General features: G+C 73.3%; 54 protein-coding genes (1 of these 54 cut by a window edge). 34 read left to right on the top strand and 20 right to left on the bottom strand.

Annotated elements, in window-relative coordinates:
* On the top strand, nt 1-321 hold the end of the coding sequence (locus O2W16_RS04105; RefSeq protein ID WP_269157533.1) for a molybdopterin-dependent oxidoreductase. Its footprint begins 1,254 nt before the window's first position; only the last 321 of its 1,575 coding nucleotides appear in the window; its start codon lies beyond the left edge, outside the window; its stop codon occupies nt 319-321.
* Nucleotides 322-420: 99 nt separating this feature from the next.
* Here O2W16_RS04105 and O2W16_RS04100 read toward each other — a convergent pair whose 3' ends face one another.
* The 3 genes from O2W16_RS04100 to O2W16_RS04090 all read right to left on the bottom strand — a co-directional run bounded on the left by O2W16_RS04100 (nt 421) and on the right by O2W16_RS04090 (nt 2,926).
* Nucleotides 421-1,431: an alpha/beta fold hydrolase gene (locus tag O2W16_RS04100; protein WP_269157532.1), complete on the bottom strand. Its 1,011-nt coding sequence runs from the start codon at nt 1,429-1,431 to the stop codon at nt 421-423.
* A 160-nt stretch (nt 1,432-1,591) separates the two neighbouring features.
* The gene (locus O2W16_RS04095) at nt 1,592-2,203 is read right to left on the bottom strand and encodes a hypothetical protein (protein WP_269157531.1); all 612 of its coding nucleotides are present in this window, start codon (nt 2,201-2,203) and stop codon (nt 1,592-1,594) included.
* A 108-nt stretch (nt 2,204-2,311) separates the two neighbouring features.
* Nucleotides 2,312-2,926, bottom strand: coding sequence for a copper chaperone PCu(A)C (locus tag O2W16_RS04090; protein WP_269157530.1), 615 nt, complete (start codon nt 2,924-2,926; stop codon nt 2,312-2,314).
* A 134-nt stretch (nt 2,927-3,060) separates the two neighbouring features.
* Here O2W16_RS04090 and O2W16_RS04085 point away from each other — a divergent pair, with 134 nt between their 5' ends.
* The 3 genes from O2W16_RS04085 to O2W16_RS04075 are packed head-to-tail and all read left to right on the top strand — an operon-like array spanning nt 3,061 to nt 5,913.
* The gene (locus O2W16_RS04085; RefSeq protein WP_269157529.1) at nt 3,061-4,560 is read left to right on the top strand and encodes a phosphatase PAP2 family protein; all 1,500 of its coding nucleotides are present in this window, start codon (nt 3,061-3,063) and stop codon (nt 4,558-4,560) included.
* Entirely contained in the window at nt 4,557-5,429 is an 873-nt protein-coding gene (locus O2W16_RS04080; RefSeq protein WP_269157528.1) for a metallophosphoesterase, read from the top strand. Before O2W16_RS04085 ends, O2W16_RS04080 begins: the two co-directional genes overlap by 4 nt.
* Nucleotides 5,430-5,442: 13 nt before the next feature.
* Entirely contained in the window at nt 5,443-5,913 is a 471-nt protein-coding gene (locus O2W16_RS04075; protein ID WP_269157527.1) for a dihydrofolate reductase family protein, read from the top strand.
* Between the two features lie 9 nt (nt 5,914-5,922).
* On the opposite strand, the gene O2W16_RS04070 is transcribed toward O2W16_RS04075, so the two are convergent.
* Nucleotides 5,923-6,339 carry a MarR family winged helix-turn-helix transcriptional regulator gene (locus tag O2W16_RS04070; protein ID WP_269157526.1) on the bottom strand — a complete coding sequence of 139 codons (417 nt, stop codon included), beginning with the start codon at nt 6,337-6,339 and terminating at the stop codon, nt 5,923-5,925.
* A 166-nt stretch (nt 6,340-6,505) separates the two neighbouring features.
* On the opposite strand from O2W16_RS04070, the gene O2W16_RS04065 reads away from it, so the two are divergent.
* The 4 genes from O2W16_RS04065 (at nt 6,506) to O2W16_RS04050 (ending at nt 12,620) form a co-directional block, all read left to right on the top strand.
* Nucleotides 6,506-8,254 carry an ABC transporter ATP-binding protein gene (locus tag O2W16_RS04065; protein ID WP_269157525.1) on the top strand — a complete coding sequence of 583 codons (1,749 nt, stop codon included), beginning with the start codon at nt 6,506-6,508 and terminating at the stop codon, nt 8,252-8,254.
* 29 nt (nt 8,255-8,283) lie between these two features.
* Nucleotides 8,284-9,690 (top strand): metallophosphoesterase, encoded by a 1,407-nt coding sequence (locus O2W16_RS04060; protein WP_269157524.1) that lies wholly within the window; start codon nt 8,284-8,286, stop codon nt 9,688-9,690.
* 130 nt (nt 9,691-9,820) lie between these two features.
* On the top strand, nt 9,821-11,131 hold the full coding sequence (locus O2W16_RS04055) for a methyl-accepting chemotaxis protein (protein ID WP_269157523.1): 1,311 nt from the start codon (nt 9,821-9,823) through the stop codon (nt 11,129-11,131).
* Nucleotides 11,132-11,282: 151 nt separating this feature from the next.
* A complete protein-coding gene (locus O2W16_RS04050; RefSeq protein WP_269157522.1) occupies nt 11,283-12,620 on the top strand; it encodes a pectate lyase family protein in 1,338 nt (445 codons plus the stop codon).
* A 42-nt stretch (nt 12,621-12,662) separates the two neighbouring features.
* Here the strand turns inward: O2W16_RS04050 and O2W16_RS04045 are convergent, their stop codons facing one another.
* The 4 genes from O2W16_RS04045 to O2W16_RS04030 are packed head-to-tail and all read right to left on the bottom strand — an operon-like array spanning nt 12,663 to nt 16,968.
* Nucleotides 12,663-13,754 (bottom strand): M24 family metallopeptidase, encoded by a 1,092-nt coding sequence (locus O2W16_RS04045; protein WP_269157521.1) that lies wholly within the window; start codon nt 13,752-13,754, stop codon nt 12,663-12,665.
* An 18-nt stretch (nt 13,755-13,772) separates the two neighbouring features.
* Nucleotides 13,773-14,870: a LacI family DNA-binding transcriptional regulator gene (locus tag O2W16_RS04040; RefSeq protein WP_269157520.1), complete on the bottom strand. Its 1,098-nt coding sequence runs from the start codon at nt 14,868-14,870 to the stop codon at nt 13,773-13,775.
* Nucleotides 14,867-15,784 carry a PmoA family protein gene (locus O2W16_RS04035; protein ID WP_269157519.1) on the bottom strand — a complete coding sequence of 306 codons (918 nt, stop codon included), beginning with the start codon at nt 15,782-15,784 and terminating at the stop codon, nt 14,867-14,869. The genes O2W16_RS04040 and O2W16_RS04035 overlap by 4 nt, the downstream gene beginning before the upstream one ends.
* Before the next feature lie 2 nt (nt 15,785-15,786).
* Nucleotides 15,787-16,968, bottom strand: a complete 1,182-nt coding sequence (locus tag O2W16_RS04030) for a Gfo/Idh/MocA family protein (RefSeq protein ID WP_269157518.1) — start codon at nt 16,966-16,968, stop codon at nt 15,787-15,789.
* Between the two features lie 415 nt (nt 16,969-17,383).
* On the opposite strand from O2W16_RS04030, the gene O2W16_RS04025 reads away from it, so the two are divergent.
* The 15 genes from O2W16_RS04025 to O2W16_RS03955 all read left to right on the top strand — a co-directional run bounded on the left by O2W16_RS04025 (nt 17,384) and on the right by O2W16_RS03955 (nt 33,517).
* Nucleotides 17,384-18,349, top strand: a complete 966-nt coding sequence (locus O2W16_RS04025; protein WP_269157517.1) for a carbohydrate ABC transporter permease — start codon at nt 17,384-17,386, stop codon at nt 18,347-18,349.
* A gap of 19 nt (nt 18,350-18,368) precedes the next feature.
* Nucleotides 18,369-19,229 carry a carbohydrate ABC transporter permease gene (locus tag O2W16_RS04020; protein ID WP_269157516.1) on the top strand — a complete coding sequence of 287 codons (861 nt, stop codon included), beginning with the start codon at nt 18,369-18,371 and terminating at the stop codon, nt 19,227-19,229.
* Nucleotides 19,230-19,285: 56 nt separating this feature from the next.
* Entirely contained in the window at nt 19,286-20,641 is a 1,356-nt protein-coding gene (locus tag O2W16_RS04015; protein WP_269157515.1) for an ABC transporter substrate-binding protein, read from the top strand.
* 82 nt (nt 20,642-20,723) lie between these two features.
* On the top strand, nt 20,724-22,142 hold the full coding sequence (locus O2W16_RS04010) for a Gfo/Idh/MocA family oxidoreductase (protein ID WP_269157514.1): 1,419 nt from the start codon (nt 20,724-20,726) through the stop codon (nt 22,140-22,142).
* Between the two features lie 29 nt (nt 22,143-22,171).
* The gene (locus O2W16_RS04005) at nt 22,172-23,320 is read left to right on the top strand and encodes a Gfo/Idh/MocA family protein (protein ID WP_269157513.1); all 1,149 of its coding nucleotides are present in this window, start codon (nt 22,172-22,174) and stop codon (nt 23,318-23,320) included.
* Entirely contained in the window at nt 23,317-24,477 is a 1,161-nt protein-coding gene (locus tag O2W16_RS04000; protein WP_269157512.1) for a dihydrodipicolinate synthase family protein, read from the top strand. The genes O2W16_RS04005 and O2W16_RS04000 overlap by 4 nt, the downstream gene beginning before the upstream one ends.
* Nucleotides 24,474-25,325, top strand: a complete 852-nt coding sequence (locus O2W16_RS03995; protein WP_269157511.1) for a sugar phosphate isomerase/epimerase family protein — start codon at nt 24,474-24,476, stop codon at nt 25,323-25,325. Before O2W16_RS04000 ends, O2W16_RS03995 begins: the two co-directional genes overlap by 4 nt.
* Entirely contained in the window at nt 25,322-26,206 is an 885-nt protein-coding gene (locus O2W16_RS03990; RefSeq protein WP_269157510.1) for an NAD-dependent epimerase/dehydratase family protein, read from the top strand. Before O2W16_RS03995 ends, O2W16_RS03990 begins: the two co-directional genes overlap by 4 nt.
* Nucleotides 26,203-27,300, top strand: a complete 1,098-nt coding sequence (locus O2W16_RS03985) for a mandelate racemase/muconate lactonizing enzyme family protein (protein ID WP_269157509.1) — start codon at nt 26,203-26,205, stop codon at nt 27,298-27,300. The genes O2W16_RS03990 and O2W16_RS03985 overlap by 4 nt, the downstream gene beginning before the upstream one ends.
* A 100-nt stretch (nt 27,301-27,400) precedes the next feature.
* Nucleotides 27,401-28,510, top strand: coding sequence for an ABC transporter ATP-binding protein (locus O2W16_RS03980; protein WP_269157508.1), 1,110 nt, complete (start codon nt 27,401-27,403; stop codon nt 28,508-28,510).
* A gap of 136 nt (nt 28,511-28,646) precedes the next feature.
* On the top strand, nt 28,647-29,837 hold the full coding sequence (locus O2W16_RS03975; protein ID WP_269157507.1) for an MFS transporter: 1,191 nt from the start codon (nt 28,647-28,649) through the stop codon (nt 29,835-29,837).
* Between the two features lie 104 nt (nt 29,838-29,941).
* Nucleotides 29,942-31,024 (top strand): alkene reductase, encoded by a 1,083-nt coding sequence (locus O2W16_RS03970; RefSeq protein WP_269157506.1) that lies wholly within the window; start codon nt 29,942-29,944, stop codon nt 31,022-31,024.
* Nucleotides 31,025-31,132: 108 nt separating this feature from the next.
* Nucleotides 31,133-31,756 (top strand): maleylpyruvate isomerase family mycothiol-dependent enzyme, encoded by a 624-nt coding sequence (locus O2W16_RS03965; RefSeq protein ID WP_269157505.1) that lies wholly within the window; start codon nt 31,133-31,135, stop codon nt 31,754-31,756.
* A gap of 190 nt (nt 31,757-31,946) precedes the next feature.
* Nucleotides 31,947-32,576, top strand: coding sequence for a hypothetical protein (locus O2W16_RS03960; RefSeq protein WP_269157504.1), 630 nt, complete (start codon nt 31,947-31,949; stop codon nt 32,574-32,576).
* A 260-nt stretch (nt 32,577-32,836) separates the two neighbouring features.
* Nucleotides 32,837-33,517, top strand: a complete 681-nt coding sequence (locus O2W16_RS03955; protein ID WP_269157503.1) for a hypothetical protein — start codon at nt 32,837-32,839, stop codon at nt 33,515-33,517.
* An 81-nt stretch (nt 33,518-33,598) separates the two neighbouring features.
* On the opposite strand, the gene O2W16_RS03950 is transcribed toward O2W16_RS03955, so the two are convergent.
* Complete coding sequence (locus O2W16_RS03950; protein WP_269157502.1) at nt 33,599-33,964, bottom strand: hypothetical protein; 366 nt, start codon at nt 33,962-33,964, stop codon at nt 33,599-33,601.
* Between the two features lie 120 nt (nt 33,965-34,084).
* Here O2W16_RS03950 and O2W16_RS03945 point away from each other — a divergent pair, with 120 nt between their 5' ends.
* Nucleotides 34,085-34,546, top strand: a complete 462-nt coding sequence (locus O2W16_RS03945) for a hypothetical protein (protein ID WP_269157501.1) — start codon at nt 34,085-34,087, stop codon at nt 34,544-34,546.
* Between the two features lie 37 nt (nt 34,547-34,583).
* Here the strand turns inward: O2W16_RS03945 and O2W16_RS03940 are convergent, their stop codons facing one another.
* Both O2W16_RS03940 and O2W16_RS03935 read right to left on the bottom strand, forming a co-directional pair.
* Nucleotides 34,584-35,198, bottom strand: coding sequence for a hypothetical protein (locus O2W16_RS03940; RefSeq protein WP_269157500.1), 615 nt, complete (start codon nt 35,196-35,198; stop codon nt 34,584-34,586).
* 122 nt (nt 35,199-35,320) lie between these two features.
* Nucleotides 35,321-36,214, bottom strand: a complete 894-nt coding sequence (locus O2W16_RS03935) for a DMT family transporter (RefSeq protein WP_269157499.1) — start codon at nt 36,212-36,214, stop codon at nt 35,321-35,323.
* Between the two features lie 66 nt (nt 36,215-36,280).
* Here O2W16_RS03935 and pdxR point away from each other — a divergent pair, with 66 nt between their 5' ends.
* Together pdxR and O2W16_RS03925 are read left to right on the top strand one after the other, a co-directional pair.
* Nucleotides 36,281-37,696: a MocR-like pyridoxine biosynthesis transcription factor PdxR gene (gene pdxR, locus O2W16_RS03930; RefSeq protein ID WP_269157498.1), complete on the top strand. Its 1,416-nt coding sequence runs from the start codon at nt 36,281-36,283 to the stop codon at nt 37,694-37,696.
* A 26-nt stretch (nt 37,697-37,722) separates the two neighbouring features.
* Nucleotides 37,723-38,235 carry a hypothetical protein gene (locus O2W16_RS03925; protein WP_269157497.1) on the top strand — a complete coding sequence of 171 codons (513 nt, stop codon included), beginning with the start codon at nt 37,723-37,725 and terminating at the stop codon, nt 38,233-38,235.
* 8 nt (nt 38,236-38,243) lie between these two features.
* On the opposite strand, the gene O2W16_RS03920 is transcribed toward O2W16_RS03925, so the two are convergent.
* The 4 genes from O2W16_RS03920 to O2W16_RS03905 are packed head-to-tail and all read right to left on the bottom strand — an operon-like array spanning nt 38,244 to nt 42,743.
* Nucleotides 38,244-38,897, bottom strand: a complete 654-nt coding sequence (locus O2W16_RS03920) for an SRPBCC family protein (protein WP_269157496.1) — start codon at nt 38,895-38,897, stop codon at nt 38,244-38,246.
* Entirely contained in the window at nt 38,894-41,311 is a 2,418-nt protein-coding gene (gene cutA / locus O2W16_RS03915) for an aerobic carbon-monoxide dehydrogenase large subunit (RefSeq protein WP_269157495.1), read from the bottom strand. Before cutA ends, O2W16_RS03920 begins: the two co-directional genes overlap by 4 nt.
* Nucleotides 41,308-41,871: a (2Fe-2S)-binding protein gene (locus O2W16_RS03910; RefSeq protein ID WP_269157494.1), complete on the bottom strand. Its 564-nt coding sequence runs from the start codon at nt 41,869-41,871 to the stop codon at nt 41,308-41,310. The genes cutA and O2W16_RS03910 overlap by 4 nt, the downstream gene beginning before the upstream one ends.
* The gene (locus O2W16_RS03905) at nt 41,868-42,743 is read right to left on the bottom strand and encodes an FAD binding domain-containing protein (protein WP_269157493.1); all 876 of its coding nucleotides are present in this window, start codon (nt 42,741-42,743) and stop codon (nt 41,868-41,870) included. Before O2W16_RS03905 ends, O2W16_RS03910 begins: the two co-directional genes overlap by 4 nt.
* Nucleotides 42,744-42,898: 155 nt before the next feature.
* Here O2W16_RS03905 and O2W16_RS03900 point away from each other — a divergent pair, with 155 nt between their 5' ends.
* The 5 genes from O2W16_RS03900 (at nt 42,899) to O2W16_RS03880 (ending at nt 47,996) form a co-directional block, all read left to right on the top strand.
* Nucleotides 42,899-44,368 carry an FdrA family protein gene (locus O2W16_RS03900; protein ID WP_269157492.1) on the top strand — a complete coding sequence of 490 codons (1,470 nt, stop codon included), beginning with the start codon at nt 42,899-42,901 and terminating at the stop codon, nt 44,366-44,368.
* Nucleotides 44,361-45,776, top strand: coding sequence for a DUF1116 domain-containing protein (locus tag O2W16_RS03895; RefSeq protein ID WP_269157491.1), 1,416 nt, complete (start codon nt 44,361-44,363; stop codon nt 45,774-45,776). Before O2W16_RS03900 ends, O2W16_RS03895 begins: the two co-directional genes overlap by 8 nt.
* 33 nt (nt 45,777-45,809) lie before the next feature.
* Complete coding sequence (locus tag O2W16_RS03890; protein WP_269158114.1) at nt 45,810-46,868, top strand: toll/interleukin-1 receptor domain-containing protein; 1,059 nt, start codon at nt 45,810-45,812, stop codon at nt 46,866-46,868.
* 172 nt (nt 46,869-47,040) lie between these two features.
* Nucleotides 47,041-47,304, top strand: a complete 264-nt coding sequence (locus O2W16_RS03885; RefSeq protein WP_269157490.1) for a hypothetical protein — start codon at nt 47,041-47,043, stop codon at nt 47,302-47,304.
* Nucleotides 47,301-47,996 carry a lysophospholipid acyltransferase family protein gene (locus O2W16_RS03880; RefSeq protein ID WP_269157489.1) on the top strand — a complete coding sequence of 232 codons (696 nt, stop codon included), beginning with the start codon at nt 47,301-47,303 and terminating at the stop codon, nt 47,994-47,996. The genes O2W16_RS03885 and O2W16_RS03880 overlap by 4 nt, the downstream gene beginning before the upstream one ends.
* 19 nt (nt 47,997-48,015) lie before the next feature.
* Here the strand turns inward: O2W16_RS03880 and O2W16_RS03875 are convergent, their stop codons facing one another.
* Complete coding sequence (locus O2W16_RS03875) at nt 48,016-49,101, bottom strand: PP2C family protein-serine/threonine phosphatase (protein ID WP_269157488.1); 1,086 nt, start codon at nt 49,099-49,101, stop codon at nt 48,016-48,018.
* Between the two features lie 182 nt (nt 49,102-49,283).
* Here O2W16_RS03875 and O2W16_RS03870 point away from each other — a divergent pair, with 182 nt between their 5' ends.
* Nucleotides 49,284-49,706, top strand: a complete 423-nt coding sequence (locus tag O2W16_RS03870; protein WP_269157487.1) for an organic hydroperoxide resistance protein — start codon at nt 49,284-49,286, stop codon at nt 49,704-49,706.
* Nucleotides 49,707-49,766: 60 nt separating this feature from the next.
* Here O2W16_RS03870 and O2W16_RS03865 read toward each other — a convergent pair whose 3' ends face one another.
* The 4 genes from O2W16_RS03865 to O2W16_RS03850 form a co-directional block, all read right to left on the bottom strand.
* Entirely contained in the window at nt 49,767-50,870 is a 1,104-nt protein-coding gene (locus O2W16_RS03865) for a ring-opening amidohydrolase (protein ID WP_269157486.1), read from the bottom strand.
* Between the two features lie 11 nt (nt 50,871-50,881).
* On the bottom strand, nt 50,882-51,850 hold the full coding sequence (locus tag O2W16_RS03860; protein ID WP_269157485.1) for a carbamate kinase: 969 nt from the start codon (nt 51,848-51,850) through the stop codon (nt 50,882-50,884).
* 50 nt (nt 51,851-51,900) lie between these two features.
* Complete coding sequence (locus O2W16_RS03855; RefSeq protein ID WP_269157484.1) at nt 51,901-52,149, bottom strand: hypothetical protein; 249 nt, start codon at nt 52,147-52,149, stop codon at nt 51,901-51,903.
* Nucleotides 52,150-52,222: 73 nt separating this feature from the next.
* Nucleotides 52,223-53,050 carry a PHP domain-containing protein gene (locus O2W16_RS03850; protein ID WP_269157483.1) on the bottom strand — a complete coding sequence of 276 codons (828 nt, stop codon included), beginning with the start codon at nt 53,048-53,050 and terminating at the stop codon, nt 52,223-52,225.
* Between the two features lie 80 nt (nt 53,051-53,130).
* Here O2W16_RS03850 and O2W16_RS03845 point away from each other — a divergent pair, with 80 nt between their 5' ends.
* Together O2W16_RS03845 and O2W16_RS03840 are read left to right on the top strand one after the other, a co-directional pair.
* Complete coding sequence (locus O2W16_RS03845; RefSeq protein WP_269157482.1) at nt 53,131-55,371, top strand: RecQ family ATP-dependent DNA helicase; 2,241 nt, start codon at nt 53,131-53,133, stop codon at nt 55,369-55,371.
* A 100-nt stretch (nt 55,372-55,471) separates the two neighbouring features.
* The gene (locus O2W16_RS03840; RefSeq protein ID WP_269157481.1) at nt 55,472-56,101 is read left to right on the top strand and encodes an alpha-ketoglutarate-dependent dioxygenase AlkB; all 630 of its coding nucleotides are present in this window, start codon (nt 55,472-55,474) and stop codon (nt 56,099-56,101) included.
* Nucleotides 56,102-56,413 lie beyond the last annotated feature (312 nt).

Raw genomic sequence — 56,413 nt, 5'->3', positions numbered from 1 at the left:
ATCGACGTGCCCGGCCCCGGGCGGACCATCACCGCCGGGGAGCGCCCGATCGCCGGGGTCGCCTGGGCACCCACCCGCGGGATCGAGGCCGTGGAGGTGCGCGTCGACGACGGCCCCTGGCAGCGCGCGACGCTGGCCGAGCGCCTCGACGTCGACTGCTGGCGGCAGTGGTACCTGCCCTGGCAGGCGACCCCGGGCGTCCACGTGATCGCCGCCCGGGCCACCGACGGGCTCGGCGAGGTGCAGACCGACGAGCGCACCCCGGTGGCCCCGGACGGCGCCTCCGGGTACCCGGTGATCGAGGTCGTCGTCGAGGCCTGACCGGTTCGGTTCGGCCCCGCGGGCTCAGGGCGGCCCAGCAGGATCCGGGCGGCCCAGCAGGATCCGGGCGACCCAGCGGGATCAGGCGGCGCGGCGGGATCAGGCCGTGGTGGGCGCCTGCACCCGGTCGAGCAGGGCGCTGAGTGCCGCGTTCACGGTGTCCGCGTGGGTGGTGTTCACCATGTGACCGGCGCCGTCCACCAGGACCAGCTGGGCCTGATCGCCGATGTGCTCGGCCATCCGCGGCGCGGAGTGGGTGGGGATCGTGCGGTCCTCCGTGCCGGCCAGGACCAGGACCGGCACGGAGCGCAGCACGGCGATCGCCGCCCTCTCGTCGTACGTCGCCAGGCTCCGCAGGTAGGCCGACAGCACCCCCATCGGGGTCTCCTGCCACATCCGGGAGGACTGACGCACCGCCCACTCGGGGGGATCGCCGGCGAAGAGCTGCCTGCGGAGGGCGCGTCGGCCGAGGCGGGACCGGAACGGACGGACCGAACCCACCAGCGGAGCTGTCAGCCACGCCAGCCAGGCACCGCCGGTGGACAGCCCGGTGCGCGCTCGCGCGGTCACCGGGGTGCTGGACCGCTCCGCGCCGGTGAGCGGGGCGGCGCGGGTGCTCAGCAGGGCCGCACCGGTGATCCGGGTACCGAACAGCTCGGGCCGCTGATCGGCCAGCGCGAGCACGGCCATGCCGCCCATCGAGTGGCCGACGACCACGACCGGCCCGCCGCCGCCCAGCTGGTCGACGACCTGCCCCAGATCGTGACCCAGCTCCTCGACGGTCGCCCCGCGCCCGCCCGCCCAGCCGCTGGAACCGTGCCCGCGCTGGTCGTAGCGGACGACGCGGGCGCGGCTGCGCAGCGCGGTCCACTGGGGGTCGAACATCTCCGCGGAGACGCCGATGCCGTGGACTAGCACCACCGTCGGTGCGTCGACCTCGTCGGCGATCTCCACGTGCAGTCGCACCCCGTCGTCGGTGCGGACGGACGGGGACGACCCGGACGTCCGGCGGGCCAGCCGGCGGGCGTCCGCCTGGCGTGCGGCGACTCCGGCGACAAGGCCGGCCGTGGCCAGCGCGGCGGCGGCCACCCCGTGGTCTCGTGCGCTCATCCGGCGACCTGCGCTGGGTCCAGGGCGTTCACGGCGGTCTGCACGAGGGTCCTCCTCCATGGGTGCGGTGCGCCGGTCGCCGGGGGCGGCCAGCAGACGACGGCGTCCCCGGCCCGCGTGTGCAGCGGGCCGGGGACGCCGTCGTGGGTCCAGCGTGGGATCACTCCCCGGGGGTGATCTCCGAGGCCTGGACGTAGTAGTCGCCGGTCTCCAGGTCCTCCGCGGGCGTGTAGAGCTGCAGGCTGGAGAGGAACTCCTCGTCGATCTCCTCGAGGGTCCCGCTGAAGCTCACGGTGTCACCCTCCTGCACCTCGAACGGGGACTCCTCGTCGCCGGTGCCACCGAAGGGCTCCAGCCGGACCATGATCGTCTGGCCGGCCTCCGGGCCGACGAAGAACGCCTCGTCGGCGACGACCGCCTGGACCTCGACGCTGTTGGCCTCGACGGGCTCCCCGACGCTGGCGCTCAGGTCGACGTCCGGGGCCAGCGCGTCGAGGTCGCCGATGAGCACGGCGCCGAGCCCGATGTCGGGCGTCGCCGCCGGCGTCTCGGTCTCGGTCCCGGTCACCTCCGTCTCGGTCACGGTGGTCGTCTCCTCGACGACGGCGCCCGTGTCGGCGCCGACGTCCAGGTCGTCGTCGTCACCGGTGAACTCGGCGATGAGCCACCAGAGGGCGAGGGCGGCGATCAGGGCGGCCAGCAGGAGCCACGGCCAGATCGGCCGCTTCTTCGCTGCGGCCACGGTGGCGCCGCTGGTGCGTGGGTCGGTCATCGGTACGTGTCCTCCAGGTCGGTGACGGATGTGCTCTCACTGGGTTGCCCGGAGCCGGCAGCGCGGCGCATCAGCCGGTGGAACGTGACCGGATCGCAACCCGGCCGGTCACTCGTTGCTCGGGTCCTCGGCGGGGTCGGGGAAGCTGAACCCCTCGAACGGGTCGCTGTCGTCCGCGGACACCGGCACCTCGACGGTGACCTCGCCGGCCTCCTCGAACACGAAGGTGACCGGGATCGACTGGGACGAGCGCAGTTCGGTCTCCAGGCCGACCAGGACGATCGAGGGGGAGCCCTCGGCGCCGATGTAGGTGTTGTCGTTGGGCGGGACCACGATCTCGATGGCGTCCAGGAGCTCGCCGCTCCCGCCGAGGCTGACGGCCTCCTCGAACTCCGGGCCGGTGACGTCCACCAGGGTGACCGGCTCGGTGCCGGTGTTCGTCACCGCGGCGTAGAGCGGCGCCTCTTCGCCGACCTCGTAGAGGCCGTCGACCGGGTAGGCGATCTCGACGCCGACGAGCTCGACGTCCTCGTTGACGGGGACCACGGGGGAGTCCGGTCCGCCGACGATGTCGGCACCGTCGTTGTCGATGACCTCGCCCTCGTCGTCCTGCAGGCTCGGGGAGTCCTCCGTGTCGCCACAGCCGGTGACGAGGAGCAGCGGTGCGGCGACGGCGAGCGCGACGCCCGGCCACCGCCGGTGGCGGGGGAGGTGGGAGGTCATGAGCGAGTCCGTTCTCTCGGCGGGCAGGGATCGAACGGCCCGTACCCGACGGTCCGCGCGGTAGGCATGCGCCGCAGGTCACGGTGTCGCAACGATGACCGGTGTTCTGGGCGAAGCTGGGTAGCGGCACTCTCATGAGCCGGCCCGTCACCACCCCGACCCAGTCACCGCCCGACCAGGAACCGCCCCAGGCAGTCGGTCGGTTCAGCGGCCGCGCGGTCCTGGGTCTGGTGGCCCTCCTGGTCGGCGCCGTGCCCTTCCTGGCGCTGTGGCTGCTGGTCCAGGAGAGCTGGTCACCGCTGGCCTCCCTCGACGGTGAGGTGGCCGCCGACCTGAACGAGGCGGTCAGCGGCTCGTCGGTGACGGTGAGCGTCCTGCGCGGCGTGACCGACCTCGGGGGCACCGGTGCCTCGGTGCTGGTGACGGTGCTGGCGACGCTGTTCCTGCTCATCCGCCGGCACCGGCGGCTGGCCGCGTTCGTCGCGGTCACCGGGATGGGCCTGCCCGTCCTCATCCTGCTCACCAAGTACGTGGCCGACCGGGCCCGCCCCGTGGTGCTGGACCCCGTGGTCGACACCCCGAGCAACGCGAGCTTCCCCAGCGGCCACGCGATGACGGCCGTGGTGACCTGGGGGGTCCTGCTGCTGGTGCTGCTGCCGGTGGTGAACCGCCGGGTCCGGCCCTGGCTCATCGCCGGGTTCGCGCTGCTGGTGTTCGCGATCGGGTTCACCCGGCTGGCCCTCGGCGTGCACTTCGTCTCCGACGTGCTGGCCGGCTGGGCGTTGGGGGCGGCCTGGCTGGCGATCATGACGGCGGTCTTCCGCGGCTGGCAGCACGACCGGCACGAGTACAGCGACGAGTCGCTGGACCCGCTGGAGGTCGACCCCGCGGAGGCGCCCCGTCCGGCCCCCACCCACCAGCCGGTGCTCCCCGCCGGGAAGACGACGGTCCTGCAGCTGGCCGGCGCGGCCGCGGCCCTGTTCGCCGTGCTCACCGGCCTGGGCCTGCTGGTCACCCGGGTGCTGGCCGACACCGCCCTGGGCCGGTTCGACCGCAGCGCCGCCGAGTGGTTCGTCGAGCAGCGCACCGAGACCCTCACCACGGTGGCCGAGGCGGTGGGCAGGCTGTCGGGCACCCCGATGGTCATCGCCGTGGGGCTCAGCCTGGCCATCCTGTCCCTGGCCTGGGTCGGCAGTTGGCGCCCCGTGGTCTTCGTCCTCGTCACGATCATCGGAGAGGTGGCGCTCTACTACGTCATCGGTCTGGTGGTCGGCCGGGTGCGGCCCGACGTCGTCGACCTGACCCAGGGGCTGCCGGCCGGCGCCGCCTGGCCCTCCGGTCACGCGGCGGCGGCAGTCGCGATCTACGGCGCCCTGGCCGCGCTGGTGATCGGCTACGGGGTCAGCCGCTGGCGGTGGGCGGTGCTGGCCGTGCCGGTCCTCCTCGCGCCGGCCATCGGCATCTCCCGGGTGTACGTGGCGGCGCACTTCCCGACCGACGTGGTCGCCGGGCTGCTGCTGGGTTCGCTGTGGGTCCTGGCCTGCGCCTGGGCCTTCCAGCTCGGGTCCGGTCGGGGTCTCCGGCACCCCGCCACGCGCGCGGGCGTGGCGACCACCACGGCGGCCCGGGCATGAGGCGCTGGTTCGTCCGGGTCGGCCTGGCCCTGCTGGCGGCTCTCGTCCTGCTCATCGGCTACGGCGTGCTGATCGAGCCGCGGTTGGTCCTCGACGACGAGCGGCACGCGGTGGAGCTCCCCCGGCTGCCCACGGGGTCGGACGGGCTGGAGGTCGCCGTCCTGGCCGACATGCAGATCGGCATGTGGTGGGCCAACACCGGGATGGTCGAGCGGGCGGTCGAGCGGGCGGTGGAGGCCGAACCCGACCTGGTCCTGCTCGGCGGGGACTTCGTCTACCACGCCGGCCCGGACGTCGAGCCCGAGGTGGAGGCGGCGATGGACCTGCTGAGCCCGCTGCTGGACTCCGGGATCCCCACCTACGCCGTGCTGGGCAACCACGACTACGCCAGCAACGCCGCGGAGGAGCTGACCGTCGCGCTGGAGGCCGCCGGGGTCCCGGTGCTGCTCAACGAGTCGGTGCCGGTGCCCGGCACCGGCACCGACCCGCTGCACGTCGTCGGGATCGGCCCGGTGCGCCCCGGCCTGGTCGACGTCGACCAGGCGCTGAGCGGGCTGCCGGAGGACGCGCCGCGGGTGGTCCTGATGCACAACCCGACGGCCTTCCCCGAGATGCCGCCCGGCAGCGCGCCGCTGACCGTGGCCGGGCACACCCACTGCGGGCAGATCGCGTTGCCCGGCCTGCCGCGCTGGAGCTGGCTCGGGTTGACCGAGGAGGAGAAGGTGGTCGCCGACGGGTGGTCACCGGCGGAGTACGGCGCCGAGGGCAACGCGCTGTACGTCACCTGCGGGCTGGGGTTCAGCGCGCTGCCGATGCGGGTCAACGCCCCGCCGCAGGTCGTCTTCTTCGAGCTGACCCCGCCGGACTGAGCACCTCCGGCCGATGACTTCCGGTCAGGACTTCCTGCTGGGCCGACGCACCTACGAGATCTTCGCCGCGCACTGGCCGAAGATGCCGACCGAGGGCGACCGGATCGCCTGGTCGCTGAACGCGCTGCCCAAGCACGTCGCCTCGCGCACGCTGGAGTCGGTCGACTGGGACGGCGCCCGGCTGATCGAGGGGGACGTCGCCGGCGCCGTCCGCGCGCTGAAGGCCGAGGACGGCGGCGAGCTGCAGGTGCACGGCAGTCTCGAGCTGGTGCAGACGCTGCTGGCCGAGGACCTGGTCGACGAGCTGCGGCTGATCGTCTTCCCGGTCGTCCTCGGCGCCGGGCGCAGGCTGTTCGCCGAGGGTGCCGTGCCCCGCACGTGGCGGTTGACCGCATCGACGGCGTCCAGCACCGGGGCGCTGCTCGCCAGCTACACGGGTGCGGGGGAGGTCGAGACCGGGTCCTTCGCCCTCGACCACGTCTGAGCTCGCCGGTCAGTCGGTGAGCTGGTGGAGGATCCGTTCGAGTTCGGCGCGGTCGGCGGCCGACAGCCGGGCGAACAGCTCCTGTGCGTCTGCGGCCCGGGCGTCGTCCACCTCGCGCTGCACCCGGCGGCCGGCCTCGGTCGGCGTCAGCCGTACCGCCCGCCGGTCCGCGGGGTCGGCGGCGCGCTCCACCAGGCCGCGATCCTGCAGCCCGTCGGCCACCTCGGTCGCCGAGCGCGGGGCGATCCGCAGCGCCTCGGCCAGCTCGGAGAGCCGGACGCCGTCGCGCGAGCAGACCACCCGGAGCGCCCGGGCCTGGTGCGGGGAGAGGTCCCACGGGGCGAGCGTGGCGATGAACCGGCGGCGCAACGTGCGGGCGACCCGCATGAGCAGGTCGCCGAGCGTCGCCGTGCCGCCGTTCCCCATGGCGGGAACAGTAGCGGCAACCCTGAGGTTGCCACACGGTGAGGTAGCCTCAGGAAGTCAGAGAGGGGTGCTCGCCATCGACGACACCATGAACCCCGGCCGGGGCGGCGGACGCTCCGGTGGGCGGCCCGACCCGGCCGACCGCGCACAGCTGGAGCGCGCCCCCGTGAGCTGGAGCCGCGTCGCCGGGCTCTTCCGGCCGTACCGCGGGCAGCTCGCGGTCGTGGTCGCGCTCATCGTGGCCAGTTCCGCCATCGCGCTGGCCACACCGTTCCTGATCCGGTTGGTCATCGACGAGGCGATCCCGGAGCAGGACGTGCCGCTGCTGGGCTGGGCGGTCGCCGGCATGGTCGCCGTCGCCGCGGTGACCGCCGTCCTCGGCGTGCTGCAGACCTGGCTGTCCACCACCGTCGGCCAGCACGTCATGCACGGGCTCCGGACGGCGGTCTTCACCCACCTGCAGCGGCAGTCGCTCGGCTTCTTCACCCGCACCAAGGGCGGCGAGGTGCAGTCCCGGCTCACCAACGACATCGGGGGGATGCAGTCGGTGGTCACCACCACCGCCACCTCCTTCGCCGCCAACGCCACCACCGTGATCGGCACCGTGGTGGCCATGGCGGTGCTGAGCTGGCGGCTGTCGCTGCTCTCCCTCGTCGTGCTGCCGCCGGCCGTCTGGCTGACCCGGCGGGTGGCCCGGATGCGCCGGGAGATCACCGCCCAGCGCCAGCGTTCCCTGGCCGACCTGCACTCCCAGGTGGAGGAGGGTCTCAGCGTCAGCGGCGTGCTCCTGGGCAAGACCCTCGGCGCCGGCCCGGCCCAGTCCCAGCGGTTCGCCGGCACCTCCGACGTCCTGGTCGGGCTCGAGGTGCGCTCCCAGCTCGCCGGCCGCTGGCGGATGGCCACGATGAGCATCGTGTTCGCCGGCATCCCGGCGCTGATCTACCTGATCGCCGGGCTGCCGGCGACGTCGGGCGGGATGACCATCGGCACGCTCGTCGCCTTCACCGCGCTGCAGGGCGCGCTGTTCCGCCCGCTGATGGGCCTGCTGGACATCGGCGTCTCGCTGACCGCCTCGATGGCGCTGTTCAGCCGGGTCTTCGAGTACCTGGACCTGCCGGTCGACATCGACGACCCGGCCCACCCGGTCCCGCTCGACCCGCGCACGGTCCGCGGCGAGGTGCGGTTCTCCTCCGTCGGGTTCCGCTACCCCGACGGCGCCCGCGACGCGCTGCACGACGTCGACCTGACCGTGCCCGCCGGGGCGACCCTGGCGCTGGTGGGGGAGACCGGGTCGGGCAAGAGCACGCTCGCCTCGCTGGTCGCCCGGCTCAACGACCCCACCACCGGGCGGGTCACGATCGACGGCGTCGACGTCCGGGACGTGACCCTGGCCGACCTGGCCCACGTGGTCGGCGTCGTGGCGCAGGAGACCTACCTGCTGCACGGCACGATCGCCGACAACCTGCGGCACGCCAACCCCGACGCCACCGAGGCCGAGATGGTTGACGCCGCCCGCCGGGCACAGGTGCACGAGGTCATCGCCGCACTTCCGGCCGGCTACGAGACCGTCGTCGGCGCCCGCGGCCACCGGTTCTCCGGCGGGGAGAAGCAGCGGCTGGCGATCGCCCGCACACTGCTGCGCGACCCCCGGGTGCTGGTGCTCGACGAGGCGACCAGCGCGCTGGACAACACCACCGAGCGCGCCGTCCAGGTGGCCCTGGACGAGGCCAGCCGGGGCCGGACGACGATCACCATCGCGCACCGGCTCTCCACCGTCCGTGACGCCGACCTCATCGCGGTGCTCGCGCACGGCCGCGTGGTCGAACAGGGCACCCACGAGGAGCTGCTGGCGCTGGGCGGCCGCTACGCCGAGCTCGCCGGCGCCGCCGAGCGGGAGGCGGTCCTGGTCGCCTGAACCCGCAGGCCATCGGGTAGGGGGCGGCGATGACCGAGACGCACTTCGAGCCCTACGTCCACCTCGTCGACGTCGGCCCCGACCGGGCCCTGATCGCCTGGGGTGGCTTCTGGTTCCGGCGCCCCGACACCGGCTCGCGCTGGCAGCTGGTCGACGACGAGCAGCTGGACGCGGTGGACGAGGGCCGGACCGGCAGCATCGGGGCCGGCTCCCGGTCCTACGGCGAGGCGGTCGTGGAGGTGCTCGGCGAGGACGGCGGGACCGTGGGCCGGGCGGTCACCGGGGAGCGGAACCACGCGTGGGTCGGTGGGCTGCGCCCTGACACCCGCTACCGCTACCGGATCACCGTCGACGGCCGGCCCTGGGCCGACGGTGAGCGGTGGGACTGGGGGCCGGTGGCCCGCGGCGGGCTGGACCTGCGGCCGGCCGGGCGGGCCTACGACCTGACCCTCCGCACGCACCCGGCACCGGACGTCCGAGCCCCGCTGTCCTTCGCCGTCCTGGGTGACTACGGCGTCGGGGTCGTGGTGGACTCCGAGGAGGGCCGCCGGCAACGGCGGGTCGCCGCGGTGCTCGACCGGCTGGCCGACGACCCCGGTGTCCGGCTGGTGCTCTCGACCGGCGACAACGTCTACCAGGGCGAGAGCACCCGGGTGACCACCGGCACCGGTGCGGCAGACGCCGACTGGTTCTCCAGCTTCTACCAGCCCTACCGGTACCTGCTGGCCCGGGTGCCGGTGTACCCGACGGTCGGCAACCACGACACCAGCGACAGCGAGTCCAGCGACGACCGCCAGCAGGTCCGCGACAACTTCCACACCGACCTGCGGTTCACCCCCGAGTCGGCCGGTGAGCGGGCGTCGATCGACCCGGGCATGTTCTACCGGTTCCGGTACGGCGCCGACGTGGAGTTCGTGTGCATCGACACCTCGCTGGCCGAGCCGCTGCCCACCGAGCACTTCTTCCAGAACCCGCGACACCAGGCCTGGCTGGACCGGGCGCTGCCCGCCGACGACCCCGGCGGGCCGACCTGGCGGCTCCCGTTCTCCCACCACCCCGCCTACTGCGCGGGGCCGCACCACCCGAACACGGAGTCGATGGTGCGCGAGCTGGTCCCCCGGTTCCGCCGGGCCGGTGTCCGGGCCGCCTTCGCCGGGCACGAGCACAACTTCCAGCTGTCCCGCGTCGACGGCATCGACTACTTCCTCTCCGGTGCCGGCGGGCAGCTGCGCGACGACCCGCCCACGGCCTTCGCCGAGGCCGGCACCGTGGCCTGGGCAGCGCAGTCCCACGTCCTGCTCGCCGAGATCGACGGCGACCGGCTGGTCGTGACGCCGTTCAGCGGCATCGCCGAGGACGGACGGCTGCAACCGATGACGGCGCTGTCGCCGGGCGACGAGGTCGTGGAGGTGCCGTTCGTGGTGTCGGCCGGCTGACGCTCACCGGCCGGCTCGCGGGGCGCCTCGGTCATCGCCAGGACGCTCCCCCGCGACGCCCGGCCCGCTGCGCCCCGACGAACTCGTGGCGGCCGACTTGATCGTGCCCCATCCGTGCCGATACCGGGGCATGACGACGACGTCGACCGGCGCCCCCGCGCGTGTCCCGCTCCTGCCGCGCGGTGTCCGGCTGGACGAGGCCAGCTTCGCGGCCCGCCACCGGGTGATCTCGCTGGTGCTCACCGCGCACGTCCCCGTGCTGGCCGGACTCGGGCTGGTCCGGGACGTCGGCGGGTGGCTGCTGTGGGGGCAGCTGGCCGTGCTGACCGTGCTGCTGCTGCTGGGACAGGTGCTGGGCGGCCAGATCGCCCGGTCCAGCGTGGTCTCCGTCGGCCTGATGGTCGGCGCCGACGTCCTCGTGCACGTCGGCGGCGGCCTCACCGACCTGCACATCTGGTTCTACGTCGTCCTCGCCCTGGTCGCCCTGTACCAGGCATGGGTGCCGTTCCTGCTCGCCGTCGTCTTCGTCGCCGTGCACCACGCGGTGATGAGCCTGGCCATGCCCATGTCGGTCTTCTCCACCGCGGAGGCCCAGGCGGACCCGGTGCTGTTCGCCCTGCTGCACGCGGTGTTCCTGCTGGCCGAGGCGACGTTCCTGGCCTACGGCTGGAAGTTCGCCGAACAGGCCGAGCGGGCCCGGCAGGCCCAGCAGCAGCTGGCCGAGGAGCAGCTGGCCGCCCAGGTGGCGACCCAGGAGGAGCTGGCCGGGGAGCGGGCCCGGGTGGCGGAGGAGGCGGCGGACCGGCTCCGGGAGCGCGCCGACCGCGCGGCCGCCCAGCAGGAGCAGCTGGCGGGGCTGCTCGGCGCCGGGCAACGGCTCGACGCCAACGTCGGGGTGGCCACCGAGGTCATGGTCGGGCTGCGGGAGGCGATCGGCGAGATCGCCGCGGCGGCGTGCCAGGCGACGTCGACGGCCAACCAGGCCAGTCTCCAGTCCCGGGACAGCGCCGCCACGGTCGAACGGCTGGCCGGCACCATGGCCGAGATCGACCAGATCGCCGGCAGCATCTCCAGCATCGCCGACCAGACGAACCTGCTGGCCCTCAACGCCACGATCGAGTCGGCGCGTGCCGGGGAGTCGGGCAAGGGCTTCGCGGTCGTGGCCGGGGAGGTCAAGGACCTCGCCACGGAGACCGCCCAGGCCACCGAGCGGATCCGGCGGGTGGTCGACGCCGTCCGCGGCGACGTCGCCGCGGCCGGTGCTGCGCTGAACGGGGTGCAGGAGGTCATCCGGGGCGTCGTCGACGCCCAGACGACGATCGCGGCGGCGGTCGAGGAGCAGAACGCCTCGTCGGCGCAGGCGCAGGAGGCGATCAGCGGGGCCTCCCGGGAGGCCGCCCGGATGGCCGCGGACCTGCGAGACCTCGTCTCGGGGATGTGACCCCCGGCCCCGGCCTCCCAGGCGGTCGGCGCCACGTGCCGGTCGGCGAGTCGTCTCGGACGTCTTGACACTCCTTCGGCGCGCTGGCTAGCGTGACGCGCACCACATGGGAAACCGCTTTCCCATCCTCTCCCGAGATCTCAGGAGCGACATGCGCGCACTGCGTCGCACGCTGATCGTCACCGCGGCCGGAGCCCTGGCCGTCACGCTCGCCCCCACCGCTGCCTCCGCACACGGCAAGGACGTCGGCCGGGAGGTGCTCGGCCCGCAGGACGGCTGGGCCGCCGCCGAGGGCGGCACCACCGGCGGGTCCACCGCCGCCCCGGAGAACGTGTTCCACGTCCGCACCTGGGAGGAGTTCCGCGCCGCCCTCGGTGGCGACGCGGCGCGGGGGGACACCACGCCACGGATCGTGTACGTCCACGGCGTCCTGGACGCCCAGCTGCGCACCGCCGACGGCGCCGTGGACTGCGCGGCCTACGAGGTCGAGGGCTTCGACATGGCCGACTACATCGCGGCCTACGCCCCGGAGGTCTGGGGCACCGAGGCCGAGCCGACCGGCCCGCTGGAGGACGCCCGGGCGGCGTCCGCGGACGTCCAGGAGGCCCGGGTGCGCCAGTACGTGGGCTCCAACGTCACGATCGTCGGGGTCGGTCGGGACGCCGGGATCGTCGGCGCCGCGCTCACCGTGCGCGGCTCGGACGACGTGGTCATCCGCAACCTCCGGCTGTCCGACGCCTACGACTGCTTCACCGCCTGGGACCCGACCGACGGCGACGCCGGTGCCTGGAACGCCGCCTACGACAACCTGTGGCTCGCCGAGTCCACCCACGTCTGGGTCGACCACAACACGTTCGACGACGGCCAGAACCCGCCGGATGCGCTGCCCACCGTGTACGGCCAGAAGTTCGAGGTGCACGACGGCCTGCTGGACATCACCAACTCCACCGACCTGGTCACCGTCTCCTGGAACGAGTTCCGGGACCACGACAAGACCAACCTCGTCGGCTCCTCCAACAGCCGGGTCGCCGACCGCGGCCGGCTGCGGGTCACCTTCCACCACAACCTGTGGGAGGACATCGGCCAGCGGGCGCCCCGGGTGCGCTACGGCGACGTGCACGTCTACAACAACTGGTACGTCGTCTCGGACCCGGCGTCCTACAGCTACAGCTGGGGCGTCGGCCGGGAGGCGGAGATCATCGCCGACAACAACGTCGTCCAGCTGGCCCCCGGGGTCGATCCGGCGTCCTTCGTCGAGGACTGGCGCGGTGACGTGCTGACCGACACCGGCCTGGACGAGTCGGGGACGCTGGTCAGCAGCCGCTCCTGGCCGCGCCCGACCAGCCTGGTCGAGGCCTACAACGCCGCCAACGACCCGGACATCCCCACTACGGTGAGCTGGACGCCCACCTTCGTGGAGCGGATCGACCCGACCCCTGCGGTGCCCGCGCTGGTGCGGGTCAAGGCCGGCTCCGGCCGCCTCCGCTGACGCGAGGCGCCCTCCCCACCGGAACGGCGGGGAGGGCGTCCCTCAGCAGCGGACCAGGACGTCGGGACGCAGCAGCCCCAGCTCGTCGCGGGTGCCCGGCCACACGCCGTCGGTGGTGAGCACCTCCAGGCCGCCCTCGCCCAGCAGCAGGGTGTCCTCGATCTTCACCCCGGCGGCGGACGGGTTCCAGGCGACGGCCTGCCCGGCCACCAGCTCGACCTCGCTGTCCGGGGTGGCGACCGGGTCGCGCCCCCAGTAGCCGGTCGGGCCGCCCTGGTGGTGCCGGGTCCACTCGTCGGCCGGGAAACCCTGGTCGGCATAGGCGCTGGCGCCGGCGGCGAAGACCTCGCCGAGCGGGCGCCCGGGGGTGGAGGCGGCCAGGAACGCCGTCTCCACCGCGCGGATCCGTGCGTCGGCATCGGTCTCCGCAGCGGTCGGCGGCGCGAGGGCGACCCAGCGCGTCGCGTTCGCGATCAGGCCGTGCCGCCGCGCGCACACGACGAGCATCACCCGCCGGCCGAGCACCCCGTCGGTGGGCAGGGCGTGCCGGAAGGGCAGCCGGTCCTCCCCGGCGACCAGGACGACGAACGGCTCGGCCCCGCGGGCGATCAGCTCACCGCCCAGCCGGGCCGCCGTCTCGCGCTCGGTCGTCCGGGGCTCCAGCGACAGGGCCGTCGCGGTCAGCGCCTCGGCGGCGTCCCGGCCGAGTCGGCGGTACCGCTCGGTCTCGACCGGGAGCAGGCTCGCCCGGGCGGCCCGCAGCCCCTCCACGGCGACCGGGTCGGCCTCGGTCAGCACTCCCGGGGTGCCCGGGGCCAGCTCGGGCCCCAGCAGCGGTGCCCACCAGTTGGTCACCTGCACCCGGACGTCGCTGGGCAGCTCCTCGGCGGCGAGCCGGTCGGCCTCGTTGTTCGGCACGAACACGGTGTCCCCGGCGGCGTCGACCACGACGGCGATCACCCCGTCCTCGGCGGACAGCTTGACGGCCGGCCGGGCGCCGTCCAGGTACCAGGACAGCGAGCCCACCGAGGTGAGCACCAGCCGCTCCTGCCCGGTGCGGCGCAGCAGGTCGAGCACGCGTTCGCGCTTGACCGTCCGATCGGCGAGCGACGGTCGGTCCAGGTGGTGGTGCACGGTGTCCTCCGGTGGTGGTCAGGCGAGCCGGCGGGTGCTGTCACGCAGCACCACCTCGGCGTGGACCTTGACGGCCTGGCTCGTGGTCTGGGGTTCGGTGTCCAGCGCCAGCTGGGCCGCGCGGGCGCCCATCTCCTCCAGCGGCAGGTGGACCGAGGTGAGCGAGGGGACGACGTCGCGCAACGGGGCGATGTCGTCGAAGCCGGCCAGCGAGACGTCCTCGGGCACCCGCACGCCGGCGGACCGGAAGGCGGCCAGCGCGCCGAGCGCCATCACGTCGTTGATCGCGAAGACACAGGTCGGCAGCGGTCCCGCGGCGATCAGCTCGGCGGCCAGGCTCTCCCCGCCCTCCCGGGTGAACTCCCCGTGCAGCACCTGGAGGTCGGCGACGTCGACGCCCTCGGCGGTCAGCCCCTCCCGGAAGCCCATCAGGCGGTCGCGGGAGGTCAGCAGCCCGCGGGGGCCGGCGAGCACCGCGAAGCGGCGGTGGCCCAGCCGGCACAGCTCCCGGGCCAGGGCCCGCGCACCGGAGCGGTTCTGCGGCACCACGGCGTGCGTGCCCAGCCGGTCCTGGCTGATCACCGCGGCCTGGCCGCCGGCCGCCGCGTACCCCTCCAGCTCGTGGGCCAGGCGCTCGTTGTGCACCCGGTCGGTGGTGCGACTGCCGCAGATGATCAGCGCCCGCACCCGGTGTGAGCGCATCGTCTGGACGAACTCCAGCTCGCGGTCGACGTCGCTGTGCGTGCTGGCCAGGAAGACCACGAGCTCGCGCTCCTCCACCTGCCGCATCACCCCGCCGGCGATGCTGGAGAAGTACGGGTCCAGCACGTCGTGGATGATCAGCCCGACCACGTTGCTGGCCCCGCGGGCGACCGCCTGGGCCTGCGCGTTGGGCGTGTACCGCAGCTCCTGGGCGGCGGCCAGCACCCGGCCGCGGTGCGGTTCACCGACCGAGCGGCTGCCGCTCAGCACCCGGGAGGCGGTGGCCAGCGAGACGCCGGCGTGTGCGGCGACCTCGGCGAGCAGCACGGGACCGCTCCGGCGGACGGCGGTGGGGCCGGCGGCCCGGTCCTGCTCGGCGCCGCGGCCGGTCGGGTCCTCCCGAGCAGTGGTCATCGCGGCCCACCCTGGCCCGGCGTCGTCGTGAGCGCATCCCCGATGGCCGCGGTGTCCGGCGTCCCGTCGGCGACCAGGGCCCGGAAGCTGCGGGTCGTCGCGGCCCCGGGGGGCAGCAGCACCGGGTGCTCGGCGGCCAGCTGGGAGCCCAGGCCGGGGTAGTCGTCGACGCGGGCGAACCAGGGATCGGACCGGGTGGCTGCGTCGGCGCCGGCCAGCGCCACGGTGAACGGCGCCGGGCCGGTGGCGGCGAAGGCCACCCAGGCCGCGCACGAGCCGTGCACGGCGTCCTCGCCCTCGGCGTCCGGGCTCCACACCCGGGCGCCGGTGACCGGTGGGAACCGCCAGAACAGCCCGCCGTAGCCGGCGCCGCTGCGCCCGTTGGTCGCGGGGCTGCCCAGTTCCAGCGGGGCGTCGGTGGCGTTGCGCAGGGTGGTGGTGAGCTCGAGGGTCCAGGCGCCGGGGAGCGGGGCCCGGGCCGCCCGCACGGTGCGTTCCTCGGTGAGCAGCGTGCGCCCGTCCGGCCCCTGCCAGTCGAGCGTCTCCCGGAAGCCATCGGGTGCCTGCGCCGCCCAGCCGGTGTGCACCTGGCGCCCGTGGTCGGCCCGCCAGGTGTAGCCCTGGTCCCGCAGGTACGTGCGGCCGCCCCAGACGTTCGCCCCGCCGACGTCCTGCAGGGTGACCGAGACGCCGAGGTGCCAGCGGTGGTCGTCGGGCTGGGCGTCGGTGACCGGGACGCCGCTCAGGGTGGTGACCGGGTGCAGGAACGGCCGGGGGGCGAGCACGCCGGGCAGCCCGGCGCCGTCCCAGCAGGTGGCGACGACGGCGCCGGCCACGGTGAGCGTGGCCAGCACGGTGCCGGCCGGCGACGGCTCGTCCGGGACGTGGCCCTGGTGCAGGGTCTTGAGGGCCATGGTCAGCTCCCCACGGCGGCCGGCTGCCGCACCGTCGGTGAACGGGCCCAGGGGGCGCCGAGCTCGGAGAACAGCCGCAGCTCCTCGGCGGCCCGGTCGACCAGCGCGTCGACGCCGGGGACGACCTGGTGGGCGGTGGTGCCCTCGCCCTCGGCCCGCCGGTGCTCGGCCGGGATCTCCGCCGGGTCCGGGGCGCAGCGGACCGCCTCCACGACCTCCATGAAGGAGCGCGTCGCCGCGGGGGGGACGAGCAGCGGCCGGGTGCGGTCGCGCAGGTGGGCCAGCAGGTCCTCGAGCAGATCGGTGCCGGTGTGCATCGTCGTCTCGTCGACGCCGTCGGCCTGCAGCCGCACCTCGCCGGTCTTGTAGGACAGCGTGATCCGTCCGGTGCTGCCGTGCACGACGAGCACGGGGTCGCGGGGGTGCTCCGCGGCCAGCGTGGCGGCGATGGTCACCACGAGCCCGTCGATGGTGCGGAGCCGCAGGCAGGAGGTGTCGTCGGCCTCGATCGGGTTGGCCCGGTACAGCTCGACCTCGACCGACGTCAGCGAACCGGCACCGGTGGCCCCGGTCAACGCCAGGGCGGTGGCCACCGCGTGGGCGAAGGGGTTGGTCAGCGCGCCGTCGACGACCGGCACCCCGTCGACGCTGCGCCGCCCGGCCCAGCTCGCCCGGCCGTAGTAGGACGCGTCGCGGACCCACGCGCACGCACCGCCGACGCCGCGGACCGTGCCGATGGAGCCCGCCTCGACCAGGGCGCGGACCCGGCCGATGGCCGCGGAACCGAGGCTCTGGAAGCCGATCTGGCAGGCCGCACCGGTGGCCTCGATCCCCTCGACCAGCCGCTCGAACTCGGCCAGCGTCGGGGTGGGCGGCTTCTCCAGCAGCACCGCGCTGCCCGCCCGGGCGGCGGTGAGGGCCAGGTCGGTGTGGGTGTGGATCGGCGTGCAGATGATGGTCACGTCGGGGGCGGTCGCGGTGAGCAGCTCGCCCAGCGAGGCGGCGACCGGGACGTCGCCGGCCAGTGCGCGCAGCTCGTCGTCCAGCGGCCGCGGGTCGCAGATCCCGACCAGCTGCGCGTCGCCGGCTGCGGCCAGCCGGCGGAGGTTCTGCAGGTGCCAGCGACCGTGGCCGTGGGCCCCGACGAGCACCACCCGGCCGGGGAGCTCGGACAGTTCTGGCACGTGATCCCCCTTGATCGAGCCAGGCGCCGGCGCGGTCGCCGACGGGAGGCTGAGCCTAGCCAGACCGACGTCGCTGGGAAAGGGCTTGCCGAGGGCGGTGCCGTGCGGCGCCGACCGTCGGTGTCGTGGATGAGGACGAAGGACCAGGTCAGAGCCCTGTGGATGGCGTCGTTGCGCTTTCGTGACCGGCCGGTCCACGTCGACTCGTTGACATGGCGGAGCGGCCCCGAGTAGAAAGCGCTTACCCACTTGTGAGGCAGCGCACAGCCTCGGTCGAGTGGCCAGGGGTCCCTCGCCGAGCGTTGACAGAGTCCCGGACGAGGGTCTAGAAAGCGCTTACCGAAGGTGTGACCCGCTGCACACCGGACGCCCCGGACGACGAGGTCCGACGAGCTGCACAGAGAGGTGAGAGCCCGTGTCGTCAACGCTCGACGTCCCGCCGCGCGAACGCTCGCACGGCGAGGCTCCCGGCGGCGCGAGCCGTGCTGCCTCCCGTGCACGGAGACGGAGGTCCGGCCGGCTCACGCCCTACCTGTTCCTGGCCCCGTGGTTCGCCGGCCTGCTGTTCATCACCGCCGGGCCCATCGCCGCCTCCGCCTACCTGTCCTTCACCGACTACAGCCTCATCGGCGCGCCGGAGTGGATCGGGCTGGACAACTTCCAGCGGATGTTCGACGACCCGCGGTTCTACCAGTCACTGAAGGTCACGTTCATCTACGTCGTCGTCTCGGTGCCGCTGCAGCTGGCGTTCGCACTGTTCCTGGCGATGATCCTGGACCGCGGCCTGCGCGGCCTGGCGCTCTACCGGTCGGTCTACTACCTGCCCTCGCTGATCGGCGGCAGCGTCGCGATCGCCATCCTGTGGCGGCAGATCTTCGGCTCCGACGGGCTGCTCAACGGAGTCCTGCGGTTCGTCGGCTTCGAGAACCCGCCCGGCTGGGTGTCCGACCCCGACTACGCCCTCGGCACGCTGATCATCCTGAACGTCTGGACGTTCGGCGCCCCGATGGTCATCTTCCTGGCCGGGCTCCGGCAGATCCCGACGATGTACTACGAGGCGGCGTCCCTGGACGGCGCGGGGAAGGTCCGGCAGTTCATCCAGGTCACGCTGCCGCTGCTCTCGCCGATCATCTTCTTCAACCTCGTCCTGCAGACCATCAACGCGTTCCAGACGTTCACGCAGGCGTTCATCGTCAGCGGCGGCACCGGTGGTCCGGCGGACTCGACGCTCTTCTACACGCTCTACCTCTACCAGCGCGGCTTCGGCAACTTCGACATGGGATACGCCTCGGCGCTCGCCTGGTTCCTCCTGCTCATCGTCGGTGGGCTGACCGCGATCAACTTCATCGCAGCGAAGTACTGGGTGTTCTATGGCGACTGACCTGACCGTGGCCCCCCCTGTGGCTGCCACGGAGAAGCTGCCCGACCGCAAGAAGAAGCAGCGGCCACGCTGGCTGGCGCACACCGTGCTCATCCTGGGCGCGCTGCTCATGCTCTACCCGCTGCTGTGGATGCTCTCCAGCTCGTTCAAGTTCACCGAGGACATCTTCAGCCAGACCGGCTTGATCCCCGAGCGGGTCACCACGGAGAACTACCCCGAGGGCTGGACGGCGCTGCCCCGGGACTTCGGCCACTACATCTGGAACTCGCTGGTCATCGTCGTCGGCTCGATCATCGGCAACCTGCTGGCCTGTTCCGCGGCGGCCTATGCGTTCGCACGGCTGGACTTCAAGTTCAAGAAGTTCTGGTTCGCGGTGATGCTCGGGACGATGATGCTGCCGATCCACGTGGTGATCGTGCCGCAGTACATCCTGTTCGCCGAGCTCGACTGGATCAACACCTACTGGCCGTTGATCGTGCCGAAGCTGCTGGCCACCGACGGCTTCTTCATCTTCCTGATGGTGCAGTTCATCCGGGGCATCCCGCTGGAGCTGGACGAGGCCGCCCGGATCGACGGCTGCGGGCACTTCGCCATCTTCTGGCGGATCGTGATCCCGCTGTCGGTGCCGGCCCTGGCCACCACGGCCATCTTCACCTTCATCTGGACCTGGAACGACTTCTTCAGCCAGCTGATCTTCCTGACCGACCCGGAGATGTACACCGTCCCGGTCGCCCTGCGGACGTTCGTCGACGCGACGAGCCAGACGCCGTGGGGTCCCGTCTTCGCCATGTCGATCGTCGCACTGGCGCCGGTCTTCGGCTTCTTCCTCGCGGGCCAGCGCTATCTCGTCCGAGGCATCGCCACCACGGGGCTCAAGTGACGACACCCGACAGCTCACCCGACAGCTCACACAGCACTTACAAGGAGGTAAGGAACGTGCACACGATCCGGAGAAATGGGGCGCGTGCGCCCTGGTCCACCCGCGTGGGCGTGACCGGCGGCGTCCTCGGACTGCTGCTGACCACCGCGGCCTGCGGCGGCGACGACGGCGGCGCGGCCGCCGACGGGGGCGCGACCCGCGAGGACGGGCCGGTCACCATGCGGATGTCGTGGTGGGGGAGCGACACCCGGCACGCGGCCACCCAGGAGCTGATCGACCTCTACGAGTCGCAGAACGAGGGCGTCACGATCGAGGGTGACTTCACCGGGTTCGCCGACTACTGGGACCGGCTGGCCACCAGCACCGCCGGTGGCGACGCGCCCTGCCTCATGCAGCAGGACACCCGGTACGTCCGGGAGTACGCCGACCGTGGGGCGCTGCTGGACCTGACGCCGTACATCGAGGACGGCACGATCGACACCAGCGACCTCGACCAGAACGTCGCCGAGACCGGTGCGGTGGAGGACGCGACCTACGCCATCCCCACCGGCGTGAACGCCTTCTCCGTCGTCATCGACCCCGCGGCCTACGCCGCCGCCGGGGTGGAGGTCCCCGACGGCGAGTCCTGGACCTGGGACGAGATGGTCGACACCGCCGCCCAGGTCACCCAGGCCACCGGCGGGCAGGTGTACGGGATGCAGGCGATGGGCCTCAACGGCGGGGACACCAACTTCGAGGTCTACGCCCGCGAGCAGGGTGAGGCGCTGTTCGACGAGAACGGCGAGATCGGCTTCACCGCCGAGACCCTCGCCGACTGGTGGGCCATCGAGAAGGAGGCCTCGGAGACCGCCGCCGAGCCGCCGCCGTCCACCACCGTCGAGGTGTTCAACGGCGGGGTCGACCAGGCCCTGGTCGCCACCGGCCGCGGCGCCTCGGGCTTCTGGTGGACCAACGAGCTGCCGGCGCTGACCGCCGGGGCCGGCACCGAGCTGGAGTTCCGCCAGTTCCCCACCACGGAGGGGGACGGCGAGACCGGCATGTACCTGAAGCCGGCCATGTTCTGGGCGATCAGCAGCGACTGCGAGAGCCCGCAGGAGGCGGCCATGCTCCTGGACTGGCTGATCAACTCCGAGGACGCGGTCAACATCATCAAGGCCGACCGCGGCCTGCCGGTGAACACCGAGCTGCGTGAGCAGATCGCCCCGACCCTGGACGCTCCCGGCCAGGCCGCGGTGGCCTTCGTCGAGGAGATCACCCCGGGCCTGCAGGAGCCGCCAGCGCTGCCCCCGCAGGGCGCCGGTGAGGTGCAGGCGATCCTGCAGCGCTACACCGAGCAGATCCTGTTCGACCAGATCTCGGTGGAGGACGCCGCCGAGCAGTTCATCACCGAGGTCGAGTCGGCCATCGCGTGACCCCCGGCCAGGGGGCGGCCGGCCATCGGCCGCCCCCTGGCCCCGGTCCCCGGACCACCTGCTGCACCGCCGAGAGGGAGACGTGACCACCACCGACCCGTCCGGGACCCCGGCGCCGCGTCGCTACGCGATCGTCGGCACCGGGCACCGCGCCGAGATGTACGTCGCCGCGCTGCTGGGCACCCACGCCGACGTCGGTCGGCTGGTCGCCCTCTGCGACCCCAACCGCACGCGGATGGCCTACTACCAGCGCCAGTTCGCCGCCGCACACCCCGGCGCGGCACCGCTCCCGGCGTACGCGCCGGAGGACCTCGACACGATGCTCGAGCGCGAGCGACCGGACACCGTCATCGTCGCCAGCGTCGACCACACGCACGCCGACCACATCTCCCGGGCCCTGCGCGCCGGGCACGACGTGATCACCGAGAAGCCGCTCACCACCGACGCCGCGGGCTGCCGCGCGATCGCCGACGCCGTCGCCGACAGCGGGCGCGACCTGGTGGTCACCTTCAACTACCGCTACTCCCCGCGGAACGCCGCCGTCCGCCGGCTCCTCGCCGAGGGCGCCATCGGGGCGGTCACCTCGGTGCACTTCGAGTGGGTGCTGGACTCCGTCCACGGCGCCGACTACTTCCGTCGCTGGCACCGGGAGAAGGCGCTGTCCGGTGGCCTCTTCGTGCACAAGGCCACCCACCACCTCGACCTGGTCAACTGGTGGGTCGGCGCGGTGCCGGAGACCGTCTTCGCCCTCGGCGACCTGCGCTTCTACGGCGACGCGAACGCGAAGGAGCGGGGCCTGGGTGAGCGCCCGGCGCGCAGCCACGGCGCCCCGGACGCCGGCCACGACCCGTTCGCGCTCGACCTGGCCGGCAACGACCGGCTGCGCCAGCTGTACCTGGAGGCCGAGGCCGAGGACGGCTACATCCGCGACCAGGACGTGTTCTCCCCGGGCATCACCATCGAGGACAACATGGCGCTGCTGGTCCGTTACGCCGACGGCCCGATGCTCAGCTACTCGCTCAACGCCCACGGCCCGTGGGAGGGCTACCGGGTCAGCATCAACGGCACCGAGGGCCGGATCGAGCTGTCGGTGGTGGAGCGGGCGGCGGTGGTCGCCGCGGACGACGTCATCGGCGGGTTCGGCGTCGCCGTCGACCCCAGCGCCACGCCCGAGCAGGTCCAGGCGGCCGCCGGCGTCCGGGCGGAGGGCACCGAACTGGTGCTGCAGCGCCGCTGGGAGGCCGCCCAGCGGATCGAGGTCCCGGAGGGGCCCGGCGCGCACGGCGGCGGCGACGCCCTGCTGCTGGACGACCTGTTCCGCCCCGGCACCCGGCCCGACCCGCTGGGCCAGGCGGCCGGCTGGCTCGACGGCGTCCGCAGCGTGCTCGTCGGCGCGGCCGCCAACCAGTCCCTGACCACCGGCCAGGTCGTGCACCTCGCCGACTTCGGCATCCCGCTGCGGCCCGAGGCCGCAGCCGCTCCCGCCGGGAGCACCCGATGACCCCCTCACCCGCTTCGGAGGCAAGAACCGTGTCCAGCTCGATCGGCATCATCATGAACGGCGTCACCGGCCGGATGGGCTACCGCCAGCACCTGGTCCGGTCCATCCTCGCGATCCGGGACGCCGGAGGGCTCGAGCTCGCCGACGGCAGCCGGGTCGTGCCCGAGCCGATCCTCGTCGGCCGCAACGAGCGCAAGCTGGCCGAGCTCGCCGCCCAGCACGGCATCGAGCGGTGGACGACGGACCTGGACGAGGCGCTGCGGGACGACTCCGCACCGATCTACTTCGACGCCCAGGTGACCCAGGCGCGGGAGAAGTCGATCAAGGCCGCGATCGCCGCCGGCAAGCACATCTACACCGAGAAGCCGACCGCGGAGTCCCTCGAGGGTGCCCTGGAGCTGGCCCGGCTGGCCGCCGAGGCCGGGGTGAAGAACGGCGTCGTGCACGACAAGCTCTACCTGCCGGGCCTGGTGAAGCTGAAGCGGCTGATCGACGGTGGCTTCTTCGGCCAGATCCTGTCGGTGCGCGGCGAGTTCGGCTACTGGGTGTTCGAGGGCGACTGGCAGGAGGCCCAGCGCCCCAGCTGGAACTACCGCAAGGAGGACGGCGGCGGCATCGTCGTCGACATGTTCTGCCACTGGTCCTACGTGCTGGAGAACCTCTTCGGCCGGCCGGAGGCGGTCACCGCCAAGGCGGTCACGCACATCCCGACCCGGATCGACGAGCACGGGCAGCCCTACCCGGCCACCGCCGACGACGCCGCCTACGGCATCTTCGAGCTGCCCGGCGGCGTGATCGCGCAGATCAACTCCTCCTGGGCGGTCCGGGTCTACCGGGACGAGCTGGTCGAGTTCCAGGTCGACGGCACCGAGGGCAGCGCGGTCGCCGGGCTGCGCGAGTGCAAGATCCAGCACCGGGCCACCACCCCCAAGCCGGTCTGGAACCCGGACCTGCCGGTCACCGAGCGCTTCCGGGACCAGTGGCAGGTCGTGCCGGACAACGCCGACCTGGACAACGGCTTCCGGGCGCAGTGGGAGCAGTTCCTCCGCCACGTGCTGGAGGACGCCCCGCACGCCTACGACTTCCTGGCCGGCGCCCGCGGCGTGCAGGTGGCCGAGCTGGGCCTGCAGTCCTCGGCCGAGGGCCGCCGGATCGAGATCCCCGAGGTGACGGTGTGACGGCGATCCGCCTGCCGCGCGCCGACGGGACGCTCGCCGAGCACCAGCTCGGCGAGCCCGGTGCCTTCACCCGGCCCGACGGGCCGCTGACCAGCCGCACCGCCTACGCCGCGGCGCACGTGGTGGCCGACCCGTTCGGGGACAACACCCCCGGCGCACCGGTGCACGTCGACTGGGAGGCGACCCTCGCCTTCCGCCGGCACCTGTGGTCCTACGGCCTGGGCGTCGCCGACGCGATGGACACCGCCCAGCGCGGCATGGGCATGCCGTGGAGCACCACCGCCGAGCTGATCCGCCGCTCGGCCGCCGAGGCCCGGGCCTGCGGCGGGCTGCTGGCCTGTGGGGCGGGCACCGACCAGGCGCCGGCGGAGCTGGCCAGCACCGACGAGGTGCTGGCCGCCTACCTCGAGCAGATCGAGGTGGTCGAGGACGCCGGCGCCAACGTGATCATCATGGCCAGCCGGCAGCTGGCCCGGGTGGCACGCAGCGCCGAGGACTACGCCAAGGTCTACGCCCGGCTGCTCGAGCAGGTGTCCCGGCCGGTGGTGCTGCACTGGCTCGGCCCGATGTTCGACCCGGCGCTGGCCGGCTACTGGGGCTCGGCCCAGCTCACCGAGGCCACCGACACCGTGCTGCAGGTGATCGCCGACCACAGCGCCAAGGTCGACGGCATCAAGGTCTCCATGCTCGACGAAGCGCACGAGGTGGACATGCGCCGCCGGTTGCCCGACGGCGTCCGGCTCTACACCGGCGACGACTTCAACTACCCGACCCTGGTGCGCGGGGACGGCGAGTCGTGGTCGCACGCCCTGCTGGGCATCTTCGACGCGATCGCCCCGGCCGCCTCCAGCGCGCTGCAGGCGCTGGACCGTGGTGACCTGGCCGCCTACGACCGGCTGCTCGAGCCGACCGTGGCGCTGTCCCGGCACCTGTTCGGCACGCCCACGTACTACTACAAGACCGGCATCGTCTTCCTGGCCTGGCTGGCCGGTCACCAGCCGGGCTTCCGGATGGTGGGCGGGCTGGAGAGCTCGCGCAGCCCGGTGCACCTGGCCGAGGTGTTCCGGCTGGCCGACGCGGCTGGGTTGCTGCCCGACCCGGAGCTGGCCGCGACCCGGATGCGCACGTACCTGCAGACGGTCGGGGTGGCGCAGTGAGCGCCGATCCCCGGCTGGACCGCCTGTCGATCAACCACAAGACGGTCGAGGGCTGGTCGATGCCCGACTTCGTCGACGGCGTGGCCGCGGCCGGGCTGTCCGCGCTGGGGACCTGGCGGGAGCCGGTCGCGGAGTTCGGGCTGGAGCGGTCGGCGAAGCTGATCCGGGACGCCGGGCTGCGGGTCACCTCGCACTGCCGCGGCGGGTTCCTCACCGCGACCGACCCGGCCGCCCGGGGCGCCGCGCTGGAGGACAACCGCCGGGCGATCGACGAGACCGCCACGCTGGGCGCCGAGTCGCTGGTCATGGTCGTCGGCGGGCTGCCCGCCGGCTCCCGCGACCTGGTCGGCGCCCGGGAACGGGTGGTCGAGGCGCTGGCCGAGCTGGCCCCCTACGCCGGTGAGCGCGGGGTGCGGCTGTCCCTGGAGGCGCTGCACCCGATGTACTGCGCCGACCGGGCCGTGCTCTCCACCCTCGGCCAGGCCCTCGACCTCGCCGCGCCCTTCCCGTCGGCGCAGGTGGGCGTCGTCGTGGACACCTTCCACCTGTGGTGGGACCCGGAGGTCTGGCGCTCGATCGCCCGGGCCGGTGACCGGATCGCCTCCTTCCAGGTCTGCGACTTCCTGATGCCGATCCCGGCCGATGCGCTGATGGCCCGGGGGTACATGGGCGACGGGGTGATCGACTTCCCGCCGTTCGTGGCCGCGGTCGAGGCCGCGGGCTGGACCGGGGACGTCGAGGTGGAGATCTTCAACGCCGACGTCTGGGCCCAGCCCAAGGCCGAGGTCGTGGAGACGGTCAAGCAGCGCTACCTCGACGTCGTCGTCCCCGGCGTGGTGCCCGCATGAGGGTGCTGGTGACGGGGGGCGCCGGGCGGCTCGGCCGCAGCGTCGTCGACGGGCTGGCCGACGCCGGGCACGAGGTCGTCTCGGTCGACGTCACCGCCGCGCCGCTGGAGAAGGCCGCCGCCACGTTCCCGGCCGACCTGACCGACCTCGGCCAGGCCTACGGCGTGATGGCCCGGTACCGCCCGGACGCCGTCGTCCACCTGGCGGCGATCGCCGTCCCGTTCAGCCGGCCCGAGTCGGTCATCCACGCCACCAACACCGCGCTGGCTTACAACGTGCTGCAGGCGGCGGTCGACCTCGGCGTCGGCACCGTGGTGACCGCGAGCAGCCCCACGGTGATGGGCTACGGCAGCCCGGCCGGCTGGGTGCCGCAGTACCTGCCGCTGGACGAGGCCCATCCGCCGCGGCCGTGGAACGCCTACGGGCTGTCCAAGCTGGCCGCCGAGCAGACCATGCGGATGTTCGCCGCCCAGCACGGCGACCGGGTGCGGCTGGCGGCGTTCCGGCCCTGCTTCGTCATCGCGCCGGAGGAGTGGGCCGGCGCGCCCACCCAGCAGGGGCACACGGTGCGCGAGCGGATCGCCGATCCCCGGTACGGCGGGGTCACGCTGTTCAACTACGTCGACGCCCGGGACTGCGCGGACTTCCTGGACACCCTGCTGGGCAAGGCCGGCGAGGTGCCCAACGGCGAGGTCTTCTTCGTCGGCGCCCAGGACGCGTTGGCCGACGCGCCGCTGGCCGAGCTGCTGCCCGAGTTCTCGGGCGTGGCCTCGGAGCTGGCCGCCGGGCTGACCGGGACGGCGCCGGCCTTCAGCACCGCGAAGGCCGAGCAGCTGCTGGGCTGGACGGCGTCCCGCAGCTGGCGGACGGAGCTGCGGTGACGCCCGCGACGGTCACCCGGCTGTCCAGTCGGCTGTTCCGGTTGCCGCTGTCCCGGCCGTGGGGCGCGGACGTGCCGGCGCTGCACCTGCTGGTCACCGAGCTGGAGACCAGCGACGGGCGCACCGGCACCGGCTTCAGCTGGACCCCGTCGATCGGGGCCCGTGCGCTGCAGTCGCTGGTCGACCACGACGTCGCCCCGGTGGTCGTCGGCGGACCGGTCGAGCCCGGCGTGGTCTGGGACCGGCTGTGGTGGCACCTGCACGAGGCCGGCGGCGGCGGGCTGACCACGATGGCGATCGCCGCCGTCGACACCGCGCTGTGGGACCTGTCGGCGAAGGCGGCCGGACAGAGCCTGGTCGACCACCTGGGCCGCCGCCGTGACCAGGTCGCCGTCTACGGCAGCGGGGTCAACTTCCACTACTCCCTCGAGGAGCTGGTGGCGCAGACCGAGCGCTGGGTCGCCGACGGGTGCACCGCGGTGAAGATCAAGGTCGGCCGGCCCGACCTGGCCGAGGACGTCGAACGGGTGGCCGCGGTCCGCGCCGCGCTCGGGCCGCACCGCCGGCTGATGGTCGACGCGAACCAGCGCTGGGACCTGCCCACGGCGCTGCGGGCGGTCCGGGCGATGGCCCCCTTCGACCTGTACTGGGTGGAGGAGCCGCTGGTCGCCGACGACCTGCCGGCGCTGGGCCGGCTGCACGACGCCGCGCTGGGGGTGCCGATCGCGGTGGGGGAGAACGTCTACACCGCGTTCCAGTACCGGGCGCTGCTCGCCTCCGGGGCCGCCGACGTCATCCAGCCGAACGTGGTCCGGGTCGGCGGGATCACCCCGTTCCTGCGGATCGCCCAGCTCGCCGCGGCGGCGAGCGTGCCGGTCGCCCCGCACCTGCTGCCCGACGTCTCCGGGCAGCTGGCGATGTGCCTGCCGCTGACCACGATGGTCGAGGACGTCGAGGATGCCTCGTTCGCGGCGCTGGGCGCGCTGGCCGAGCCCAGCGGGGTGACCATCGCCGACGGCGTCCTCCGGGCGGAGACGGCACCCGGCCACGGGCTGGTCTTCGCCACCGACGGGATGGAGTCGCTGGACGGCTGAGCCGCCATCGACCTGCACGACCCACCATTGAACTCGGAAAGCGCTTGCCGTACGGTGACGGCAGTCACAGCGCGACAGCGGACGAGCGAGGGAGCTCCCCATGGCATCGGTCACCTACGACAAGGCGACCCGGCTCTACCCCGGCAGCGACAAGCCGGCGGTCGACCAGCTCGAGCTGCAGATCGAGGACGGCGAGTTCCTGGTGCTCGTCGGCCCCTCCGGGTGCGGCAAGTCCACCTCGCTGCGGATGCTCGCCGGCCTGGAGGACGTCGACGGCGGCGCGATCCGGATCGGGGAGACCGACGTCACCGACGTCGCGCCCAAGGACCGGGACATCGCGATGGTGTTCCAGAACTACGCGCTCTACCCGCACATGAGCGTCGCGGACAACATGGGCTTCGCGCTGAAGATCGCCGGGATGGGCAAGGAGGAGCGCCGCACCCGGGTGGAGGAGGCGGCCAGGCTCCTGGACCTGGAGCCCTACCTGGACCGCAAGCCCAAGGCGCTCTCCGGTGGCCAGCGGCAGCGGGTGGCGATGGGGCGGGCGATCGTGCGCAAGCCGCAGGTGTTCCTGATGGACGAGCCGCTGTCGAACCTGGACGCCAAGCTGCGGGTGCAGACGCGTACGCAGATCGCCTCGCTGCAGCGCCGGCTGGGCATCACCACCGTCTACGTCACCCACGACCAGGTCGAGGCGATGACCATGGGGGACCGGGTCGCGGTGCTCAAGGACGGGCTGCTCCAGCAGGTCGCCAGCCCGCGGGAGATGTACGACCGGCCGGCCAACGTCTTCGTCGCCGGCTTCATCGGCTCGCCGGCGATGAACCTGGCCGAGGTGCCGCTGGTCGAGGGCGGTGCCCGGCTCGGCGACGTGGCAGTCGCGCTGCCGAGGGAGACGCTGACCGCAGCCGGATCGGACCGGTCCGTCACGCTCGGGTTCCGGCCCGAGGCGATGGAGCTGGCCGAGCCGGGGCAGGGCTTCCGGGCCCAGGTCGACCTGGTCGAGGAGCTGGGTTCGGACGCGTTCGTCTACGCCTCGATCGCCGATGCCGAGCTGGCCGAGCACCTGCACGGTGGCGAGACCGCGCAGATCGTGGCCCGGGTCGACGCCCGGCGGCCGCCGGCCAAGGGCGGCGAGGTGTGGTTCAGCATCCGCCCCGGCGAGGAGCACGTCTTCTCCACCAGCACCGGCCGTCGGCTGTCCGCCTGAGGGAGGGCCCGTCCTCGAGCTGAGGGCGGGCCCGGGGCGGGGGCCGACGCAGGTCGACGCGGAGCCCGGTCCGGGGTCGCTGATGCTCAGGGCGGGCACCCGGACGGGGCCGCCGGCGTAGACGGGGAGTCCAGGAGTGCCGACGTCCGGCCCCGCGCCGTCTGCTCCCGGCCGGTCGCCGCGCTGGCTGTTCCAGCTGCTGGGCGTGATGGTCCTGATCCAGGCGGCGATCGCGGTCGCCCGGCCGGTCTCCGCGTACCGGGCGATCGACCTGGGCGCCGGGGCCACCGAGATCGGCCTGTTGACCGCGGCGTTCGCGCTGCTGCCGATGGTGGTGGCCCTGCCGCTGGGCCGGGCCGCCGACCGCTGGCGGCCGGAGCCGATCCTGGTCGCCGGCGTGGCGCTGCTGATCGCCGGCTGCGCGCTGCTGGCGACCAGCAGCTCGCTGCCGGCGCTGGCGTGGGGCAACGTGGTGCTCGGGCTGGGCAACCTCGGCTGCATCGTCGGCGGGGAGAACGTCGTCGCCCGGCTGCCCGGCGACCGGCTGGACTCCGGGTTCGGGCTGTTCACCGCGGTGGTCTCCGCCGGTCAGCTGGTCGGGCCGGCGCTGGCCGGTGCCGTGCTGGCCACCGCACCGGGGGAGCTGTCGACCGGCACGGCCCGGGCACTGCTCCTCTCCGCCGCGCTGTGCGCCCTCGCCCTGCCGGCGTCCTGGTGGCTGGCCGCCGGGCGGCGGTTCCCGGCGGCCGCGGCCCGGCCGACCGGCCGGACGTCGGCGTTCCGGCTGCTCGGCCGGCCGCCGGTGCGCTCCGGCATCTTCGCCAGCCTGGTGCTGGCCGCGGCGGTCGACCTGCTGACCGCCTACCTGCCGCTGCTGGGGGAGAACCGCGGCATCTCCCCGGCCGTGGTCGGGGTGCTGCTCAGCGTCCGGGCCGGCGCGACCGTGGCCTCCCGGGTGCTGGTGCAGCGGATGCTGGTCCGGGTCGGCCGGGCCCGGCTGGTCGTGCTGAGCACCGTCGGCTCGGGGATCGCCGTGGCGTTCCTCCCGGCCACCGGCAACGTCTGGGTGCTCGGCGCGCTGCTGGCGTTGACCGGGTTCCTGCTCGGCGTGGGCCAGCCGCTGCTCATGACCCTGATCATCCGGGCCGTGCCGGACGACGCACGCGGCACCGCGCTGGCGCTGCGGCTGGTGGGCAACCGGGTCGGACTCGTCGGCACCCCGGCGGCGGCCGGACTGCTCGCCGGGGCGGCCGGGGTCTCCGCGGCGTTCTGGCTGCTCGGCGGCCTGCTCGCGGTGGCCGTGGTCGGCGCCCGGCACAGCGACTGAGCGACCGTCCGCCGCGCGGGCGCGGGACGTGCGGTCCAGCGTGACCCCTGCCGCAGTCGCGGCTCGAGCGGAATGGGTGGTCCGCGGCTGGGCCTTGTCCGGGCATGGACTTGTTCTCCCCCATCACGCTCGGCGACCTCGAGCTCGCCAACCGCGTCGTCATGGCGCCGCTGACCCGCATGCGGTCCGGTGCCGCCGGCGTCCCCGGAGACCTGGTGGTCGAGCACTACGCGCAGCGGGCCGGTGTCGGCCTGATCATCACCGAGGGCACTTACCCGAACCCCGAGTCGCGCGCCTACCCCGGCCAGCCGGGGATCTCCGACGACGAGCAGGAGGCGGGCTGGCGGCGGGTCGCCGACGAGGTGCACGCCCGGGGCGGGCGGATCGTGATGCAGGTGATGCACGGTGGTCGGGTCTCGCACACCGACATCACCGGCACCGAGCGGATCGTCGGGCCGTCGGCCATCGCCATCCAGGGCGAGGCGCACACGCCGAAGGGCAAGGCGGCCTACCCGGTGCCGCACGCGCTGACCACCGAGGAGGCGCGCGCCACGCTGGCCGACATCGTCGCCGCGTCGAAGCGCGCCGTCGCCGCCGGTCTGGACGGCGTGGAGGTCCACGGCGCCAACGGCTACCTGCTGCACGAGTTCCTGTCCCCCGCGTCCAACCAGCGGGACGACGTGTACGGCGGCTCCCCGGAGAACCGCGCCCGGTTCGTGGTGGAGGTCGTCACCGCGGTCGCCGAGGCGATCGGTGCAGGCCGGGTCGGTCTGCGGATCTCCCCCGCGCACAACATCCAGGACGTGCTGGAGACCGCCCCGGACGACGTCCGGGCCACCTACGGTGCACTGCTCGACGCGCTCCGTCCGCTAGGCCTGGCCTACCTGTCGGTGCTGCACTCCGAGCCGGCCGGCGAGCTCGTCCAGGAGCTCCGCCGCCGCTTCGACGGCCCCCTGATCGCCAACAGCGGCTTCGGGACCGTGACCACCCGCGCCGAGGCGGTGCAGCTGATCGAGGCCGCGCACGCCGACGCCGTGGCGGTCGGTCGTGCGGTCATCGCCAACCCCGACCTGGTCGCGCGCTGGGCCGGCGAGCACCCGGAGAACGCGCCCAACCCGGCGACGTTCTACGCCGCCGGCGCCGAGGGCTACACCGACTACCCGACCCTCCAGCTCAGCCAGAGCTGAGCCCCGGGTCCTCCCGCCGGCGCCCTGGGCGATGAGTCCTGGCGCCGGCGGGGGTCTTCCCCCTGACGCGCCGGTGACCCGGCGTTCGCCGGCCGGGGAGGCACCGAGATGACCGAGGACGTGCACGACGGGGACACAGCTCCCCTCCGCTCGTGGGTGGGATGGACGTACGACGGCCTCGCCGACCTGCTGGTGACCGGGTCCGCCGGCACGTGGGACGCCCCGTCGCTGTGCGTGGGTTGGCAGGTCCAGCACGTGGTGGCGCACGTGACGATGCCGGCGCGGTTGTCCGCCGAGCAGTTCGGCGCCGAGCTGGTGGCGGCCGGCGGGGACTTCACCCGGCTGTCCGACACCGTGGCGACCCGGGACGCGTCCCTGCCGGGCGCCGAGCTCGTGGCTGCACTGCGTTCGCCGGTGCTGCACGGCTGGCGGCCGCCGGGTGGTGGCGCGGCCGGTGCGCTCAGCCACGCCGTCATCCACTCCCTCGACGTGACCGTCGCCCTCGGCCGGCCGCCGGTCGCCCCGGCCGAGGGCGTGGTCGCCGTCCTCGACCAGCTCACCGCGGCGGACGGCGCGTACTTCGGGATCGACCTGACCGGCGTCCGTCTGGCGGCCGCGGACACCGCCTGGCGCTGGGGCGACGGCGAGGTCGTCCGCGCGGGCAGTGGCCCGCTGCTCGCCCTGCTGAGCGGTCGGACGCTCCCCGACGGCCGCGCGCTGTCCCGCCGCTGAGCCTCGCGCTCCGGCGGTGGGGGCTGGCCCGGCGTGCGAGGTCTCGATCCGGTGACGGTCGAGGCGGGTGTCGTGCAGGACGAGATCCGGCGGGCACCCACGGTGTTGCGGGCCGCCGGAACCACGGGCGGCGATCGCCCAGACCCGACACACGACATCCCTGGCCGCACGGCCTGGTGAGGAGACCGTCATGCGCATGTCCACCTTGTCCCGCTCGTCCTCCGCCCGTCCGGGTCGGCGCAGCCGCCTGGTCACGGCGCCCGTCACCGGTGCGGCAGCGCTCGCCCTGGTCCTCACCGGGTGCGGTGCGGAGGAGGAGGGCGTCGATGCGACCGACGTCGTCGAGCAGGAGGAGGGCGTCGTCGAGGAGGACACCGAGGTCCTGGAGGACGACGCCCTCGCCGAGGAGGACGAGGCCCTGGCCGAGGAGGAGCCGGTTGCGGGCGCCGCGCAGCCGGGTTCGTTCGTGGCTGGTGACGTGGCCATCCCCCAGCTGCTGACCGAGGCCGACCCCCAGGCCGCGCTGGCCGAGCTGCCCGATGACCCGGCGGTGGCCACCCTCGTCCCGGTGCTGGCCGTCCCCGCCGACGAGGGGTTCTGGATCGGCAACGAGCAGGCTCGGATCTGGGTGCAGCTGGTCGCGCCGGGCGAGTCCCCGGTGAACGTCAACCCGGGTGACCTGGTCTCCTTCACCGGCGAGGTCGTGCCGAACGCCGACGGCTTCGTCGAGGGCCTGTCGCTGCCCGATGACATGGCCACGGCGCTGAACGACCTCGGCTACCACGTCGAGGTGCCGGCGGGCGACGTCACCGTCGGCTGATCCATCACTGGACCGATCGCTGTGCGCTGACCCGGGTGTCCTTCGCCGGACGACCCCGGTCAGCGCACAGCGCTGCGCCCGCGTCGGCCGGGTCGCTCGCGCGGGGCAGGTCTCGATCTGATGACAGTCGAGGCCGGCGTCGTGCACGAGCTGATCCGGTGGGCAACGACGGTGTTGCGGGCCGCCCGGACCACGCGCGGCGATCGCCACGGGCCGATACACGACATCCCGGGCTGGCACGGCCTGGGGAGGAGACCGTCATGCGCATGTCCACCCTGTCCCGCTCGTCCTCCGCCCGTCCGGGGCGGCGCAACCGCCTGGTCACGGTGCCCGTCACCGGTGCGGCAGCGCTGGCCCTGATCCTCACCGGGTGCGGTGCGGAGGAGGGCGAGACCGTCACCGCCGTCGACCTCTACAACGAGTTCTACGACGACGAGGCGGAGTTCGTCGAGGAGGGCATCGGCGAGGAGGACACCGAGGTCCTGGAGGTCGACCCCCTGGCCGAGGAGGACGCCGAGGCACTGGAGGACGACGCCCTGGCCGAGGAGGAGCCGGTCGAGGCGGGCGCCGCTCAGCCGGGTTCGTTCGTGGTCGGTGACGTGGCGATCCCGCCGCTGCTGGCCGAGGCGGACCCCCAGGCCGCGCTGGCCGAACTGCCCGACGGCCCGGCCGTGGCCACCCTCGTCCCGGTGCTCGCCGTCCCCACCGACGAGGGGTTCTGGATCGGCAACGCGCAGTCCCGGATCTGGGTCCAGCTGGTCGAGCCGGGCGAGTCCCCGGTGAACGTCAACCCGGGTGACCTGGTCTCCTTCACCGGCGAGGTCGTGCCGAACGCCGACGGGTTCGTCGAGAGCCTGTCGCTGCCCGCCGACCAGGCTGCGGCGCTGACCGACCTCGGCTACCACGTCGAGGTGCCGGCGGGCGACGTCACCGTCGGCTGATCCATCGCTGGACCGATCGCTGTGCGCTGATCGTCGCTCCTCCGCAGAGGGGTCGACGGTCAGCGCACAGCGCTGTGTGGGTCAGGCGGCGTGCTGGGCGGGGAGCTGGTCGGTGAGGGCCTCGGCCAGGTGCCGGCCCCGGGGCGGGAGTGGCGGCGCCGCGCGGATGACCTGGACCGGCTCGGGCTCGACCTCGGTCTCGACTGCCGGGGCCACGACTGCCTGGGGCTCGACGGCCTGGGCCTCGACGGCCTGGACCGGCTCGACCACCGGGGCTGTCGCCTCGGGCAGTGGCACCCGGATCGGCGCGGGGTTCTCCGCGATGGTGGCGACGGCGGCCAGGCCGTCGGCGTGGATGCGCGCGATGGACGCCAGGACGGCGGTGGCCATCTCCTCGATGGCCTGCACGTCCGTGGCGGGGTGCTCGGCGACAGCGTGGATGCTCATGTCCAGGTCATCGGCAGCCGGGCGCGCCGCCGGAACCGGTTCGTCACGGCTTTCCCTGCCGGCGCGCCGGGTCGGGGGTCGGCCGTGTCGGGATCTTCCCTCCGGGTAGGTGCTCTGACCATGCGGAAGAAGACAACGACCCGGGACACGGTCCTGCGCGGTGTGCTCGCCGGCATCGGCGGGACCGTCGTCATGACGGTCTTCCAGAAGTGCGTCGAGATGCCGCTCACCAAGCGAGGTGAGAGCGTCGCGCCGGCCCGTTTCGCGGAGAAGGTCACCCCGGCGCAGGCCGGCTCACCCACCGGCCTGCGCCGGCTGAACTGGGTCACCCACTTCGCGCTCGGCACCATGTGGGGCTCGGCCTACGGCGTCGCCGCGGCCCGGGGTCTCCGTGGGCAGAAGGCCGTCAACACCGTCTTCGGCCTGGTCTACGTCGGAGACGTCGCACTGAACACCGCGCTCGGGTTGTACCGCCCGTGGCAGTGGTCGGCGAAGGAGGCCCTCGTCGACGTGGTGGACAAGTACGTGCAGGCGCAGGGCACCGGCTGGGTCTTCGACCGCTTCCTGGACCCGACCAGGTAGGCCGGCACCGGCGGTCGGTGCGGGGACGGCGCCCGGATCAGTCCGTGGCGTCGTCCCCGCGGTCGGTCCAACGCTGCCACCGGTCGCCCCAGCTGGTGTCCACCCGCTCGGTGATCCACGCCTCCAGGTCGGCCAGGCGCTCGTCGGCCTGCTCCTGGGTCAGGTCGCCGTCGGTGACGGCCTGGGCCATGCGCTCCTGCGCGGCCGCGACCAGGGCGTCGACCAGGGTGTCCACGGCCACGCCCTGCTCCTCGGCCACCGAGGCGAGCGTGGCGCCGTCGGCCTGCAGGGCGGTGCGCAGGTCCTCCTCCGGCATGCCCAGGGCGGTCGCCGCGGCCTCCAGGCCACGACCGTCGCCGGGGCTCCCGTGCCACCCACCGTGCCATCCGCCGTGCCCGCCGCCGTGCCCACCACCGTGCCCACCACCGAGGTCGGCGGCGTCGAGGGTGGCGGCCACCTCGTCGACCTGCTCCTGGGTGAGGGAGCCGTCCGAGACCAGCCCGGCCAGCGCCTCGGTGATCCGGTCGACCCGCGAGGAGCCAGCGGCGGCGGGGTCGGTCGAGTCGGTGGCGGCCAGGGCAGGGACGGCGACGGCGGCACCACCCACGGCGAGCAGCCCGGCGGTGGTGAGGGTGATCAGCTTCGTGCGCACGATGGTCTCCTCCGACTCCGGTCAGGCGATCCGACCGATGCCCTCAGCGTCGGTCGAGCGGCTGTGCGCACCCTGTGGTCTCCATGGGCCACGCCTGTCGAGCTGAGCCTCACGCCCCGCGGTCAGCGTGCTCGGGAGGTGAGGCCCACCGTCAGCCCGGCGCCGACCACCGCGATGCCCAGCCACACCAGGGGTCCGGGCACGGCCCCGCCCATCGCGACACCGGCCCCGGCGGCGGCGACCGGGGCGACCCCGGTGAGCAGACCGGCCCGCGCGGTGCCCAGTCGGCCGACGGCGGAGTACCAGAGGACGAAGGCGACCGCGGTCGTCCCGACGGCCAGGTAGCCGACCGCGGCGAACTGCCCGCCGGTCAGCTCCGCGACCGCCGCGGTTCCCTCGGTGGCCAGCCCGAGGGCGCCGAACACCACGGCCGCGAGCCAGGTGGTGTGCACCGAGACGCCCCACGCGCCGTGCCGGGTCAGCAACGGCACGGCGAGCAGCGTGAACCCGGCCTCACAGGCCAGGACGACGACCGCCCAGGCCAGTCCGGCAGCGTCGCTGCGGCCCACCCCCTGCACCAGCCCGGCGCCGACGGTGACGACCGCGGCCGCCAGCAGCACCCGGGCCTCCGGTCGTCGTCCGGCCATCAGCGGTCCGACCAGGGCGAGCGCGATCGGCACGCTGGCCACGGCCACACCCAGCACGGCCGGCTCGGCGTGCTCGGACCCGCGCACCAGCGCGACGTTGAACAGCACCATCCCGGCGCCGACGACGCCCAGCAACCACGCCCACTCCGCGCCGCGTGGCCGGTGCACCGACCGCCCGGCCAGCCGGGCGAAGCCGAGCAGGACCAGGGAGGCGGCGGCGTACCGGATCGACTGGGCGGTGAAGAGCGGTGCATCGGAGAGGACGGCGGAGACCGCCACGCTGCCGCCGACGAAGCCCATCGCGATCGTCCCGGTGACGCCGGCGGACGTGGCCGACTGTTGCGGGGGCGCTGCCACGCTGGTCGTCATGGCTGCCATGCTGCTGGGGTCCTGGTCCACCGTGGAGGGCCAATCGCCGTCATCGGGAGTGGACCAATGCGGGGAGCCGACTTCCTCCAGCTCGACCCGGCGGCCGCGCCGGCGCGTGGGCTCACCGACTGGCTGAGCGCCGCGGTGCGGGCCGCGGTGCTGGACGGCCGACTGGCGGCGGGGGACCGGCTGCCGGCCACCCGGACGCTCGCCGGTGACCTGTGTGTCGCTCGCGGCGTCGTGGTGGAGGTGTATCAGCGGCTGGTGGACGAAGGACTGGTGGCGGCCCGTACCGGGTCGGGGACCGTCGTCCTGCCGCGGCCGGTCGCCGCACCCGCGCGCCCCGCGGTCGCGACGCCGGCCGGGCCGGTGCGGCTGCCGTTGCCGACGAACCGGCCGGCGGCCGAGGGCGAGATCGACCTGTCACCGGGCGTGCCCGACCTGGCGGCGTTCCCGCGGGCGGCGTGGCTGCGGGCGGAGCGGACGGTGCTGCGGGAGGCATCGGCGGCGGACCTGGGCTACGGCGACCCGCGGGGGAGCGCCCGGCTGCGCGGCGAGCTGGCCGGCTGGCTCGGCCGGACCCGTGGGCTGCAGGTCGCGCCGGAGCAGGTCCTGGTGGTGTCCGGGGTGGCGCAGGCGCTGGCGCTGCTGGCCCAGACCCTGCGGTCGCGGGGCGCGGACTCGGTCGGCGTGGAGGACCCGGGGTCGCGGGGTGCACGGGAGGAGTTCGCCCACTGGGGGCTGCAGCCGGTCGGGGTGCCGGTGGACGCCGACGGGCTGGTCGTCGCGGCGATGCCGGCCGTGCCGGCGGTGATGGTGACGCCGGCGCACCAGTTCCCGACCGGGGTGGTGCTGTCGCCGGGGCGGCGGCGGGAGCTGCTGGGCTGGGCGCGGGACGGCGGCAGCCTGGTGATCGAGGACGACTACGACGCCGAGCACCGGTACGACCGGGCGCCGGTGCCGGCACTGCAGCCCTCCGCACCCGAGCACGTGGCGCACACCGGCAGCACCTCGAAGACGCTGGCGCCGGGGATGCGGCTGGGTTTGCTGGTCGCGCCGTCGTCCCTGGACGCCGACCTGGTGGCGGCGAAGCACGCCAGCGACCTGGGCAGCCCGGCGCTGCCGCAGCTGGTGCTCGCGGAGCTGCTGCGGTCAGGCGAGCACGACCGGCACCTGCGGCTGGTGCGCGGGCGGCAGCGGGCGCGGCGGGACGCGCTGGTGATGGCGCTGGCCCAGCACCTGCCGGGCGCGGTCGTCTCCGGGGTGGCGGCCGGGCTGCACGTGCTGATCACGTTCCCCGGCTCGGACGCCGACGACGTCGAACTGGCCGATTCCGCCCGGAAGGCAGGCGTCGTCGTCCACCCGCTGTCCTGGCACCGGATGACCCCCGGCGACCCCGGCCTCGTCCTCGGCTACGCCGCCAACGCCCCTGATCGCCTGCGCACCGCCACCGAGCGTATGGCGGACGTGCTCCACCGCTGACGGCCCGGGGAGCTTCCACCGAGGTCGTGGTCGCCGGGGCCGCCGCGCACCTCGAGGCGTATCCCTGCGATTACGGTCCGTCCATGTTCCGGACCTCGACGACAACAGCAGCTTCCGTCGCTGCAACCGTGCTCACCATCGCCGCCTGCAGCAGCTCCGCCGCTCCTGAGCTGGCCGTGTTCGACCGACCCGCGACAGCGGAGGACGCTGTTCCCGAAGGTGTCGACCTCCCCCAGGAAGTGGGCGAGGTCCGCTACATCGGTGAGGTGGAGGGCAGCCGGGTCTACGCCGCGCAGGGCCCGGCCGACCACCCATGGTGTGTCGTCGTGCTGACCGGGACCGTCGAGGACGGGGCCTGGGTGGCGGGTTCGTCGTGCGCGGACGACACGGAGTTCGAGGAGCGAGGCGTCTCGGCGACGGTCGATGGCGCAGAGGTCGAGCGAGGCACCGCCCTGCTGCTGCCTGACGACTTCTCCGGAGAGCTCCAGGACGACTGGCAGGTCGCCGGGCCGAACCTCGCCGAACCCATCGGGTCGTAGGCGTCCGCTCAGCCGCGGCGGCCGAGGAGGTAGCCGATCCAGGCGCCGAGCAGGGTGAGCAGGCTGCCGCCGGCGGCGCCGACCAGCAGGGGCCGCGCCTCGGCCGGCACCCAGCCGCCCGCAGCGGCCGGGGCCTTGGCGTGGGTGACGGGAGTGGGAGCGGCGTCGGCCGACGTTCCCGCGGGAACGTCGGCGGCGATCGGGATGACCGGGGCCACCACGTTCGGCTCCACCAGTTCCTTGTCCACCGCGGCGAAGAACTGCCCGGCCATCTTCTTCGCGACGCCGGTGATCATCCGCTGCCCCACACCCGCGACCGCGCCACCGACCACGGCGTCCGCCGAGTACGTCAGCTCCGTGCCGTCACCCGAGGGGACGAGCTTGATCTGCACGGTGGCCCGTACCGACCCGGGCCCGCCAGAGCCGGACGCGTGCATGACGTAGGAGGACGGGAAGGTCATGTCCGACAGCCGCACCTCGCCCGCGTACTTCCCGCGGATCGCCCCCACGCCGGCCGAGACGACCATCGTGTAGCTGTCCTCACCGACCTGCTTCAGCGACTCGCAGCCCGGGATCGTCCGTGCCAGCACCGCCGGGTCGGTGATCACCGCCCAGACCTGCTCCGGTGCCGCCGAGAGGACCGCACTGCCGTCGAGGTTCACGCCATCGCTCCAGAGTCGTGGGGAGAAGAGTTGGTCACGCGCTCGGCGTCCGAGCGCACCAGGTCGTACAGCTCGGTGGGGGAGATCGGCATCGCCGCGATCCGCCGTCCCACCGCGTCCTCGATCGCCGAGGCGATCGCCGCCGAGCCGGGGATGACGCCGGCCTCGCCGGCGCCCTTGATCCCCAGCTCGTTGAGCGGGGACGGCGTCGACTGGTGGTCGATGTCGACGTCGGGCACCTCGGAGGCGTACGGCATCAGGAAGTCCATGAACGAGGCGTTGGTCAGCTGACCGTCGCGGTCGTAGGCCATCCGCTCGTACAGCGCCCCGCCCACGCCCTGCGCGACGCCGCCGTGCACCTGCCCCTCGACGATCATCGGGTTGATGATCGTGCCGCAGTCGTGCACCACCGCGTACTGCTCGATCGCGATCTCCCAGGTCGCCGGGTCGATCTCCACGACCACGGCGTGCGCGCCGGAGGCGAAGGTCGAGCGGAGCGGGGAGTAGTAGTCGGTGTGTTCCAGCCCCGGCGCGTCCCCGACCGCCACCGGCGGCTTGGAGTCGTCGCCCGGCCCGGAGAACTGGGTCGCCTGCCGCGCCGCCTCGTCGAAGGCGTACCGCAGCGGGTTGGACAGGACGGCGACCGTGCGCAGCGGGATGGAGGCGCCCGGCGTCCCCTTGACCTGTACCAGGCCCTCGTCGATCTCCAGGTCGGCCGGGTCGGCCTCCAGCACCTCGGCGGCGATCCGCAGCGCCTTCTCCTTCACCCCGCGAGCCGCCAGCGCGACGGCGTTGCCGCTCACCACCGCGGCCCGGGAGGCGAACGTGCCGACCGCGTACCCGAAACGCCGGGTGTCGCCGGTGGTAACCTCGACGTCCTCCAGCGGGACGCCGAGCTCCGCGGCCGCCAGTTGGGCGAACACCGTCTCGTGCCCCTGGCCCTGCGAGGTCAGCCCGGTGGAGACCAGCACCTTGCCGCTGCCCAGCACCTGCACGTGCGCGCCCTCGTACGGCCCCGGCCCGGTGCCCTCGACGTAGGGCGCCATCCCGATGCCCAGCAGCTTCCCGCGCGCCTCGGCCGCGGCCCGCCGCTCGGCGAACCCGTCCCAGTCGACCAGCACCTTCAGCTTGGCCATCATCGCCGGGTAGTCACCGGAGTCGTAGATCAGCGGCCGGCCGTCCTGGAACGTCAGGCCCCAGTCGTAGGGGAACTGGTCGGGCTGGATCAGGTTCCGCTCCCGCACCAGCGCCCGGTCGATGCCGCGCTCCTGGGCGATCCGGTCCATCGTGCGTTCCATCGCGAACGTGCCCTGCGGCCGCCCGGCCCCGCGGTACGGCGTGACGATGACCGTGTTCGTGTAGACGCTGTTGACCCGGGCCCGGTAGACCGGGATGTCGTAGGGGCCGCACAGCTGGGTGGCCGTGTTGATCGGCACGATGATCCCGTAGGGCGTGTACGCGCCGTTGTCGTGCCAGACGAGGACGTCGAGGGCCGTGATCCGCCCGTCGTCGTCGTACCCGACAGTGATCTCCTGCCGCTGCTGGCGCTCGTGCGCGCTGGAGATGAAGTGCTCGCGCCGGTCCTCGGTCCACTTCACCTCGTGGCCCAGCAGCCGCGCGGCCATCGGCACGAGCAGCTCCTCCGGCCACGGGTGCACGATCTTCACGCCGAACCCGCCGCCGACGTCGGGCGCGATGACCTCGACCTTCTCCATCGACAGCTCGAGCTTGGCCGCGATCGCCGCGCGCACCGACGTGGATGCCTGGGTGGAGGAGTAGACCCGCAGCGAGGAGTCGGCGTCGTCCCAGCGGGCGTGCACGCCCTTGCCCTCCATCGGCATGGAGGCGCTGCGCTCGAAGTACTGGGTGAAGGACAGGGTGTGCGCGCTGGCAGCCAGCGCCGCCTCGACGTCGCCGGTCTCCTGGTGGTGGCGGGCGGCGACGTTGTCCGGGACGTCGTCGTGCACGGTGTGCTCGGCGGCCTCGGCCGCGTCGACGCCCACCACGACCGGCAGTTCCTCGTAGCTGATCTCGATCAGCCCGGCGGCGTCCTCGGCGATGTACCGGTCGGTGGCGACCACCATCACGATCGGCTCGCCCACGTGCTGGGCGACGTCCTTCACCAGCGGGTAGCCGGTGCGCGGGGAGGTGAGCTGGGGGTGCGGGATGAGCACCGGCAGCGGCTCGGCCAGCGGGCCGGTGAGGTCCTCGTAGGTGTAGATGGCCAGCAGGCCCTCGACGTCCATCGCCGCACTGACGTCGATGTCGAGCACCCGGGCGTGCGCGTACGGGCTGCGGACGAACGCCGCCTCGTAGGCCCCGGAGCCGATGTCGTCGAGGTAGCGGCCCTGGCCGATGATCAGCCGGGCGTCCTCCCGCCGGCGCACCGGCTCCCCGAACAACTTCGTCGTCACCGCCCCGCCTCCTGGCTGTCAGGGGCCAAAGTCGCGCTTTTGGCCCCTGCGGAGTCGCGCATGGTCGCGGCTGCGTGCCGGCAGGCCTTCTTGATGTTGGCGTAGCCGGTGCAGCGGCACAGGTTGCCGCCGACCATGTCGTCGACCTCCTCCTCGGTGATCTCCACCGACGGGTCGCGGGCGTCCAGGCCGGCCGCGATCGTGGTCAGGAAGCCCGGCGTGCAGAACCCGCACTGCAGCGCGTGGCACTCCCGGAACGCCTCCTGGATCGGGTGCAGCACCTGCCCGCCCTGGTGGTCCGACCGGGACAGGCCCTCGACCGTGGTCACCTCGCGGCCGTCGACCTGAACGGCGAGCACCAGGCAGGAGCGGGTCGGCTGCCCGTCGACCAGCACGGTGCAGGCCCCGCAGACGCCGTGCTCGCAGCCCACGTGCGTGCCGGTCAGCCCGAACCCGTGTCGCAACGCGTCCGACAGCAGCCAGCGCACCGGCACCGTGGCTTCACGTGGAACACCGTTGACGACGACGGAGATCGCCCGTTCTGTGCACACCTCGGTCACGCGGTCCTCCTGGCTGCTTCGGCGCCGGCGTCGGCCAGCGTGCGGGCGGTGAGGGTCGCGACCAGCAGTCGCCGGTAGTCGGCGCTGGCGTGCAGGTCGCCGTCCGGGTCGACCTTGCCGCGGGCCAGCTCGCCGGCCGCCGCCCAGTCCGCCGAGTCGACCGGCTGGCCGACGACGGCGTCGGTCAGGTCGTGCACCTCGGGCACCAGCCCGACGGAGAGGTAGGCCGCCCGGGCAGAGCTGACCCGCCGGTCGGCGTCGAGCGTGACGACGACGCCCGCCCCGCAGACCGCGTAGTCGCCCTTGCGCCGCGAGATCTCGGCGAACGCGGTGCCCGACCGCTCCGGCAGCGCCGGGAAGAAAACGTCGAGGACGACGGCCGGCCCGTGCACCGAGGTCTCCAGCGGGCCGAGGAAGAAGTCGCCCCAGCCGATCGTCTCGCGCCCGTCGGGCGTCGCGACCGTGACAGAACCGTCCGTCAGGGCCAGCACCGCGGTCATCTCGCCCGAGGGGTCGGCGTGCGCGATGGAGCCGACCGTCGTCCCGCGGTTGCGGATGGCCGGGTGGGCGACGTTCGCCGTCGCCCGGCAGAGCAGCGGCTGCACGCCGGCCGCCTCGGTCGAGGCGAGCAGCTGGGCGTGCCGGACCAACGCACCCACCCGCACCCCGTCGCGGCCGACGGAGATCTGGTCGAGCCCGGGCACCCGGTTGATGTCCACCAGGGTGGTGGGCGCAGCGAGGCGCATCGAGAGCAGGGGGAGGAGCGACTGCCCGCCGGCGAGCACCTTCGCACCCTCGCCCTCCGCGGTCAGGACGTCGAGCGCCTCGTCGACCGAGGTCGGGTCGGCATAGCCGAACGGAGCGGGCTTCACCGGCTGCGGGTCACCTCCAGGCGTGGATGTGGAAGGCGTCACTCTGTCACCGTGGTCCCGCGGGACGGAAGTACCTCAGCGCTAAAACTTCGGGCCGAACTCGACCGGCGAACTACCTCACCGCTGAGAGACTTTCTCCGGTAGCGTCCCGCCAGGTGAGCGACAGTCCAGTCCGGCACGTCTCCCTCCGCAGCGGTGTCTACGCCGACTCCGTCCGCCTCATGCAGGTCAGCCGCGAGATCGGTGACCGCCCCGGCGTGCACACCGTCGTCGTCGCGATGGCCACGCCGCTGAACCTCGAGCTCGCCGCCGGCATGGGCCTGGCGCCCGACGGCGAGGCGAAGCCCGACCAGCTGCTGATCGCGCTGACCGCCGCCGACGACGCCGAGCTGGCCGCCGCGGTCGCCGCCGTCGACGCCGCGCTCACCGCCCGCGCCGACCGGGGCGAGGCGCAGACCATCCCGGCCCGCACGATCGGCGCCGGCCTGGACGGCGCGGACGACCCGGCGCTGGCGATCATCAGCGTGCCCGGGCCGTACGCGGTCGCCGAGGCCGCCGACGCCATCGCCGCCGGCCGATCGGTGCTGATCTTCAGCGACGGGGTGCCGGTCGAGCACGAGGTCGCGCTCAAGCGCGCCGCGCACGACGCCGGTGTGCTGGTGATGGGCCCGGACTGCGGGACGGCGATCGTCTCCGGCCTGGCCCTCGGCTTCGCCAACGTCGTCCGGCGTGGCCCGGTGGGCCTGGTCGCGGCGTCGGGCACCGGTGCCCAGCAGGTCAGCTGCCTGCTCGACGCGGCCGGTGTCGGTGTCTCCCACGTGCTCGGCGTCGGTGGCCGCGACCTGTCCGAGGCCGTCGGTGGGCTGGCCACCCTCGACGCCCTGGCCGCGCTGGACGCGGACCCGGCCACCGAACGGGTGCTGCTGGTCTCCAAGCCGCCGGCGCCCGCGGTCGCCGCCCGGGTGCAGGAGGTCGCGGCCGGGCTGTCGGTCCCGGTCCGGTCCGCCGCGCTCAGCCCGGAGCAGCCCGACCTCACCGCCGCGGTGGAGGCGCTCCTCGGTGACCTGGGCGTCGCCGTCCCCGAGTGGCCCTCCCGGCCCGGGACCGCGGCCGCCGTGCCCGCCGGCGCCGTCCTCAAGGGCTTCTACTCCGGCGGGACCCTCGCCGACGAGACGATGCTGATCGCCGCCCCGGCCCTGGGCGACATCCGCTCCAACACCCCGCTGCGCCCCGAGCTCGACCTGGGCACCGACCTGCGCGCGACCGGGCACGTGGTCGTCGACTTCGGCGACGACGCGCTCACCGTGGGCCGCGCGCACCCGATGATCGACCCGACGCTGCGGCTGGAGGCGATCGCCGGCCTTGCGGAGAGCGGGGAACCCGCCGTCCTGCTGCTCGACGTCGTCCTCGGCCACGGGGCCGACCCCGACCCGGCCGTCGCCCTCGTCCCCGCGCTGCGATCTGCCGGCCTGCCCACCGTCGTGGCGCTGGTCGGCACCGAGGCGGACCCCCAGTGCTGGTCCCGGCAGGCCGACGCGCTCGCCGAGGCCGGCGCCGCGGTCTTCGCCTCCAACGCCGCCGCCACCCGCCACGCCCTCAGCCTGATCGGAGACGGCCATGAGTGAGCCCCTCGGCGGACTGCTGTCCGCCCCGCCGTCCATCGTCGCCGCCGGCGTCGAGGTCTTCTCCACCGCGCTCCGGCAGCAGGGGGCGAGCGTCACCGACGTCGACTGGCGCCCGCCGGGCTTCGGCAACCCGGACGACCTCACCCAGCTCGCGCTGGACCCGCGCCGGGCGGCCGCCAACCGGGTCGCGGTCGAGCGGGTGCTCGCCGCGGGCTCGCTGCTGGTCGACGTCCGGCCGGCCCGGGAGGTGCTCGACCTGCCCGACCGGATGCTGCTGCACTCCGGCCCGCCGCTGACCTGGGAGACCGCCTCCGGTCCCATGCGCGGCGCGCTCATCGGCGCCTGCGTATTCGAGGGTTGGGCCACCGACGTCGCCGACGCCGAGCGCATCCTGGCCGCCGGCGAGATCACGCTCGACCCCTGCCACCACCACCGCACGGTCGGCCCGATGGCCGGGGTGACCAGCCCGTCGATGTGGATGTGGTGCCTGGAGGACCCGGCCAACGGCGGGCAGGCCTGGTGCAACCTCAACGAGGGCCTGGGCAAGGTGCTGCGGATGGGCGCCTACAACGACGAGGTGCTCACCCGGCTGGCCTGGATGCGCGACGTGCTCGGCCCGGTGCTCCAGCGCGCCGTCCGCAGCCGGCCGGAGCCGCTGGACGTCAAGGCGATCCTGGCCCAGATGCTGCAGATGGGCGACGAGGGGCACAACCGCAACCGCGCCGGCTCGCTGATGGCACTGCGCGAGCTGTCGCCGTCCATCGTCGGCGTCGACGCACCGGCCCAGGACATCGCCGAGGTGCTGCGCTTCATCGGCGGCAACGAGCACTTCTACCTGAACCTCGGCATGCCCACGGCGAAGCTGGCGATGGACGCCGCCCGCGACGTCCCCGGCTCGACGATGGTCACCGTGCTGTCGCGCAACGGCACCGAGTTCGGCATCCAGACCGCCGGTACCGGTGACCGCTGGTTCACCGCCCCGGCCAACACCCCGGTCGGCCTCTACCTCGGCGACTACGGCCCCGAGGACGCCAACCCCGACATCGGCGACTCCGCGATCATGGAGGCCTACGGCGTCGGCGGGTTCTCCATGGCCGCGGCACCGGCGATCGTCCGGTTCGTCGGGGGCACCGTCCCCGACGCGCTGGCGACCACCGAGCGGATGTACCAGCTGACGCTGGCGGAGAACCCGGCGATGCAGATCCCGATCATGGGCTTCCGCGGCTCCCCGACCGGCATCGACGTCCTCCAGGTCGCGCGCACCGGCTGGCTGCCGCAGATCAACACCGGCATGGCCGGCCGGGTCGCCGGCACCGGCCAGGTCGGCGCCGGGTTGGTGCAGCCGCCGCAGGCCTGCTTCGAGCAGGCCCTGGCGGCACTGGCCCAGGAGTCCCGCGCGGCCTCGTAAGCTCTGCGAACACAGATGTTGACGGGGGTGGGCATGAACGTCTTTTTGAGTTGGTCCGGTTCAAAGAGCAAGGACGTAGCTAGGGCCCTCCGCCAGTGGCTGCCTAACGTGATCCAGGGGATCCGTGAACCCTGGATGTCCGACCGGGACCTGGCTGCGGGGGTTAAGTGGGACAAGTCCATCACGGAAGCACTGGACGCGACAGATATTGGCATCATCTGTGTCACGCGAGAGAACCAGGAGAAGGTATGGCTGAACTTTGAGGCGGGGGCGATCTCTCGTTCCGTTGAAGACCGAGAAGGCCGCGTCATCCCCTTGTTGATCGATTTCGCGGAACCGACCGACTTAAAGGGTCCTTTGTCTACTTTTCAAGCTGTGCAAGCGGACAGGGCCGGTATTGAGTCTGTGCTCACTGCAATCGACGCGCTCTCCACGAGTCCTCTAGGTGAAATCCGCCTTGCCGCGACCTTGGAGGTGTGGTGGCCGAGACTGGAGGACGAGCTAAAAGGTATTGCGAATAGTCACGCGGTGGCGGACTCCGCTGATGTGCCCGCCGAGCGCGACCCAGAAGATATGTTGCGAGAAGTTCTGAGCCTTGTCCGCGGACTGACGCGACAGGTCCCAGGCGGTGCCGCCGCCCCCGAACTAACTTCGGGCCGGGAGCTTCGAGACAGTGTGGATAGGTTGGCCAACGTTGTGTGGGAGATCCTCGGCGAAGACCGAGTCAGCAGCGTGGGTGTCGACGCAGTGAAGCTTGTGGTTCGTATTAAAACTCGCGACTACGCATATGACGACGAAAAAGAGGCTGTCCGAGTTGCTCTACGACATTTCGGATACCAGGCCATCTTCGATGTTAGTCCATCTGTCGATGAAGAAGTGGGAACTAGAAGGAGTGAGTACAGTACGGCGCGGTCTATGGCTATCGTCAAGGATTTGGAGCCAGGAAGTCGAATCCATCACGACACCTTTGGTGAAGGATCGGTCGTCGATATTGCCGGAGCCGGAACAAAGACAAGCCTAACTGTAGACTTCGACAAGGTCGGCACTAAGCGGCTAATTGCACGCTATGCGCCCATCGCCCTAATTCGTTAAACTCGAGCGGACATCCAGCGCATGTCTAGCGACGTTGTCACCAATGCTGTCACGTCGCCACGCCACTAAGCCCGCAGAGCGGACCATCAACAATTTTGATCTGGCGAGGCGCTGGGTAGTTGTCCGCAACAGGTGGCCCACTCCGGTCGTCACCTAGACGGAGGGTGGGGGCATGGCCAGCTGCGAGGTCTGCGGGAACGACTACCGGCTCAGCTTCGAGGTGCACGCCGCCGGGGCGGTGCACACCTTCGACAGCTTCGAGTGCGCCATCCACGCCCTGGCCCCGATCTGCGAACACTGCGGCGTGAAGGTGGTCGGCCACGGGGTCGAGGCCGACGGCGTCTTCTTCTGCTGCGCGTCCTGCGCCCGGATGCACGGGCAGGGCAGCGCCGAGCAGTTGGTCGACCATGCCGGCCGGGCACCGGACGAGCGGTGAGTGTGGACGCCTACCCGGTCGTCCGTGCCCTCGTGCGACCGCTGGTCCTGGGCCTGTTCCGGCCGCAGGTCGAGGGGGCGGACAACCTCCCGGCCACCGGGCCGGTGATCCTGGCCGGCAACCACCCCTCCACGCTCGACCAGTTCTTCCCCCCGGTCCTCAGCCACCGCCGGGTGACCTACCTGGCCAAGAGCGAGTACTTCACCCGACCCGGGCTGACGGGGCGGGCGATGCGCCTGCTCCTGGAGAGCATCGGCATGGTCCCCCTGGACCGCGGCGGGGCCACCGCCGCCGAGGCCGCGCTGCGACGCGGCCGGGAGGTGCTCGCCGACGGCGGGGTGCTCGGCATCTACCCGGAGGGCACCCGGTCGCCCGACGGTCGGCTGCACCGCGGCAAGACGGGGGTGGCCCGGCTGGCGTTGTCCACCGGGGCGCCGGTGGTGCCGATCGCGGTGATCGGCAGCCGGGCGCTCATGCCCCCGGGTGCCCGGCTGCCCCGGCCCGGCCGGGTGGTCGTCCGGATTGGCGAACCGCTGGACTTCTCCGACCACCCGGGGCCGGCTGACGACGGGGCGGCGCTGCGGGAGGTCACCGATCGGGTCATGGTCGAGCTGCAGCGGCTGTCCGGTGCCGAGTACGTCGACCGCTACGCCGCCGACGTCAAGGCCGAGGGTCGCGGCCGCGCGGCCTGACCCGCCGGTCGCCCCGTGCTCAGCCGGGGACGCGGACGGCGAGCAGTGCCACGTCGTCGTCGACCCGCCCACCGAGCTGGCCCAGCAGGTCGTCGCAGAGCCGGTCGAGGGGCTCCCGGCCGGTCCTCTTCAGCTCACCGACCAGCCAGGCCAACCCGTCGTCGAGCGGTGCACCGCGTCGTTCGACCAGCCCATCGGTGTAGAAGAGCAGCGTGTCGCCGGCGCCCAGCTCGAGGGTGTGGTCGGTCCGCTGGACGCCGGGTGCGATGCCGAGCAGGCTCTCGGGGGCGGCCGCGAGCAGGCCGACCTCGTCGCCGGCCCTCGCCAGCACCGGTGGTGGGTGGCCCGCGTTGGACCACCGGAACCGCCGCGAGCCGTCAACGGACGACGGGGCGTCGACCTGCGCCACGATCACCGTGACCAGGGTGTGTAGGTCCAGACCGGCGAGCACCTCGTCCAGAGTGCACAGCACCTCCGCCGGCGAGCCGGTCGAGCGCTGGGCGATCGCCTGGAGCATCGCCCGGGTCTGCGCCATCGTCGCGGCAACCGGGGCGTCGTGCCCGGCGACGTCCCCGATGACCAGCATGGTGGTCCCGTCCGGGAGGGGGAAGGCGTCGTACCAGTCGCCGCCCACCTGGGTGTGCCGGCTGGCCGGCAGGTACCGCACGGCCGACTCCAGGCCCGCCACCCGCGGCGGCGGGCCGAGCAGGTTGAGCTGCAGCGCCTCGGCCGTCTGCAGCGCCGCCTCCGTGGTCGCCGCCTGTGCGCTCAGCCGGGCCAGCTGGGCCTCGCGGCGCAGCCGGAGGCTGCAGGCGCCCACCGCCAGGACGCCGCCGCCTGCCACCGCCAGCAACCGGACGACCTGGGGGAGCAGCGTGCTCGCGGTGTACTGCTGGTCGTAGACGCCCAACAGCGCCGCCAGCACGAGGGCCAGGACGGCGTAGCTCACCGTGCCCCGCCGGCCGAGCGTCGTCGCCGCCAGGAGCGGGGCCATGACGACCAGGCCGAGGATCACCTGCTCGGGCCCACTGACGACGTCGGTCACGGTCACGACGGCCAGCACCCCTGCGGGCAGTGCCCGCTGCAGGCGTTGCGACCTGGTCACTGCTGCAGCTCCTCGTCCGTCCGGTCTCCCCCCGCGGGTCCGGCGCAGCGCTCAAGGTAGCGAACCCACTGGTCAGGACCACGCACCCGAGGAGTGTGAGCGAGATCGGCGCCGGGGCAGCCGTACGGCTGGTCCGCTGGGTGCACAGTGGGTGCTACACCCAACCACTTGGAGGACCGCTCATGCCCAGCGTCTACACCGCCGTCGCCACCGCCACCGGTGACGGCCGCAACGGCCACACCCGCTCCTCCGACGGTCTGATCGACCTGGACCTGGCCACGCCGAAGGAGATGGGTGGCGAGGGCGGCGCCACCAACCCCGAGCAGCTCTTCGCCGCCGGCTACGCCGCGTGCTTCCTGTCCGCACTGAAGATGGTGGCCCGCAAGCAGAAGGCGCCGATCAGTGACGCCGGGGTCACCGCGGAGGTCGGCATCGGGCCGAACGACGCAGGCGGCTTCGGGCTGGAGGTCGCCCTGCACGTCGAGCTCGGCGGCGTCGACCAGGCGACCGCGGAGCAGCTCGTGGAGGCCGCGCACCAGGTCTGCCCGTACTCCAACGCCACCCGCGGCAACGTCCCGGTCACCCTGGAGACCACGGTCGCCTGACAGGCACCAGGATCGCGCCTGGGGGCGCCGGCCGGGACCTGACCCGGCCGGCGCCGTCGCTCAGGCCTTGACGATGGCGGCGACCGGGCCGCCGCCGGAGGGCCCCTGGTGCACGGCGGCCACCGACACGAACACCGCCGGGTCGCCGGTCACCGAGGCGGCGACGCCGCCGACGGTGGCCTTGATCTGCCGGTGCCAGAAGACGTCGGAGTCGTCGAGCATCGCGTTGCGCCGGCCGCGCACGTAGCCGGTCGGGTCGGCCTCGCACTTGAGGAAGACGTTGACCAGGTTGCCGTCCAGGTCGGAGGTGTGCGGCCGATCGGGCAGCTCGAGGCCGGCGTCCCGGATGGCGTTCCAGATGCCGTCCTGGTCGAGGGCGTCGGTCATCACCGAGTGGCCGATCCGGTAGTCGCCGCCGTGGCCGCGGGCGTTGCCGACGACGATGATCTGCGCCCGGTCCAGCTCGACGCCCGAGGAGCAGGAGGCGACCGCGCTGAACAGGTCGAAGTCGCGCATCACCTGCTTCTGCTCCGGCATCTCGATCTCACCCAGCGCCAGCGCGATGCCCAGCGCCGTCGTGCCGTTGGAGAGGTCCATCGAGCCGTGCGGCTCGTCGTAGTAGGTCTCCTCGCCGCGGGACTTGGCCTCGCGGATCGTCTCGATGGTCAGCAGCGGCGTCTTGGTCTGCACGTAGTGGACGTCGGCCGGGTCGGTGATGCCCGCCTCGGCCATCGCCCGGCGCACTCCCTCGGCCACCTTCTCGACCATGGTGAGCCGGCCGATGTCCTCGGGCAGCAGCACCTCGCTCATCGCGAACCCGACGGTCAGCCGCGGCTCGTCGGTCTTCTCCACCGAGTCCTCGGGCAGCGTGGCGAAGATCGTGGCGTGCGGGCTGATCACGCCGTCCGTGCCGCCGGACCACACGATCGGGATCTCCCCGACCTGCTCCTTGCTCCGTGAGCCCTTCTCCATCAGCACCTCGCGGAAGGCGCGGTCGGCGATGATCCGGGTGTAGTCGTTCACGCCGCCGTTGCCCTCCGTCTTGCCGATGACGGCGATGACCCGGTCGGCCTCCATGACGCCGTCGTCGATGAGCTTGGCCAGCTCGGAGGCGTCGCTGACGTTGTGCAGCGGGACCTTGCGGACCTCGATCGGTGCGGGCATGTCTTCTCCTTCTATGCGGTGACGACGGTGCCGACGTCGTCACGGGCGACGGCGTCGGAGATGTGGGGCAGTGCGGTGATGACGGCGCGAGCGCCCTGACGGCCGTCCCCGGAGTCGGTCACGAACCGGAGCGCGGCCTCGACCTTGGGGCCCATGCTGCCGCGGGCGAACTGGCCGGCGTCGGCGTGGGCACGCATCTCGGCGACGGTGACCCGGGTCAGCGGGCGGGCCGACGGGGTGCCGAAGTCGACCATCACGTGCGGGACGTCGGTGGCGATGACCAGGGTGTCCGCGCGGAGCTCCCGGGCGAGCAGTGCGGCGGTGAGGTCCTTGTCGATGACGGCCTCGACGCCGATCAGGGCATCGCCGCTCGCGGCGCCCGGGACCACGGGCACACCGCCGCCGCCGGCGCAGACGACCACGAACCCGGCCGCGCTGAGCGCGGAGATGGCCGGGACGTCGACCACCGACAGCGGCTCGGGCGAGGGGACCACCCGCCGCCAGCCGCGCTCGCCGCGGTCCTCCCAGTTCTGCCCGAGGTCGATGAAGCGCTGGGCCTCGTCCCGGCTCAGGTGCCGGCCGACCGGCTTGGACGGCGTCGCGAACCCGGGGTCGGCGGGGTCGACGAGGGTGCGGGTGACCAGCGCCGCGGTGCGCTGGGACGAGCCGAGGGCGGCCAGGGCGGCGTCCAGCTCGTCGGCGAGGGTGAACCCGATGGTGGCCTGGGTCTGGGCGACGTTCCAGTCCAGCGGGACCGGTGGGACCACGTGCGCCGCCAGCTCGTTCTTGACCAGCAGGTTGCCGACCTGGGGGCCGTTGCCGTGGGTGAGGACCACCTCGGCCCCGGTGGCGACGACGGCGGCGATGTGCTGGGCGGCCGCGGCGATGGCCTCGCGCTGGGCACGGGGCGTGGCGGAGCCGTCGGCGCCGGTCATCGCGTTGCCGCCCAGGGCGATGACGACACGACGGGGGAGGGCCATTGCGTGACCCTAGCGGGGAACTGCCTTAGCGGTGAAGTACTTCCGCCAGATCAGGCGGCGGCTGTGTTCCCGGGCCGGAGGACGACCGCCGGCCGCTCGGCCGTGCGGAGCACCCGGACGGGGTCGGCCGGCTGGTCCCAGCTCTCGGCAAGCGCGGCGATCGCTGCCAGGGCCTCGTCGTGCAGCCGGGCGATGGCGGCCAGGCCGGCGGCGGTCGCCTCCTGGACGACGGTCTGCGGGCCGAAGGGGACGGGATCGTCCCCGTCGGTCGGGGCCTCGAGGGCAGCCGGAGCGGTCACGCCCTCCTCATCGGCAGTCCACGACCGGGTCGACACCCACCGTTCTCGGGTCCTCGTCGTCCCGCGGGCGGCCTCAGCGGCGCCAGAAGTCGAAGCGGTCCCGGCCGGGGCGGAAGCCCGCCTGCTCGACGACGTCGACCGCCAGCTCGAACCGCTGCCCGACCAGGTGCGGCTGGTGGCCGTCGCTGCCGAAGCTGACGGCGTCGCCGCCCTCCTCGCGGTACCAGCGGAGCAGCTCCACCGACCACAGCGGGCTGGTGGTGTTCACCTCGAGGGCCCGGTCGCTGGCCGCCAGCGCCCGGAACACCGCCCGGTACTCCTCCTCGAACACCGCCTGCGGGTACTGCTCCCGGCCGCCGGGCCAGTAGCGCCGCGGGTAGTCGCAGTGCGCCAGCACCTGGAAGACGTCGCTGCTCTCGATCATCGCCACCATCTCGGTGAGGTACCGGCGCATCGTGGCGACGACGTCGATGCCCGGCGCGTGCAGCAGCCGGTTCACGCCCATCAGCCGGCCGTCGACCGGCAGCGAGTGCAGGGAACCGAGGACCCGGTCGACCGGGGAGGCGCCCAGGTGCGCGGCCACGCTGGCCCCGAACAGGTGCGGCTCGCCGGCCTCCACACCGGACCACACCCGCAGCGTCGGGAAGCGTTGCCGGGCCTCCCAGATCGTCTCGGCGTAGAGGTCGACGTCGATGGGCAGCTGGTTGGCCGGGTGCCGGTCGGTGAGCCCTTGCGCGGTGGCGCGGTCGGCGGCGTCCCAGACGGTGAAGTCGAGGTGTTCGGTGAAGGCGATGGCCGGGAGGCCGATCTCCACGGCGCGCTCGCAGGCACGCAACAGCGACGCTCGTGGGCCGGTGTCCCAGGAGAACTCGGAGTGCACGTGGTTGTCCGGGGGCAGCATCGAGGCCCATCCAACCGGTCGTCCACAGCCACCGCACGCCCAGGTCCGGAGTTGTCGGTGCCGCCGCCTACGGTCGGGGCATGAGCACCGCTGTCGAGACCGATCTGGCCGATGAGGCGCTCGGCGTGCTCCGCGAGCTCACCGGCCGCGCCGACGCGGTCTTCCGCGAGGGGCAGGACGCCGCCGTCACCGCGCTCGTCGAGCGGCACGAACGCGCCCTGGTCGTGCAGCGCACCGGCTGGGGGAAGTCCGCCGTCTACTTCGTCTCCACCGCCCTGCTGCGCCGCCGCGGCGCCGGTCCGACGCTGCTGGTGAGCCCGTTGCTCGCGCTGATGCGCGACCAGGTGGCCGCAGCCGCCCGCGCCGGGATCAAGGCCGTGGAGATCTCCAGCTCCAACGTGACCGAGTGGGACGACATCAACGCCCGGCTCGCCGCCGACGACGTCGACGTCCTGCTGGTCTCCCCGGAGCGGCTGACCAACCCGCGCTTCCGCGACGAGCAGCTGCCCAGCCTGGTCGAGCGCTGCGGCCTGCTGGTGGTCGACGAGGCGCACTGCGTCTCCGACTGGGGGCACGACTTCCGGCCCGACTACCGCCGCATCCGCGACCTGCTCGGTCAGCTCCCCGCCGGCACCCCCGTGCTCGCGACGACCGCCACGGCCAACGAGCGGGTGGTCGCCGATGTCGCCGAACAGCTCGGCGCCGGCGGTGTCGAGGTGACCACCGTCCGTGGCCCCCTGGCCCGGGACTCCCTGCGGCTGGGCGTGCTGCGGCTGGACACCGACCGCGCGCGGCTGGCCTGGCTGTCGGCGCACATCGGCGACCTGCCGGGCAGCGGCATCGTCTACACGCTCACCGTGGCCGCGGCCGAGGAGACGGCGGCGCTGCTCCGCGACGCCGGCCACGAGGTCCGCGCCTACACCGGGCGACTGGACGACGCCGACCGCAAGGACGCCGAGGAGGCGCTGCGGGAGAACCGGGTGAAGGCCCTGGTCGCCACCTCGGCACTGGGGATGGGGTTCGACAAGCCGGACCTGGGCTTCGTCGTCCACCTGGGCGCACCGTCCTCGCCGGTCAGCTACTACCAGCAGGTGGGTCGCGCCGGCCGTGCCGTCGCCAACGCCGACGTGCTGCTGCTCCCCGGGCCGGAGGACATCGCGATCTGGCAGTGGTTCGCCACCTCCTCCATGCCCCGGGAGGACCACGCCGCGGCCGTCCTCACCGCGATGGCCGACGGCAAGGCGTGGTCGGTCGCGCGCTTGGAGACGGTGGCCGACGTCCGCCGCTCCCGGCTCGAGCTGCTGCTCAAGGTGCTCGCCGTCGACGGCGCGGTGGAGCGGGTGCAGGGCGGCTGGCGTTCCACCGGCGTCCCGTGGGTCTACGACGCCGAGCGGTACTCCCGGGTCACCGCGACCCGGGAGGCCGAGCAGCGGTCGATGCTCACCTACGCACGGCCCGTCGACACCGCGGAGTGCCGGATGGCCTTCCTCCAGGAGGCGCTCGACGACCCGACCGCCACCCCCTGCGGGCGCTGCGACGTCTGCACCGGCCCCTGGTACCCCACCGACGTGCCGGCCGGCGCGGCCGAGGCGGCCTCCGCCCGGCTGGACCGGCCCGGCGTGGAGCTCCCGCCGCGGGCGCAGTGGCCCACCGGTGCCGACCGGCTCGGGGTCGAGGTCAAGGGCAAGATCGCGCCGGGTGAGCAGATCGGCGTCGGTCGGGCCGTGGCCCGGCTGACCGACCTGGGCTGGGGCCAGCGCCTGCGCACCCTCCTGGGAGACGACGGGGTCGGCGGCGTGGCCACCCTGGCCGAAGACCTCGAGGCGCCCTCGATCGAGGAGGACCCGGACGCCGCCTACGAGGTGAGCCACCGGGTCATGCGCCCCGGCCTGCCCAACGACGCGCCGCCGGACGCAGAGCTGCTGAAGGCCTGTGCCCGGGTGCTCGGCGCCTGGGACTGGGCGCAGCGCCCCGCCGGCGTGGTCGCCATGCCGTCCCGGCGGCGGCCCGCCCTGGTCACGGGAGTGGCCCAGGGGCTGGCGCAGTTGGGGCGGCTGCCCTACCTGGGGGCCCTCGACCTGGCCCACGGCGGTCCCACCGGCGGGCCGGGCGGCAACAGCGCCTTCCGGCTGGCCGGGGTCTGGCAGCGCATCGTGGTCGGGTCGGAGCTCCGGGCCCGGCTGGCCGAGCTCGGCGACGCCCCGGTCCTCCTCGTCGACGACCTGGCCGACTCGCGCTGGACCATGACCGTCGCCGGCCGTGAGCTGCGACTGGCGGGGGCCGGCTCCGTCCTGCCGTTCGTGCTGGCGCTCAGCGCCTGAGGGGGCACCCCGTCCTCATGCCCCCGCCGAGGGGAAGGCGAGGGCGGGGTTGTCCACAGGGTTTCGAACACCTGTGCGAAACCGGGAGTAGCCTCCCTCCATGTCGCTCGCGCACCAGCCGTCCATCTGGGACGTGGCCGAGGAGGCTGCGCTCACCCCGCTCGCGGGGCGGGTCTCCCGGCACCTGCTGAGCCGTGGCGCCTGGGTCGACCACCTCACGGGCTGGGTCGTGGGCTCCGACAGCGTGCTTGACGTCCTGTTGGGCGACATCGGCTGGCGGGAGGACCGACGGCAGATGTACGAGCGTGAGGTGGCCGTCCCCCGGTTGCTGCGTTGGTACGGAGCGGGTGAGGCACTGCCGCACGCCCTGCTCACCGAGGCCCGCACCGCCCTCGACGCGCACTATCGGCCGGAGCTGGGCGAGCCGTTCGTGACGGCGGGCATGTGCCTGTACCGCGACGGGCGCGACAGCGTCGCCTGGCACGGCGATCGCATCGGGCGCAGCCGCACCGAGGACACGTTGGTCGCCATCGTCTCGTTCGGCTCGCCCCGGCCACTCCTGCTGCGGCCGGTGGGTGGCGGCGAGAGCCGGCGCTTCACCCTCGGGCACGGCGACCTGGTGGTGATGGGCGGTTCGTGCCAGCGCAGCTGGGAGCACTGCATCCCGAAGACGACCAAGCCCGTCGGTCCACGCGTGAGCGTCCAGTTCCGCCCCCGCGGGGTGGCCTGAGCCGCGTTCTCCCTGCTCAGCAGCGCATCCGCACCGTTCGAGGACCCCTCCGGGGACCCCCCTGCAGAGCCCCTCTGAGGGCGTGTATTGTTCTCCATGCACCAAGCGAGAACGGACCGGGCCGCAGGGCCTGGGAAACCGCCGGAAGAACCCCCGTGGTTCACCCGCTGCGGAACTTGGTGTAAAGTGGAAATCACCGCCACGAAGAACGGCCAAGAAATTGGTCGGGGAACGTGCGCGTCCGCTCCTTGAGAACTCAACAGCGTGCCGAAAGTCAGTGCCAAGTAACAAATCCCCCTTCGGTGTCTTCGG

Origin of the sequence: Modestobacter sp. VKM Ac-2984 (assembly GCF_026967985.1) — a bacterium.
Lineage (GTDB): Bacteria > Actinomycetota > Actinomycetes > Mycobacteriales > Geodermatophilaceae > Modestobacter.
This window is presented reverse-complemented; position numbering and strand designations above follow the sequence as displayed.

Excerpts from the sequence above, each read along its gene's own strand:
- O2W16_RS04100 (WP_269157532.1), bottom strand. The coding sequence starts at position 1,431 with ATGAGCGCACGAGACCACGGGGTGGCCGCCGCCGCGCTGGCCACGGCC.
- O2W16_RS04095 (WP_269157531.1), bottom strand. The coding sequence starts at position 2,203 with ATGACCGACCCACGCACCAGCGGCGCCACCGTGGCCGCAGCGAAGAAG.
- O2W16_RS04090 (WP_269157530.1), bottom strand. The coding sequence starts at position 2,926 with ATGACCTCCCACCTCCCCCGCCACCGGCGGTGGCCGGGCGTCGCGCTC.
- O2W16_RS04085 (WP_269157529.1), top strand. The coding sequence starts at position 3,061 with ATGAGCCGGCCCGTCACCACCCCGACCCAGTCACCGCCCGACCAGGAA.
- O2W16_RS04080 (WP_269157528.1), top strand. The coding sequence starts at position 4,557 with ATGAGGCGCTGGTTCGTCCGGGTCGGCCTGGCCCTGCTGGCGGCTCTC.
- O2W16_RS04075 (WP_269157527.1), top strand. The coding sequence starts at position 5,443 with ATGACTTCCGGTCAGGACTTCCTGCTGGGCCGACGCACCTACGAGATC.
- O2W16_RS04070 (WP_269157526.1), bottom strand. The coding sequence starts at position 6,339 with ATGGGGAACGGCGGCACGGCGACGCTCGGCGACCTGCTCATGCGGGTC.
- O2W16_RS04060 (WP_269157524.1), top strand. The coding sequence starts at position 8,284 with ATGACCGAGACGCACTTCGAGCCCTACGTCCACCTCGTCGACGTCGGC.
- O2W16_RS04055 (WP_269157523.1), top strand. The coding sequence starts at position 9,821 with ATGACGACGACGTCGACCGGCGCCCCCGCGCGTGTCCCGCTCCTGCCG.
- O2W16_RS04050 (WP_269157522.1), top strand. The coding sequence starts at position 11,283 with ATGCGCGCACTGCGTCGCACGCTGATCGTCACCGCGGCCGGAGCCCTG.
- O2W16_RS04040 (WP_269157520.1), bottom strand. The coding sequence starts at position 14,870 with ATGACCACTGCTCGGGAGGACCCGACCGGCCGCGGCGCCGAGCAGGAC.
- O2W16_RS04035 (WP_269157519.1), bottom strand. The coding sequence starts at position 15,784 with ATGGCCCTCAAGACCCTGCACCAGGGCCACGTCCCGGACGAGCCGTCG.
- O2W16_RS03990 (WP_269157510.1), top strand. The coding sequence starts at position 25,322 with ATGAGGGTGCTGGTGACGGGGGGCGCCGGGCGGCTCGGCCGCAGCGTC.
- O2W16_RS03980 (WP_269157508.1), top strand. The coding sequence starts at position 27,401 with ATGGCATCGGTCACCTACGACAAGGCGACCCGGCTCTACCCCGGCAGC.
- O2W16_RS03970 (WP_269157506.1), top strand. The coding sequence starts at position 29,942 with ATGGACTTGTTCTCCCCCATCACGCTCGGCGACCTCGAGCTCGCCAAC.
- O2W16_RS03965 (WP_269157505.1), top strand. The coding sequence starts at position 31,133 with ATGACCGAGGACGTGCACGACGGGGACACAGCTCCCCTCCGCTCGTGG.
- O2W16_RS03960 (WP_269157504.1), top strand. The coding sequence starts at position 31,947 with ATGCGCATGTCCACCTTGTCCCGCTCGTCCTCCGCCCGTCCGGGTCGG.
- O2W16_RS03955 (WP_269157503.1), top strand. The coding sequence starts at position 32,837 with ATGCGCATGTCCACCCTGTCCCGCTCGTCCTCCGCCCGTCCGGGGCGG.
- O2W16_RS03950 (WP_269157502.1), bottom strand. The coding sequence starts at position 33,964 with ATGAGCATCCACGCTGTCGCCGAGCACCCCGCCACGGACGTGCAGGCC.
- O2W16_RS03945 (WP_269157501.1), top strand. The coding sequence starts at position 34,085 with ATGCGGAAGAAGACAACGACCCGGGACACGGTCCTGCGCGGTGTGCTC.
- O2W16_RS03935 (WP_269157499.1), bottom strand. The coding sequence starts at position 36,214 with ATGACGACCAGCGTGGCAGCGCCCCCGCAACAGTCGGCCACGTCCGCC.
- pdxR (WP_269157498.1), top strand. The coding sequence starts at position 36,281 with ATGCGGGGAGCCGACTTCCTCCAGCTCGACCCGGCGGCCGCGCCGGCG.
- O2W16_RS03895 (WP_269157491.1), top strand. The coding sequence starts at position 44,361 with ATGAGTGAGCCCCTCGGCGGACTGCTGTCCGCCCCGCCGTCCATCGTC.
- O2W16_RS03890 (WP_269158114.1), top strand. The coding sequence starts at position 45,810 with ATGAACGTCTTTTTGAGTTGGTCCGGTTCAAAGAGCAAGGACGTAGCT.
- O2W16_RS03885 (WP_269157490.1), top strand. The coding sequence starts at position 47,041 with ATGGCCAGCTGCGAGGTCTGCGGGAACGACTACCGGCTCAGCTTCGAG.
- O2W16_RS03870 (WP_269157487.1), top strand. The coding sequence starts at position 49,284 with ATGCCCAGCGTCTACACCGCCGTCGCCACCGCCACCGGTGACGGCCGC.
- O2W16_RS03865 (WP_269157486.1), bottom strand. The coding sequence starts at position 50,870 with ATGCCCGCACCGATCGAGGTCCGCAAGGTCCCGCTGCACAACGTCAGC.
- O2W16_RS03860 (WP_269157485.1), bottom strand. The coding sequence starts at position 51,850 with ATGGCCCTCCCCCGTCGTGTCGTCATCGCCCTGGGCGGCAACGCGATG.
- O2W16_RS03850 (WP_269157483.1), bottom strand. The coding sequence starts at position 53,050 with ATGCTGCCCCCGGACAACCACGTGCACTCCGAGTTCTCCTGGGACACC.
- O2W16_RS03845 (WP_269157482.1), top strand. The coding sequence starts at position 53,131 with ATGAGCACCGCTGTCGAGACCGATCTGGCCGATGAGGCGCTCGGCGTG.
- O2W16_RS03840 (WP_269157481.1), top strand. The coding sequence starts at position 55,472 with ATGTCGCTCGCGCACCAGCCGTCCATCTGGGACGTGGCCGAGGAGGCT.